The following is a 55,963-nucleotide window of genomic DNA, read 5'->3' as shown; positions in this document are numbered from 1 at the left end:
GCACGTTGCCGAAGGAGGCAGCGATGGTGAAACGCGGGCTGATCTTGGACAGACGCTCGTAGGCGTAAGCCACGTCTTCCGGCTGGGTGTACAGGGCGGATTGATCCATGTGGCTGTTGTCCACACCGTCTTCTTCGCCACCGGTGCAACCCAGTTCCAGCTCCAGAGTCATGTTCATCTTGGCCATGCGGGTCAGGTACTCGCAGCAGATGTCGATGTTCTCTTCCAGAGACTCTTCGGACAGATCCAGCATGTGGGAGGAGAACAGCGGCTTGCCGGTCTCGGCGAAGTGCTTCTCGCCCGCTTCCAGCAGACCGTCGATCCACGGCAGCAGCTTCTTGGCGGCGTGGTCGGTGTGCAGGATGACAGGTACACCGTAAGCTTCGGCAACGGCGTGCACGTGCTTGGCACCGGAGATGGCACCGATGATGGCAGCCTGCTGGCCTTCCAGCTTCAGACCCTTGCCGGCGGTGAACACGGCACCACCGTTGGAGAACTGAACGATGACCGGGGCTTTGACCTTGGCGGCAGCTTCCAGCACGGCGTTGACGGAGTCGGTACCCACGCAGTTCACGGCAGGCAGAGCGAAGCCGTTCTCTTTAGCGATGGCGAACACTTTCTGAACGTCATCACCAGTGATCACGCCGGGTTTTACGAAGTCGAAAATTTTCTTAGACATGTTTAATCGTCCTGTTCTCGTATGCCGTTAATAAAAAATGGGGGGTTCATCATGAACCGGCACAGCGGCCACATGATAAACGAAACGGGAGGCTTTTGCCCCCCGTCCCGGGTCAATTAGGCTTTGGCGCGTTCTTCAAGAATCGCGACAGCCGGCAGTACCTTGCCTTCTACGAACTCCAGGAAGGCGCCGCCGCCGGTGGAGATGTAGGAGACCTTGTCGGCGATGCCGAACTTGTCGATGGCGGCCAGGGTGTCACCACCGCCAGCGATGGAGAAGGCCGGGGAAGCGGCGATGGCTTCGGCGATCACCTTGGTGCCTTCGGCGAACTGGTCGAACTCGAACACGCCGACCGGGCCGTTCCACAGTATGGTCTTGGCGTTCATGATGATGTCGGCCAGGGCCTTGGCAGAGTCAGGGCCGATGTCGAAGATCATGTCGCCGTCGGTCACATCGCTCACGGACTTGATGGTGGCCGGGGTGGACTCGGAGAACTCGGCACCGACAACCACGTCTGTGGTCACCGGGATGTTGGTCTCGGCAGCCAGCTTCTTGGCGGTGTCGATCAGGTCGTGCTCGCACAGGGACTTGCCGACGTTGTGACCGGCAGCGGCGATGAAGGTGTTGGCGATGCCACCACCGACCACCAGCTGGTCAGCGATCTTGGAGAGGGATTCCAGCACGGTCAGCTTGGTGGAGACCTTGGAGCCGCCAACGATGGCAACCATGGGGCGCTCGGGCTTCAGCATAGCCTTGCCCAGGGCGTCCAGTTCACCGGCCAGCAGGGGGCCAGCACAGGCAACCGGCGCAAACTGGGCCACACCGTAGGTGGACCCTTCGGCGCGGTGAGCAGTACCGAATGCATCCATTACAAAGACGTCACACAGGGCGGCGTATTTTTTGGCCAGCTCTTCGGTGTTCTTCTTCTCGCCTTTGTTGAAACGGCAGTTTTCCAGCACAACCAGCTCACCGGCGGCGACGTCTACGCCATCCAGGTAATCCTTGGCCAGGCGGACCGGGCAGGACAGAGCGTCTTTCAGATAGTTGACTACCGGGGCCAGGGAGAATTCTTCGTTGTATTCACCCTCGGTCGGACGACCCAGGTGGGAGGTGATCATCAGCTTGGCGCCCTTTTCCAGAGCCAGCTTGATGGTCGGCAGCGTCGCCACGATACGTGCATCGGAAGTGACCTTGCCGTCTTTTACCGGCACGTTCAGGTCAGCACGGATCAGAACGCGTTTACCCGCCAGATCCAGGTCGGTCATCTTGATAACAGACATATTCAGTCCTCTATATATTTTCAGGTAATGTTAAAAAAACAGTAACCTTGCGCCCGGTGCAGACTCTCAGCCTGCGGCCATCATGGCCCGGGTGGTATCCAGCATGCGGTTGGCGAAGCCCCATTCGTTATCGCACCACATCAACATCTTGACGAGGTTGGCATCGCTCACCCGAGTCTGGGTACCATCAATGATGCAGGAGTGTGCATCATGATTAAAGTCTACGGAGACCAGCGGCTCTTCCGTGTAGTCCAGGATACCCTGTAATGTACCTCTGGATGCCCGTTGCAGGGCTTGATTTACGTCACTAACTGTCACTTTTTTACGAACAGTAATGCTCAGATCCATGGCGGTGACGTTGATGGTCGGCACCCGTACCGCGATCGCCTCGAACTTGCCGGCGAAGTGAGGAAGGATTCGCTCCAACCCCTTTGCCAGCTTGGTATCCACCGGGATGATGGACTGGCTGGCGGCCCGGGTTCGACGCAAGTCGCTGTGATAGGCATCGATGACTTGCTGATCGTGCATGGCCGAATGAATTGTCGTAATAGTACCACAATTTATCTCGAATTCTCGATGCAATGTTTCGATGACGGGCACCACGCAGTTGGTGGTACAGGAGGCATTGGAGACGATCCGCTCGCGCCCTGTCAGCACCTGATGGTTGACTCCGTAGACTATGGTGGCATCTACGTCCGCATCCGCCGGATGGGAGAAGAGCACCTTGCCCGCCCCCGCCCCCAGATGCAGCTCGGCATCGGCCCGTGAGCCGAATACCCCGGTGCAGTCCAGCACCACATCCACCCCCAGCGCCCGCCAGGGCAGCCTGGCCGGATCCCGCTCGGCAAACAGGGCGATGAGATCCTCCCCCACCAGCATGCTGTTGCCCGCGAGCTGCACCGGATAGCCGAAGCGACCGTGGCTGGTGTCGAAGCGGGTGAGGTGCACCATGGCCTCGGGGGCCGCCAGTTCGTTGATGGCGACTATCTTGATAGTCTTGTCGCGCCCGCTTTCATAGAGGGCTCGCAACACGTTGCGACCGATGCGCCCGTATCCGTTGATGGCAATCTTGATCATGAAGAATCTGTGTCCTTACCTGCGACAAAGTGACGGGCCCCTGACTGGTTCACGACAGCAGGGCCTCCTGGAAGACGCCTCTGGCCAGCAGCGCGGCCCCGAACACACCGGCACTGTCTCCCAGGGCCGGGGCAATGAGGGGGGTGGCGAAGCGGGGATTGAACAGAAATGGCAGCACAGTCTGCCGACCGACGCTGTAGAGGCTCTGCACATTGCCCACCCCGCCGCCGATGACGATGACGTCCGGATCCAGGATGTTGACCACGTTGGCCAGGGCCTGGCCGAACAGCAGGTGCAGCCGGTCCATGGTGAGCTTGGCGACGTGATCGTGGGCACTGGCCGCCGCTATCTGGGCCAGCGACAGGTGGCGCCTGGCCTTGGCCTCGTACCAGGCCTCCAGCGCCGGGCCGCTGATGAAGGTCTCGACGCAGCCGCGCTTGCCGCAGTAGCACTCGGGGCCGTCGGGAGAGAGCACGTTGTGGCCCCACTCCCCGGCGATGCCGTGATGGCCGTTGAGGATCTGGCCGTTGATGACGATGCCGGAGCCCACCCCTGTGCCCATGATGATGCCGAACACTACCTTGGCATCGGGATGGTGCTGGCGCACCGCCCCCAGATGGGTTTCCGCCAGGGCGAAGCAGTTGGCGTCGTTGGCGATCAGCACAGGAATGCCGAGCCTGCGCTCCAGATCTTCCTTGAACGGCTTGCCGTTGAGCTCTGTGGTGTTGCAGTTCTTCATCAGCCCGGTCTGGGGATCCCGCGCCCCCGGGGTGCCCATGCCGAGGATGGCGGGACGCTGGCCGAGCCGCTCGGCGCACTCGTCCACCAGTTTGGCGATCTGGCCTATCATGTGCTCGTAACCGCCACGGCGCTCGGTGGGGATGCGATGGCGCAGCAGCACCTCGTCACCCTCGAGCACCACGCACTCGCACTTGGTTCCGCCAAGATCGATTCCCCAGTCCCATGCACTCTTGCCCATCCTGCCTCCTGCCATGTTCGACGACGCCCTCACCCGGTCGTCAGGAGGTGCACTCGCCCATCCTGTCCGCGACCCTGTTCAGTGGTGGTGCAGTGTAACCCGAGCGGTGACCAGGATGCAGCCCCCGCGAGGCCGGGCAGCAAAACGGGGCCCGCAGGCCCCGTTCTCATCGTGCTGTCTGCCGCGCTCAGCGGCCGTGGTACTGGGCCGACAGCTCGTGCACCGCGTTCACAAACACGCCGGCGTGCTCCGGGTCCACATCCTGATGGATGCCGTGGCCCAGGTTGAAGACGTGGCCGTTGCCGCTGCCAAAGCCCGCCAATATGGTGGCGACCTCTTCGCGGATGCGCCCAGGCGCGGCGTAGAGCATGGAGGGATCCATGTTGCCCTGCAGCGCCACCTTGTCACCGACCCGGCGCTTGGCATCCGCGATGTCAGTGGTCCAGTCCAGGCCAAGGGCGTCGCAGCCGGTGGCGGCGATCTGCTCCAGCCACTGGCCGCCGTTCTTGGTGAACAGGGTCACCGGCACGCGGCGCCCCTCATTCTCACGGATCAGGCCATCGACGATCTTGTGCATGTACTGCAGGGAGAAGTCGCGGTAATCGCGGGGGGTCAGCACGCCGCCCCAGGTGTCGAACACCATGACGGACTGGGCACCTGCCCTGATCTGGGCGTTGAGATAGGCGATCACGCTGTCCGCCAGCTTGTCCAGCAGCAGGTGCAGGGTCTGCGGCTCTGCATACATCATCTGCTTGATCTTGGTGAACGCCTTGGAGCTGCCCCCCTCCACCATGTAGGTGGCCAGGGTCCAGGGGCTGCCGGAGAAGCCGATGAGCGGCACGTCGCCCTTGAGCTCGCGGCGAATGGTGCGCACCGCATTCATCACGTAGCCGAGCTCGTCTTCCGGATCCGGGATGGGCAGTGCCTGCACGTCCGCCATGGAGGTGATGGGGCGCTCGAAGCGCGGGCCTTCCCCGTGCTCGAAGTAGAGGCCAAGCCCCATGGCGTCGGGCACGGTCAGGATGTCGGAGAAGAGGATGGCGGCATCGAGGGGATAGCGGCGCAGGGGCTGCAGGGTGACTTCACAGGCCAGCTCGGCGTTGCGGCACAGGGACATGAAGTCCCCCGCGACGGCGCGGGTCGCCTTGTATTCCGGCAGGTAGCGGCCAGCCTGACGCATCATCCACACCGGGGTCATGTCCACATCCTGGCGCAGCAGGGCACGCAGGTATCGATCGTTCTTCAGCTCTTTCATCCCAGTTCCTGAGTTCATATCCAGCATAAAATGGCGGATATGATACCACTTTGTGCAAGGCTAAGGGCGGCACAAACGCGCCGCGGGGTCGCCGGAGTGCAAAGATGTGAGGGGGCGCAAACCAGGGCCCCGCTTTTCAGGGCCTCTCTGCCGCGAGGCTCTGCTCGATCAGCCGCCGCGCTATGGTGCCGTGGGGGGGCAGCCGTGGCAGCCGGTCCGCCTCGAAGAAACCGGCGGCCACCAGCTCGTCGTCCTGCACCTTGATCTCGCCGCTCTGGTAGTCGGCGGTGAAGCCCATCATCAGGCTGTGGGGGAAGGGCCAGGGCTGGCTCGCCACGTAGCGCACGTTGCGCACCCGGATGCCGCTCTCCTCGAATACCTCCCGCGCCACGCACTGCTCCAGGTTCTCCCCCGCCTCAACGAAGCCCGCCAGCACCGTATACATGGGATCGTCGGCCTGATAGTGACGGCGATGGGCCGCCAGCAGGATCGCCGGGCCCTTGCGCACCGCCACTATGATGCAGGGGGAGATGCGCGGGTAGACGACGTGACCATGCCGGCACACCTGTGCCCACTCCCCCGCCTTGGGGGTCATGGGGGCGCCGCATTCGCCGCAGAAGCGATGGGTGCGACGGAAGGTGGCGAGCTGCCAGGCGCGCCCGGCGAGGCGAAAGCCCTCTTCGTCCCCCGCCACCATCAGCTGGCGCAGCCCCGCCAGAGAGGCGATCTCGGCATCCGGTCCCAGATCCAGCAGCAGGCAGGGCAGTCCGTCCCACTCGTCGAAAGGCTCGAAATGGGCGGCGTGCAGATGGGCGGGCAGGCTGGCCTTGGGGCCCTGGGGGATCTGCCCCCGTTCATCCAGCAGGACGAGGTGATCGCCCCCCAGCACGAACCAGCGGGCCTGTTCGGTTGATGACATATGTTGAAGGCTCTTGTTGAGAAGGGTGCGCAGGGCACGGGATAGTTCGGCTCATCTTACGGCCGCAGAGGCCCCCTGGCGACCCCCGACCGGGTCAAGATCCCGCCCCGGTGTGCGCCCATGAAAAAAGGTCGCCATGGCGACCTTTCTCGTTGCGACCGCCAGGGCGATCAGTTCATCCAGCGCTCGCTGCTCTTGCGGCGACGGGGCAGCATGGGAAGCAGTATGCCGAGCAGTATGCCCCCCAGCACCATGGCACCACCGCGGATGAACCAGTCCATCTGCATGTCGTGCTCCTGGTTGTCATAGCTCTGGGTCAGGGCGTCGTTCTGCTCCTTGAGGCTGCTCATCTCTGTGCTCTGGCTGGCGAGCTGGGCCTTCAGGCTGGCGATCTCCTTGCTTTGCTCGGTGATCTGGCCATCCTTCTCGGCGAAACGACGCTCGTTGTCGCCATTGAGGTTCAGCAGACGGGCCTTGGCCTCATCCAGCTCTTTCTGAACCTGGGGCAGACGCTCGCGCAGGCTGATCTCCCCCTGCAGTTCGCTGTTCTTGATCCAGCCTTCACGACCACGGCCGTCCACCACCTGGGTGAAACCGGCGTCGTTGTTCACCGCCTTGACCTCCAGCGGTTCACCGGCCTTGACGCTGCCGAGGATCCGGTACTGGGTGCCAGGACCGTTGTGGATATAGGTAAAGATGTTGTCTGAGACATAACGGGTATCGGCCAGTACCTGTTGGGCACACAAGCAGATCAAGATCCCGAGAAGGGCGCGCATGGTCGATCGATTCTCTTCGTTGAATTAGGTTGCAGGCCGAATGTTAAGCCGCCAGCGGGTCAAAGGACAAGCAAAGAAAAGCGGCGCCCCCCTGACTGAGAGGCGCCTCACGGCTTCCCCCGTTTGCCACGCGACCATTCCAGACGCCGCAGGCTACTTCTGTTGCAGTGCCTTCACCTCGGCGCGCAGGGCCCTCAGCTCCTGCAGCAGTTGCGCCTGCTGCTCGCTCTGCTGGCGCCGCCACAGTGTGGTGTCGTCGTTGGTCTTGCCGGGATGCACGAACAGGCTGGCCATGAAACCGCTGAGGGCACCGAACAGACCCACACCGAACAGGATGAGCAGGCTGGCGACGAAGCGCCCCTCCTCCGTCCTGGGCACCAGATCCCCGTAGCCCACGGTAGAGAGTGTCACCAGCGTCCACCAGAAGGCATCGTAGGGGGTCTGGATCAGGCTCCCTGGCTGGCCCGTCTCCAGCCAGTACATGACGCCGGAGCCCACCCCCAGCAGCAGGAAGAAGAGGAACAGAATGCCGGAGAGGGTTGTCTCGTTGCGCTCCCGGCGAAACATGCCAAGCAGGTCCGGCCTGTCTCGCAGCAGCTGATAGACCCGCCACAGCTGGATGAGCCGCGCCCAGCGCAACTGCTCCACCATGGGCAGGCTGCCCGGCAGATAGAACCAGTTGGCCTTGAAGAAGGCCATGCGATCCGGGGCCCTCACCCAGCCGTAGGCGAAGTGGGCGAGGAAGAAATAGCAGATCAGGCTGTCGACGTCATAGAAGAGTTGCAGGGTCTGCGGGCTCCACTCGCGGTGACCCCACCAGCGGGCACAGACCAGGCAAACGGAGATCACCGACAGAAACGCCATCAGCAGATCCATGGCGCGCAGGTGAGTTAAGTGATGTCGCATACAATTTCCTACTTTAGGCACGGTGCGAATTAATAAAAAGGAAGATAATGCCGATAGTCCTGAGGACAAAGGAAAACCGGCCATTAAGAAGGAGAAAGATTATGCAGTTAAACTCGCTGGAGAGGCGAATGAGCAACATCCGACTGGTGCCCAAAGTGGTGCTGCTCATGGTGTTCAGCACGCTGCTGCTGCTGGCCAAGCTCTGGTTCGATGCCAGCAACCTGGAAGCCACCCTGCTCGGCGAGGGCATAGATGCCACCAAGGCCAATGCCATTGCCGATCGCCTGCTCTGGACCGGTCTGATGGAGACGGCGCTGATGGGGGTCGTCTTCGTGGTGCTGCTGCTGACCGGCTCCCATCTCATGGTCAAGCAGGTGCACTATCTGGTAGGCCTGCTGGAGCGCTTCGCCCGCAAGGATCTCAGCCACAGCGTGCTGCTCAAGTCCCGGGACGAGTTCGGTGACATCGCCAAGGCGGTCGCCCACTCCCAGGAGAACCTCAAGGAGGTGTTCGGCACCCAGCGCGCCGCCTGCAAGGAGCTCAATGACATCGCCTCCCAGGTGACGCTTTGCATGGATGAGGCCAACGAGGCGATCAACGAGGAGTTCACCCAGATAGAGCAGCTCGCCAGCGCCATGAGCCAGATGGTGGGCGCCATTCGCGAGGTGGCCAACCATGCGGAGCAAGCCTCCCACGCCACTGCCGACGCCAGCGCCCTGGCCGAGGAGGGGAGCCGCTGCGTGGCCGCCACCGTCAGTACCATAGACACCCTCTCCGGCAACATCCAGCGCTCCTCCGCCGTGGTCAACGAGGTGGAACACGGGGTCGATCGCATCGGCTCGGTGGTGGACACCATCCGCAGCATCTCGGAGCAGACCAACCTGCTGGCCCTGAACGCCGCCATCGAGGCCGCCCGCGCCGGCGAGGCGGGCCGCGGCTTCGCCGTGGTCGCCTCCGAGGTGCGCGAACTCGCGAACCGGGCCCAGGCCGCCACCGTCGAGATCCAGAAGATGATCGAGCAGTTGCAGGGCAATGCCCGCCAGGCCGTCGGCCTGATGGCCGAGAGCGTGCAGCAGGCGGACAAGGGGGTCGAGCAGGTGACCCAGGCAGGCGATCAGCTCGCCACCATAGTGCAGCGGGTACAGGGGGTGGCCGACATGAACCGCCAGATCGCCGCCGCCTCCGAGCAGCAGAGCTCGGTCGCCGAAGAGATGAACACCAACCTGGAGCAGGTCAAGCAGGTGGTGGAAGGATCCGTGGTGGTGCTGCGGGAGCTGAAAGATGCCTCCGAACTGGTGGAGCACCACAGCCAGACGCTGGATACCCACATCCAGGCCTTCAAGCTGGCCTGAGGTCGTGATTTGAGTAAACTGGAAGGCCCCGCGAGGGGCCTTTTTTCATCTCATGACACGGCAAGGAGCCAGGATGCAGCACACCCCATCCCCACTGGAGATCAGCGACGACAAGGGACGCCTCGATGTCCCGCTCATTCACCGTTTCCTGTCCGAGGAGGCCTACTGGAGCCTCGGCATTCCCCTCTCCACCGTGCAGCGGGCCATCAATCATTCCCTCTGCTTCGGCGGCTATGTCGACGGTCAGCAGGTGGCCTTCGCCCGGGTCATCACAGACCGGGCCACCTTCGGCTATCTCTCCGACGTCTTCGTGCTGCCCGAGCATCGCGGTCGCGGCCACAGCAAGGCGTTGATGGCGGCCATTGTCGACCATCCCGCCTTGCAGGGGCTGCGCCGCCTCATGCTGGCCACCTCGGATGCCCAGGACCTCTATGCCGGTTTTGGCTTCGCGCCGCCCCGCGCCCCCGGCAGCCTGATGGAAAAGTACGACCCCGAGATCTATCGGCGCCCCTGAGCCCGCGCCGGCGGCCCATTTTCCCCGCCGGCTCATGCTTCTCTCTCCCGGGCTGTGACGCGGGCACGGGACAATGCTAGATTGGCTGCCGGTGTTTTCATTCCCTCTGCAGACCCGTTAATCACAAGGACGGCAACCGTGGCCCAGCATTCCTCTTCTCTTCCCCCATCGCCTGCATCCCTCTCCACTCTGCCCCCCCTGCTGCAGGATCAGGCCGGGCGCCAGTGGCAGCGGCTGCTGGCGCAGGCCCCCGACTATGGCAATTTGCCAGCGATGGAGCAGCAGACCCTGCTGACCCTGCTCGGCCTCTCGGATTTTGTCGCCGACTCCCTCATCAAGCAACCCGAGCTGCTGGCGCAGACCCTGGCCTCCGGGGATCTGGCGCTGTCCGAGCGCTGGCCCGCCTACGAGGGCGATCTGGCTGCCCTGCTCGCCGAGGTCCATGACGAGGAGGAGCTCAAGCGCGTGCTGCGCCAGTTCAGACGCAGCCGCATGCTGGTGATCGCCTGGCGCGAGCTGCTCGGGGAGTCAGAGGTCGAAGAGAGCTTTATCCATCTCACCAGGCTCGCGGACGCGCTGATCTGCGGCGCCCGGGACTGGCTCTACGCCAAACAGTGCGCCGAGCTCGGTACCCCCATGGACGGCAACGGCGACCCCCAGCCCCTGCTCATCCTCGGCATGGGCAAGCTGGGTGGCGGCGAGCTGAATTTCTCCTCGGACATCGACCTCATCTTCACCTTCCCTGACAACGGCTACACGGTCGGCGGGCGGCGGGAGCTCGCGAACCAGCAGTTCTTCATCAAGCTAGGGCAGCGCCTCATCAACGCCCTGCACCAGCCCACCCAGGATGGTCAGGTGTTTCGGGTCGACATGCGGCTACGCCCCTTCGGCGAGGCGGGGCCGCTCGCCATCTCCTTTGCCGCCATGGAGGACTACTACCAGCACCATGGTCGCAACTGGGAGCGCTACGCCATGGTCAAGGCGCGGGTGCTGGGGCCCCAGTGCGAACACGCCCAGGCCCTCACCGAGCTGCTGCGCCCCTTCGTGTTCCGCCGCTACATCGACTTCGGCGTCATCGACGGCCTGCGTCAGATGAAGGCGATGATAGCCGCCGAGGTGCGCCGCAAGGGGCTGGAGGGCAATATCAAGCTGGGGGCCGGCGGCATCCGCGAGGTGGAGTTCATCGCCCAGGCGCTGCAGCTCATTCGTGGCGGCCGCGAGCCCGCCCTGCGGGTGCGCCACCTGCCCGAGGCGCTGGCGGCCATAGCCCAGAGCAGCGCCCTCGACGGGGAGCGCTGCGCGCGCCTGCTCCAGGCCTATCGCTTCCTGCGCCGGGTCGAGAACATCTTGCAGGAGATAGGGGATCAGCAGACCCAGACCCTGCCCACCGAGGAGCGGGATCGCCAGCGACTGATCGCCGCCACCGGGTTCGCCGACTGGGAGCGCTTCATGACGCACCTCGACGAGGAGATGGCCATAGTCCATCAGGAGTTCGTCGCCGTGGTGGGGGAAGAGAAGGAGGCCCCCGCCCACCTGGAGCAACTCTGGCTCGACTTGTGGCGCACCGAGCTCGATGCCGCCGAGCTGGAGAAGCTGCTCACCACCCAGGGGGTGGGCGATCCGGTTCCGCTCTGCGCCGCCCTGCTGCGCTTCAAGGAGGAGTACAAGCGCCGCCAGGTCGGGCCCCAGGGGCGCATCGCCCTGGACTGGCTGATGCCCGAGCTGCTGCGACTGGTGGTGGCGAGCCATGAGCCCGCCCGCCTGTTCGAGCGGGTCTGCACCCTGCTGACCCGCATCTTCACCCGCAGCGCCTACCTGCAACTGCTGGCGGAGAACCCCGCCGCCCTGCGCCAGCTGGTGCGCCTGTGCGACGAGAGCAACCTGGTGAGCGAGCAGCTCGCCCGCTACCCCATACTACTGGACGAGCTGCTGGATCCCCAGCACCTCTACCACCCCACCCCGCTGGATCAGTACAAGCCCCAGCTGCGCCAGTTCCTGCTGCGCATCCCCGAAGAGGACGTGGAGCAGCAGATGGAGGCGCTGCGCCAGTTCAAGCAGGTACAGCTGCTGCGCATCGTCGCCGCCGACATCGCCGGCGCACTGCCGCTGATGAAGGTGAGCGACCACCTCACCTGGCTGGCGGAGGCCATCACCGAAGAGGTGGTCAATCAGGCCTGGACCCAGATGAGCGAGCGCTACGGGGTGCCCCCCGAGGTGGCGCTGAGCGGTCAGCGCGGCTTCGCGGTGGTGGCCTACGGCAAGCTCGGCGGCATCGAGCTCGGCTACGGCTCGGATCTCGACCTGGTGTTCCTGCACGGCGGCGACCCCAACAGTTACACCGACGGGCGCAAGCCCATCGACAGCCGCCAGTTCTACCTGCGCCTGGCCCAGCGGATCCTGCACCTGTTCAGCACCCGCACCCCGTCCGGCATCCTCTACGAGATCGACATGCGGCTGCGCCCCTCCGGCGACGCCGGCCTGCTGGTCTCCTCCCTCGCCGCCTATGAGCAGTACCAGCAGCAGGAAGCCTGGACCTGGGAGCATCAGGCCCTGGTACGGGCCCGTCCCATCTATGGCGATGATGCCGTGGTCGCCGAATTTGCCCGCATCCGCCGCGACGTGCTGGCCAAGGATCGCGACCTGCCGACCCTGGCCCGCGAGGTGCGGGAGATGCGCCACAAGATGCGGGATCACCTGCTCAAGGCCGGCGAGGGGGAGTTCGATCTCAAGCAGTCCCCCGGCGGCATGGTGGACATAGAGTTCATCGCCCAGTACCTGGTGCTGGCCCACGCCTGCGGCGAGCCCGAGGCCCTGACCCGCTGGTCGGACAACGTGCGCATCTTCGACGAGTGCGTGATGGCGGGGGTATTGACCCTGGAGCAGGCGGAGGGGCTCAAGCACGCCTATCTGGAGATCCGCAACCTTGGCCATCGTCTCAACCTCTCCGAGGTTTCCCGCAAGGTGGGGGACGATCAGCTGCTGACCGAGCGGGGCCATGTGCTGGCGGTCTGGCAACAGCTGCTGGGGGAGTAAGGCTCTTGCCGCATCCACAACAAGGGGCGCCATGGCGCCCCTTGTTGTTGTCGGGAGAGTGTGACTCCGCCCCTAGCACCCCCCGGCCAGATCGATAAAGGTGCCGGTGGCATAGGAGGCTTCGTCCGACAGCAGCCAGGCGATGGCGGCGGCCACCTCCACCGGCTGACCGCCCCGTTGCAGCGGAATATTGCCCTTGATCCTGTCCACCCGGCCGGGTTCGCCGCCGTCCCCGTGCATCTCGGTATAGATAAAGCCCGGGCGCACCCCGTTGACCCGGATCCCCTGGGCCGCCACCTCCAGGGACAAGCCCCTGGTCAGCACGTCTATGGCCCCCTTGGAGGCGGCGTAGTCCACATACTCCCCGGGGGAGCCCAGGCGCGCGGCGGCGGAGGAGACGTTGACGATGGCGCCCCCGCTCGTCATGCGGCGCACCGCCTCCCGGCAGCAGAGAAAATAGCCGGTCACATTGGTGGTCAGGGTCTGGTTGATGCGCTCGGCACTCATCTCCAGCACCTTCATCTGGGGCTGGAGTATGCCCGCGTTGTTCACCAGATGGGTGATCACCCCGAGCCGGGCGTCCATCTCCTCGAACAGGCGCACCACCTCGGCCTCCACCCCGACATCCGCCTGCACTGCTATGCAGGAGACCGGATACCGGGCCCGGATCTCGGCCACCAGCGCCTCGGCACTGGCCTTGTCATGACGATAGTTGAGACACAGATGATAGCCCTGCCCCGCCAGATAACGGGCCGTCGCCGCCCCTATTCCCCTGCTGCCACCTGTGATCAACACCCGTTTGCTCATGGACGCTCCCTGTTCCTTGTCTCTCGTCTCAACCCGGATATTACCCCATCCTCGGGGGCAACGCCTGGCCCCATACCCCTATATTCGGCAGCAAAGAGCCCGCACTGGGCGGGCTCTGCATGGCGATAAGACGACAGGTCCAGGCTATTTGAACAGGCCCTTGAGCAGCTGATCCGCCACCCCCTTGATCTGCTCGTCGTCGCCCTTGTCTCCCAGCAACTTCTTGAGGCCGCGCTCGGCCTCCTTGCGGGCCTTCTCCTCCAGCACCTTGTTGTTGCCGAGCAGCTCCTTCACGTCGAGCCGGTAGCTGGGCGCCTGCCAGTGGCCGCCGATGCGCACCGGTATGGTGACGTCCTTGAGCTCGTCCACGCTCTTGCCCCCCTGCCCCTTGCTGCTCTCCACCACTGAGGTGAGGAACAGGAAGTCGAGGGTCTCGGGCACCAGGGCGGTCTGACCCTGGCCCTTCACCCGCAGGGCGGGGGCGAGCAGCTGGATGTCATCGCTGCGCGCCACACCATTGGCGATCTGGAAGCTGGCGGTCAGGGCGCTGAAGTCGGTCTTGCGTGCCTCCTTCACCTGATCCGCCCCCTTGCCGGTCAGGGTGGCCCGCGCCTCGCGGATCATCTCGGCCAGGTTGATGCCGTGCAGGGCACCGTCCCTCAGCCTGAGGCTCGCCTTGCCCTGCATCTGGCTGCGCAGGGCCTGCTCGGAGAGGCCTGTGCCCTGCACCTGCACCTCGAGATCTCCCTTGCCTTCCAGTCGATCGTTCTGGGCCAGGGTCTGCAGCAGGGGGCGAATATCCACCCCCTGTATCCGCTTGTGCACCTGATAGCGGGCGGGTTGCTGACGGGCATCGAGCACGCCGCTCGCCGTCACCTGACCACCGGCCACCCCGGCGCTGAACTGCTTGAGGGTGAGCTGACCACCGGCCAGGGCCAGCTGCAGGTCGACGGCGCCGAGATCCAGCCCCTTCACCCTCAGGCTGCCCAGTTGCAGCCGACCGGCCAGGTCCACCGCCTTGAGGGCGGCGAGATCGGGCTCCATGGTGGAGAGCACCCTGGTGGCGGGAGCCGCGGCCTGCGCCTTTGTTCCGGCCGGTGCAGCCGCCCCCGAGGTGGCCGCCGCGGGCGCCGCCTTGGCTGGCTGACCGAGCCAGCCGTCGAGGTCGAGTTTTTCCCCCTTGAGGTCGAACTCCACCTTGGGCACGGCCCCCAGATGCACAGTGCCGTTGCCGCTGAGCAGGGCGTCATCGGCCCCCATCACCAGGTTGCTGAGGGTGACGCTCTGCTTGTCGAGCTCGGCGCGGGCAAAGCCCGCCAGCTTGAGGTTCATCTGCGGACGCGGCAGGGCATCGCCGCTGAGCCTGGCGGCCAGCACGGCATCCGACACCTCCAGCAGTTGCCGCTTCTCGTCGAGCCGCGCCTTGAGGGTCCCCTCCAGGGTACCGGCCAGGGTCGGCTTGTCCGCCGCCCCCTGTGCGCCGCTCAGGTTAAGGGTCAGGCTGCTCCACTGCCCCAGCGCCAGCCGATCGGCCTTGAGGGTGAAGGCATCGAGCCGCTGCGATGGCTGGCTCAGGCTGCCGCTGAGGCTGAGATCCTTGAGCTCGCTCTTCATTGCCTCCTGGGCCGGTTTGAGCTGGGCCTCTCCCTTGAGATCAAACCCCAGATCCCCTTGCGCCCCCTTGGCGGCCAGGGTCACCGGCACCCACTCACCCGGGGTCAGCTGACCCAGATCGAGATCCAGCCGGTCGAGACGGGAGACGGCGCCGCTGCGATCGTCCCGCACCAGGGCGCTGGCCTCGACCAATGCCACCCCTTGCAGGCTGATCTGCCAGGGTTGTTCTTCACTGGCGGCAGGGGCGGCGGGCTGGCCATCGCCGGCAGGGGATTGAGCGCCATCGCCCTTGTCGGCGGTGGCTGTCTTGACCAGACCGCTCAGGTTGGAGCTGCCATCGGCCCTGGTCTGGATAAAGAGATGAGCGCCACTCAGGGTCACCTTGCCAATCTCCAGCCGGTGGGAGAGCAGCGGCAGCAGGGCGACAGAGGCGTCACCCTGCGCGAAGCGCAGCAGGTCCGGCTCGGCAAAGCCCGCGGGGTTGCGAAGTTGCACCTTCTCGAGGGAGAGGCCGAGGCTCGGCCAGAAGCGCCAGCCGATATCCCCTTCCATCACCAGCTCGCGGCCCGTGCTCTTGCGCACCTGCTCCGCCAGCTGGGGCTTGAACTGATTGGGGTCAACCAGAGACACCAGGGCGGCGATGGCCACCACGGCCGCCAGCGCCAACCCCAGCAGTATGTAGATGATCTTCTTCACGACGAACTCCTCAATGCAGATCCTGTGGCTGACTATACCACCGGGGGCGCGGCGCAGGCTGTACCGGCCCCAAAACGGGAAAATGGCGAGACAGGGATGGTCGCGCCCGCCTGTCCCACCACAGAAAAGGGCCCCGCAGGGCCCTGGTCTCACTGGACGGTCGGCAGGTGCCGGTAGCCCATCTCGTAGAGGGTGAAGGCATAGAGGTCCGCGCTCTGCTCGATAAGCTTGGTCACCGGCGTGCCCGCCCCGTGCCCCGCATTGGTCTCGATGCGGATGAGCTGGGGATGGGGGCCGGTGTCGTCCGCCTGCAGGGTGGCGGCAAACTTGAAGGAGTGGGCCGGCACCACCCGATCGTCGTGATCCGCCGTGGTCACCAGGGTCGAGGGGTAGCTGACCCCGGGCCGCACCTGGTGCAGGGGCGAGTAGCCCTTCAGATACGCGAACATGGCCTCATCGTCGGCGCTGGTGCCGTAGTCATAGGCCCAGCCCGCCCCGGCGGTGAAGCTGTGGTAGCGCAGCATGTCGAGCACCCCCACCGCCGGCAACGCGACCCGCACCAGATCCGGCCGCTGGGTCATCACAGCCCCCACCAGCAGGCCGCCGTTGGAGCCACCGCGGATCGCCAGCCGGTCGGTGCGGGTGTAACCCTCGGCCTTGAGGTACTCGGCCGCCGCGATGAAGTCGTCGAACACGTTCTGCTTGTTCATCCTGGTGCCCGCCAGGTGCCAGGCCTGGCCGTACTCGCCGCCCCCGCGCAGGTTCGCCACCGCATAGACGCCCCCCAGATCCAGCCAGTTCGCCACCGACACGCTGAAGCTCGGGGTCAGACTCACGTCGAAGCCGCCATAGCCGTAGAGGATGGTCGGGTTACTGCCATCGAGTTTCAGCCCCTTGCGGTAGCTGATGATGAGCGGCACCCGGGTGCCGTCCTTGCTCCGGTAGAAGCGCTGCTCGGAAACGTAATCCTCTGGCTTGAACGGCGCCGCCGAGGCGCGATAGAGGCTGATCGCCCCGCTCCTTGGCTCGAACTTATAGAGGGTGGGCGGCTGGGCATAGTTCTCGAAGCCGAAGTAGAGCGCGGGATCGTCGTGCTTGCCGTTGAAGCCGCTGACGCTGCCAAGGCCGGGCAGCGCCACCTCGCGCACCCGCTTGCCTTCGTAGTCGAACTGCTCGACCCGGGCGGTGGCATCCACCATGTACTCGGCGAACAGGTAGCCGCTGCCGCTGTGCACCCTCAGCACCTGCTGGCGCTCGGGGATGAGGTCGCGCCACTGTTCGGTGCCCGGGTTGGCGGCCTCCACCGTCACCAGACGGCCGTTGGGGGCGTCCCGGTTGGTCAGCAGGTAGAGCGTGCCACCCTTGTTGTCCACCAGGCTCACGTCCGCCTCCAGATCCCCCTGCACCGTCAGCAACGGTGCGTTCTCCCGGCTCAGATCCTTCACGTAGAGGCGGTTGCCTGAGGTGGAATTCGCCGCCGAGATGAGCAGGAAGCGGTCATCCTCGGTGACGCTGGCCCCCACGTAGCGGTGCTTTTGCGCCGGGATGGCGCCGAACACCAGCCGGTCATCCTGCTGCGCCGTGCCGAGGCGGTGGAAATAGAGCTTGTGCTGATCTGTCTTGGCCGACAGCTCGCTGCCATCTGGCTTGTCGTAGCTCGAGTAGAAGAAGCCCTCGTTGCCGAGCCAGCTGATGCCGCTGAACTTCACGTCCTTGAGGGGCGCCTCCAGGGGCTGTTTGCTCTCCACGTCCATCAGGTGGATTTCGCGCCAGTCGCTGCCGGCCAGCGACAGGGAGTAGGCCAGGATGCGGCCATCCCGGGAGAAGCTCAGCTGATCCAGCGCCGTGGTGCCGTCGGGGCTGAGGGTATTGGGATCGAGGAACACTTCCGCCGGCTTGCCCGGCAGCTGGCGCCACAGCACGTTCTGGTTCTGCAGGCCGTCGTTCTTGAAGAAGTAGTGGTAGCGCCCCTCGCGAAACGGCGCCCCCTCCTTGGCGTAGTTCCAGGACGAGGCGAGCCTCTCCTTGATGGCGCCGCGATACGGGATCTGCGAAAGGTAATCCTGAGTTACCCGGTTCTGGGCCCTGACCCAGGCCTCGGTCTCGGGGCTGCGGTCATCCTCCAGCCAGCGATAGGGATCGGCCACGGCCTGGCCAAAATAGTGATCCACCTGATCCCCCTGGCGGGTGACGGGGTAGTGAAGGCGCGTTTTCCCTGACATGGCATCCTCTTCGGTTGACTGGCCGCTGCACGCACACAGCAGTGACAGGGCCAGCAGGCTGACAATGGCTCGCATCGAGGCGGCTCCCTGCGATTTCGGTGAAGCGGGCAGGGTAACAAAGAGTGCCGGATGGCCCAACCCCCCGGCCGGTGGCGACGGGCTGCGCCCCCGGCAAAGACGGAGTCATATGAATTTTTTCGCTTAAGTTTGCCGCTTTATTTTGTTTGTTATCCGGCCCCTGAGTCACAGGATGGAATAAGAAACCAGCCAACGTGACCCATTCAGGATAAAGCATGCCCTACAGCTACCTATCACATCTGAGGTGCAGCAAGACCGGCGAGACCCATGATGCCGATCGGCCCCAGCAACTGAGCCGGGTCGGCGCGCCACTGCTAGCCAGCTACGATCTCGAGGCTCTGAAGCAGGCCTGGCACCCGGCCGCCCTGCTGGGTCGCCCCGCCAGCCTGTGGCGCTACCACGAGCTGCTGCCGGTGCGCGATCCCGCCCAGGTGGTCACCCTGGGGGAAGGCTTCACTCCCCTGCTGCCCCTGCCCGCTTTCGGCAAGCAGATTGGCATTCCGGATCTCTGGATGAAGGATGAGAGCGTCCTCCCCACCGGCTCCTTCAAGGCCCGTGGCGCCGCGGTCGGGGTCTCCCGCGCCCGGGAACTCGGCGTCACCCACTTCGCCATGCCCACCAACGGCAACGCCGGTGCGGCCTGGGCGCTCTACGGTGCCCGCGCTGGCTTGCGCAGCACCATAGTCATGCCCCAGGCGGCCCCCGCCATCACCAGGCTGGAGACCTCCCTCGCCGGCTCCCGCCTCTATCTGGTGGACGGCCTCATCAGCGACGCCGGTCGCCAGGTGGCCCAGGCGGTGGCCGAGCAGGGGCTGTTCGACGCCTCCACCCTCAAGGAGCCCTACCGCATCGAGGGCAAGAAGACCATGGGGCTGGAGATCGCCGAGCAGCTCGGCTGGACCCTGCCGGACGTGATCCTCTACCCCACGGGTGGCGGGGTCGGGCTCATCGGCATCTACAAGGCGCTGCGGGAGTTGCAGGAGCTGGGCTGGGTCAAGGGCGACCTGCCCAGGCTGGTGGCGGTGCAGGCGAGCGGCTGCGCCCCCATAGTCCAGGCCTGGCAGCAGGGGGAGCGCGAGTCGCGCTTCTGGCCCGACTCCCAGACCCTGGCGTTCGGCATCAATGTGCCCAAGGCGCTGGGGGATTTTCTGGTGCTGGACGCCCTCTATCGCACCGAAGGCTGCGCCATAGCAGTGGACGACGGCGCCATCCAGCGCGAGATCCGCCAGCTCGCCGCGCGCGAAGGCAGCTTCGTCTGCCCGGAAGGGGCGGCTGCCTTCGCCGCCGCTCGCCAACTGCGGGAGAGCGGCTGGATCCAGGGGGGCGAGCGGGTGGTGGTTCTCAACACAGGCGCCGGCATCAAGTACCCGGACGCCATCACTGTGCTGCCCCAGCGGCTGCGCCGCGACGGGAGTATCCCCGCATGAGCTTCGACTGGTCCTTTGTCCTCACCACCCTGCCAGCCTTTGGCAAGTCGGTCTGGGTCACCCTGCAGCTCGGCGCCCTGGTGATCCTCAGCTCCCTCACCGTGGCCCTGCTCAATGTGACGCTGCAAAGCCTGCACAAACCCTGGCTGAACCGGGTGATCCGCGCCTATGTGGAGCTGGCCCGCAACACGCCGCTGCTGATCCAGCTGTTCTTTCTCTATTTCGGGCTGCCGGCCCTGGGCCTGTCGCTGTCGGGCTTTGCCACTGCGGTGATCGCCATGACCTTCCTCGGCGGTGGCTATCTCACCGAGGCGCTGCGGGCGGGCATTCAGGCGGTCCCTCCCAGCCAGCTGGAGGCGGGCCGGGCCATAGGTCTCTCCCGCTGGCAACTGTTGCGCCACGTGCAGCTGCCCCAGGCCTGGCTCGCCAGCCTGCCGGCTCTGTTTGCCAACTTCATCTTCCTGCTCAAAGAGACCACTGTGGCCTCGGCGGTGGCGGTGCCGGAGCTGCTCTACACCACCAGGAACTACATCGCCCTCTACTACAAGACCTACGAGATGCTGGCGGTGCTGACCTTGATGTGCGTGCTGATCTTTCTGCCGCTCTCCCTTGCCCTGCGGGTCGTTGAAAGGAGGCTGCAACATGGTCAGTTCGGTCATTGAATCGCTGATGCAGGCGAGGATCCCGCTGTGGGCACTTATCTTCCTGCTGCCACCGTCACTCGCCACCCATGCACCAGAAAGGAGGGATCAATATGGTCAATTCGGTCACTGAGCAGCTGATGCAGGCGCTGCCGCTGCTGGCGGTGGGCGCGGGTCAGACCCTCGCCATCTCCCTGCTCGCCATCCTGTTCGCCACCCTGGGCGGCCTCGGTTACGGCGTGCTGGCCCAGCAGGGGGGAAGGCTGACCCGGGGAGTGCTGAGGGTGTATCTGGAGCTGTTTCGGGTGGTGCCCGTGCTGGTCTGGCTCTACCTCTTCTTCTTCGGGCTGCCGATCTTCTTCGGTCTGGATATCCCGGCCTTCTGGTGCGCCGTGCTGGTGCTCTTCCTCTGGGGCGCCAGCGAGGTGGGAGAAGTGGTGCGCGGCGGCCTGGGATCCCTCGCCCGCGGCCAGCAGGAGGCCGGCCTGGCCCTCGGGCTCTCCCGCTGGCAGCTCTATCGCCACGTGCTGCTGCCCCAGGCGCTGCAACGGCTGACGCCGCCCACCATCAACATCCATACCCGCATCATCAAGACCAGCTCCCTGGCGGTGCTGATCGGGGTGGTGGAGGTGATCAAGGTGGGCCAGCAGATCATCGAGCGCACCTATGGCTCGCTGCTCATCTATGGTCTGCTGTTTCTGTTCTTTTTCTTAGTCTGCTATCCGCTCTCGCTCGCCTCGCGCCGGCTGGAGCAAAAATGGGGTAATGCGGTATGACACCTCTGCTTGAACTCAATGCTGTCAGCAAACAATTCGGCCAAAACCGGGTACTGGACGAGGTCAGCCTCGCAGTGAATCCCGGGGAAGTGATCGTCATCCTGGGGCCGAGTGGCTGCGGCAAGAGCACCCTGCTGCGCACCCTCAACGGGCTCGAACCCATTCAGGGGGGCGAGATCCGCTTCGACGGCGTGCTGCTGGATGGTGCCACCGACTGGCAACGGGTACGCCAGCGCATCGGCATGGTGTTCCAGAGCTATCACCTCTTCCCCAACCTGAGGGTGCTGGAGAACGTGCTGCTCGGCCCTCTGCAGGTGCAGAAGCGGGAGCGGGCCGAAGTCTTGTTGCAGGCGGAGCAGCTGCTGACCCGGGTTGGCCTGTGGGAGCGGCGCCATGACTATCCGCGCCAGCTCTCCGGCGGCCAGCAGCAGCGCATCGCCATAGTGCGGGCCCTGTGCATAAACCCGCAGGTGATGCTGTTTGACGAGGTGACCGCCGCGCTGGATCCCGAGATGGTGCAGGAGGTGCTGGAGGTGATCCGGGATCTCGCGGGCAGCGGCATGACCTTGCTCATCGTCACCCACGAGCTGGCGTTCGCCCGGGCGGTGGCGGATCGCATCCTCTTCATGGACGGCGGCCAGATCCTGGAGCAGGGCGCCCCCCACCAGTTCTTCGATAACCCCAGGAGCCAGCGCGCACGCCAGTTCCTCGCCAAGTTTTCTTATACAAATGTCATCAAACGAAAGGAGTCAGCATGAAAAAAATCACCTCGGTTCTGTTCAGTGCCCTGATAGGGCTGGGTATCGCCAGCGGCGCCGCCCAGGCGGCGGACGGTTCCCTCGCCAAGATCAAGGCGCGCGACAAGCTCATCGTCGGCGTCTTCACCGACAAACCGCCGTTTGGCTACGTGGATGAGAAGGGGAACTACGTGGGCTTCGACACGGATCTCGGCCGCCGCTTCGCCAAGGATCTGCTGGGGGACGAAAACAAGATCGAATTCGTGGCGGTCGAGCCCGCCAGCCGCATCCCCTTCCTGCAGAGCGACAAGGTGGATCTCATCCTCGCCAACATGACGGTGACCCCGGAGCGGCGTCAGGTGGTGGATTTCACCAACCCGAACCTGAGGGTGGCGGTGCAGGTGCTGGTGCCGGAGAAGAGCGCCGCCAAGGGGCTGGACGATCTCGCGGACAAGACCCTGATCGTCACCACTGGCACCACGGCCGACATCTGGCTGACCCGCAACCACCCGGAGTGGAAGGTACTCAAGTTCGAGAAGAACACCGAATCCCTGCAGGCGCTGGCCCAGGGCCGCGGTGACGCCTACGCCCAGGACAACCTGGTGCTGTTCAGCTGGGCCAAGGAGAACCCGGGCTATCGCGTGCTGCCCGAGAAGCTGGGCTCGGAAGACCCAATCGCGCCGGCGGTGAAGAAGGGCAATGTCGAGCTGCGTGACTGGGTCAACGACCGTCTCGCCAGGCTGGGGGAAGAGAAGTACCTGCTGAAACTCTACGACCAGTATGTGCGCGACAAGCTGAGTGCCGACACCGATCCCAACGATGTCATAGTGGAAGGAGGCAAGTGGCAGGGTTGAGCCTGCCGAGGGAAGTGCTGAGTGTGTGATCTTTGGTTCCGTTGGTCTTCAAACCGCAAGGTTTGGTTTTCAGGCGTCCCCTCAGGGTGGCGCCTTTTTTGCGTGCCTGGCAGGCGCCAGGCGGCGCAACCGCTCTGTGAGCCAGCTCCCCCTGCTGGCGCACCGTCTGTGCCATCCTGACAGGGAGAGCAATGAGAGGAGAACCCCATGTGGATCGAGGCTGAGCCCGTCTACGGCGCCCTGGTGTCACTGGCCATAGGGCTCATCATCGGACTGGAGCGGGGCTGGCAGGTGCGCCAGCTGGGGGACAACCAGCGCATCGCCGGGATGCGGACCTATGGTCTCATCGGCCTGCTCGGCGGCGTCTGCGCCCTGCTGCTGCCCACCCTGGGTGCCTGGCTGGCCCTGCTCGGCCTGCTGGCTGTGGTCATCGGCTGCGGCCTCTCGGTCTGGCTGGCCCAGCGCTGGCAGGGGGAGTTTGGCCTCACCAGCTCGGTGGCCATGGTGCTCACCTACCTGCTGGGGCTGATGTCTGTGCTGCAGAGCCCGAGCGAGGCGGTGGCCTGCGCCGTGCTGGCGGCGCTCTTGATGGGACTCAAGGGCCAGATCCAGCAGGGGATGCTGTTCTTGAGCGAGACGGAATTTCACGCCACCCTGCGCTTCCTGCTCATCTCCCTGGTGCTGCTGCCGGTGCTCCCCGACGTCGAGATGGGCCCCCTCGACGCCTTCAATCCCTTCAAGATCTGGCTGATGGTGGTGGTGATCGCCGGCATCTCCTTCTCCGGCCACTTCGCGGTGCGCCTGCTCGGCACCCGCGCCGGCCTAGTGCTCACCAGCATGCTGGCGGGGCTCGCCTCCTCCACCGCCCTCACCCTGCAATTTGCCCGCCTCAACAAGGAGCAGCCAGGGCTGGAGCGGCTGCTGGCCACCGGCATACTGCTGGCGGGGGCCACCATGTGGTTGCGACTGCTGGTACTGGTGCTGCTCATTCACAACGAACTGGCCATGCGCCTTGCCCTCCCCCTGCTGCTGCTGGCGGCCACCGTCTACGGCTTCGCCTTCTGGTTCTGGCGCCAGCGCGAGGAGATGAGCGACAACCCGGTGCAGCCCGAAACCCGCAACCCGCTGGATCTCGCCACCGCCATCAAGTTCGGCCTGCTGCTGGCGCTCATCGGCTTCATGGCTACCTTGCTGCAGAGCAAGGTAGGCAACTCCGGGGTCTATCTGCTGGCGCTGGTCTCCGGCATCACCGACGTGGACGCCATCACCCTCTCCCTCTCCCAGCTCTCCCACAAGGAGCTGGCCCTGGAAGTGGCGGCCCGGGCCATTCTGCTGGCCGGCCTGGTCAACTCCCTGGTGAAGGGCTTGCTGGCCCTGGTGATCGGCGGTCGCCGTCTGGGGCTGAGGGTCATGCTGCCCTACCTCCTCTCCACCCTGCTGATCCTGCCCCTCCTCTGGCCGGGTTGACCCGGCCACCAGGCCTGACGCCGCCCTGCCCGTCACGTATACTGGCGCCTCTTGGCACATGAGAGGAGGTGAGCATGGCAAGCGACTGGGACAAGGTACTGGCGGGGGGCGCCCTGAACAGCCAGAGCGAGGAGATAGCGAACGACCGCATTCGAGGTCAGGCCCTGCTGGCGAGACTCAACGCCACACCGGCGGGGGATCACGAGGGGCGCCAGAGCCTGTGTGCCGAGCTGTTCGGCCACTGCCCCGACTCCTGCTGGATAAGCTCCCCCTTCATCTGCGAGTTTGGCCGCAACATCCATCTGGGGGAGAAGACCTTCTTCAACTTCAACGTCACCATACTGGACGTGGGCGAGGTGCACATCGGCAGCCATGTGCTGCTGGCCCCCAACGTGCAGATCTACACCGCCACCCACACCATGGACTATCTGGAGCGCCGCAACTGGACCGCCTACAACAAGCCGGTGCGCATCGGCGATGACTGCTGGATTGGCGGCGGCGCCATCATCTGCCCCGGCGTCACCATAGGGCCGCGCTCCATCATAGGCGCAGGGGCCGTGGTGACCCGCGACATACCGGCGGACTCCCTGGCGGTGGGCAACCCGGCCCGGGTGATCCGCACCCTCAGCCCGGACGCGCCCCGGGATCCGGCGCTGCTGTCATGATGGCCCTGGCCCTGCTGCCCCTGATCTGGGCCGCCTGGCTCGGCATTGAGGAGGCCAACTGGTGGCCGCTGGCCCTGATCACCACCATGAGCCTGCTCACAGTGCTGGCCTACGCCCACGACAAGCGCCAGGCCATTCGCGGCGGCTGGCGCATCCCGGAATCCCGCCTGCACCTGCTGGAGCTGCTCGGCGGCTGGCCCGGCGCCCTGGTGGCCCGCCACTGGCTGCGCCACAAGACCCAGAAGGGGAGCTACCGGTTGAGGTTCTGGGCCATAGTGCTGCTGCACCTCGGCCTGTGGGGGCTCTGGATCAGCCGGCCGCTCTGGCAGGGGCTCTGAACCACCAGGCGGGCATTGCCGCCCAGGGGCGGGTATGAGACAACGGGAGACCGGGAGGTGCTCTCTCCCGTTCAGGCATAGGCAAGGAGTCATTCATGAGTCTGTGGACAGGCATAGTCCTGATCGTCTTTATCAGCGTGCTGTTTGGCTATCTCGGCAAGCGCGCCCGCTACCAGCTGGGGGATGTCCGCATCACGGATCGCCTCGGCAAGCAGGATCTCATCATCAAGGAGTTGCAGGAGCGGGTCGCCAACCTGGAGGCCATAGTGCTGGAGCAGGAGAAGCGCCGCCCCTTCGACGAGCTATAAAAATACCGCCTCGTACACGGCTGGAAAGGGGCGACCCGGCATAGCCCCTTTCAACGACAAGCCAAGGCAGGGGCGCGGGCGCGGCAATAAAAGAAACGGCAACCTTGGTTGCCGTTTCCTTTGTTCGCTCTCACCCCGGACTCCGGGGCGGCGCGGCTAGTCTGCCGCAGGCGCCACGGCCCCCGCCATGGCCGCTGGCATGCTCTCTTGCATGGCCTTGGCCAGCGCCTCCCCGCCCCGCTCACGGGCCCCCTGGATGGCGCCCTCCCTGTCTTCTTTCTCCTTGTTCTGGCTCAGCTTGAACTTGCCGACCAGCCGATCGATCTCGATCTCTATGCCCACCACGGCCTGCACCATGGCTTCGAGATAGTCTCTCGGCGCATCCGCCATCTTCCAGGGAGCGGGCTCTTCAGCCTCCTGGGTCCGGGTCAGGGTGGCGAGCAGGCGGCGCACGAAGCGGGCATCGTCCCGCACCCGGATGCGGCCATGGGCATGCACCACGGCATAGTTCCAGGTGGGCACCTGTTTGTGGTGCGCCTGCTTGCTCGGATACCAGTTGGGGGAGATATAGCCCTCGGCGGCCCTGAAGATCACCAGCACTTCCTGCCCCTCCTTCACCTCCTGCCAGAGCGGGTTGTTGCGCGCCACATGGGCCCGCAAGATCCCATGCTCCCCCTCATCGGCATCGAACTCGAACGGCAGGTGGTTGGCATCCAGCCCCTGCTCGCCAGAGGTGACCAGGGCCCCCAGGGGGTGGGCCTGCATCAGCCGATGCAAAGAGGCGGGGTCGGTGGCGGCGAAATGGGGTGGCAGGTACATGCAGGCTCCTTTATCCGTGGTGGTGTGTCCGTACTAAACCCGTCGAGATGATCCCATGGCGGGAGAGCATCATCTCGAGTTTGCCTGCCGATCGCCACCGAAGAAAGCCTTGGCCGCCAGCGGAGAACAGCGGCCACCCGCTCAGGGCAAAAGACTCCCTTTGGCCAGGTAGCCGATGTGATAGGCATCGGCCCCTGCCGGCATCGCCTGTGGGAGCGATGGCAAGAGATCCACCTCCAGCCACTGCCAGCGGGAAAGATCCCAGCCGCTCACCATGGCCCCGGAGTGCAGCTCGGCCAGGCAGGCATGGGGGGCAATGGCAGTGCGCCGCAAGATGGCCACCCTGGCCCGCTCGAGATCCTCCATCTGCGGGGCTGACAGCAGATGCCAAGTCTCGATATGGGGCCAGCCGAAATGCCTGGTGAGCGCAGCAAAGCCTTCGCTTGCCAGGAATCGGTGCATCGCCTCGGCGCTTTGCCACACATAGAAGGGGGCATAGCGGTTCTCCCGGCATGGCAGTGCGGCCTCGTCATGGCGGACATAGAGATAGGCCTTGAACAGCAAGCCGGGGAAGCCGTCGAGTCTGGCCCCATTGCTGGCAATCCGCGCCTCGATGAGCCCCATGTCGTAGTCTGCGGGCAGGGTGAATCTGTAGTGCATGGCGATCATATGGCCACCCCCAGCCGGAACATCAGACCCCGTCCGAAGCTCCACTCCTCGCTGCCGTTTTGCTGGATCACCACCATGAGGTTGTCGGGATGGATCCCCAGCTCCCCATGCAGGCGCTCGGCGAGCCGCTCATAGAGCCGCTCCTTGACCTCAGTGCTGCGTGGCTTCCCCGCCAGGATCTGGAAGAGGATGAAGTCGCCGTCCCGGCGGCCGGTCTGGTAGTGGGGGTGATAGACGAGCGCCTTGGCAGGCAGGATCTCCAGGATCTGGAACTTGTCCTCCGGCGGCACCTCGAACACCTCCACCAGGGTCTGGTGATAGAGCGCGGAGAGCTGCTGCAGGCGCGCGTCGCTCATCCCCTCGCGCACTGTGATGCGGGTCAACGGCATGGGCTGGCCTCCTCGCGGGCGGGCAGCAGGCTCACTGCGGTGACAGCGGCGGGCAAGCCGGCGTAGAAGGCGAGATGGGTGAACAGCTCCTCCAGCTGATCCCGTGTCAGGCCGTTTTGCTGGGCGAACGTGATGTGCCACGGCAGTTGTTGCACCCGCCCCAGCGACGCCAGTATGGCCAGGGTGATCAGGCTGCGCTCGCGGGCTGACAGGGCCGGCCTCTGCCAGATATCCCCAAACAGCGTGTCTTCCGCCAGTTGGGACAGTCTCGGCGCCACCAGCGCCAGGTCGTCACGATCAAGAACAGGATGGGTCATGGCAATCTCCTTGGATGGTGAAGCCACTCTCTCCCACTGCTACAATTTAGAAAATCGAAATATCAAAGACCATCCATCCCGATTATCAGGACAATTATGACACCCATTCCCCTGAACCTGGACCTCGATGCCCTGCGCAGCTATGTCGTCGGCATGGAGTGCGGCAACTTTGCGCTGGCGGCGCAGCGGCTGTGTCGTTCCACCTCGGCGGTCAGCGCCCAGTTGAAAAAACTCGAGCAGCAATGCGGCACGGCGCTGGTCGCTCGCAGCGGGCGCCACCTGGTCCCGACCCCCCAGGGCGAGCTGCTGCTGGGCTATGGGAAACGGCTGCTGGATCTCAATGACGAGGCCGTGCGCGCCCTCAAGGGGGAGCTGTTGCAAGGGGAGATCAGGCTGGGGGTACAGGAGGACTTTGGCGAATCTTTGCTGCCGGCTGTGCTGGGGCCCTTCTGTCGCCTGCATCCCGGGCTTCGCATGACGACCCGCATCGATCGCAATGGGCCGCTGACAAAGGGGATCAAGGAGGGCAGCCTCGACATGGCCCTGACCTGGCAGCCACAGGATGAAGGCCTGGATGCCCGGCTCATCGATCTGGTGCCACTGCAGTGGATAGCGCACCCGGACTGGGAGCTCGCCCCTCTGCTGGCACGGGGGGAGCCTCTGCCCCTGGTGCTCTTCGATGCCCCCTGCCTGATGCGATCACGGGCCACCCGGGCCCTCGACGAGGCCGGGATCCCCTGGCGCATCGCCTTCACCAGCCAGAGTCTAGGGGGGATCTGGGCGGCCTTGCAGGCAGGGCTCGGGCTCACGGTGCGATCTACCATCGGCATGCCGGCCAGTCTGGTGACCCTCTGCAGCGTGCTGCCGTCACCGGGCACATTGGGGGTCGCCCTGCTCAGCGCCAACCACCAATCCAGCGAGGCCGAGCGCCAGTTGCAGGCACTGCTTCTCGACGCCGTGCATCGGGCCAGTGCCCGCAAGGGCTGAGAAGACTTGCTGCCATAGCTGCGGGCCTCGCCCCTGTCGCTATTGCCCAGAGCCATCACCGCCCCCAGCCTGTCTCCCACCTCCTGGTGCTGACTCGGCTTGAACTTGCCAACCAGGGGGTCGATCTCTGTCTCCACCCCTACCACGACCTCGATATAGTCTCGCGGTGCATCCGCCATCTTCCAGAGAGCGGGCGCACATCAGCTCGTGCATGGCCTCGGGATGGGGGGCTTCGAAGTGAGGGGAAGAGACATGACGGCTCCCTGGACAATGGCAGGCCCGCGATCCGCACGGGCAACATGGGCAACATCGGCACTGATACTCTCCCACAGCCAGGGAGATACCTCACCCGATGATGGTTAAGATGGCTCTCCTGGACGAAGCAGGGGAGAGACCAGGTTCTCCCTCCCATGGCTGATGACAGCGATGCAACTATATGCGCCGCACTCAGGACAGGGTCAGCGTATTTAGCAAGTCATGACCCGCTGGCCAGGAACCCAGCCCGCTGGCGCCATTGATATGACCGGCTTCGCCAACATTGACCAGCTCACTCCCCCAGACGGCCGCACACTGCTCTGCATAGGCGATTGCGCCATAGGGATCATCGGTACTGGCAATGACCATGGAGGCGAATGGCAGAGCCTTCCGTGGCAGTGGCGCGAATCCCGTCGCCTGCGCTGGAAAGTTCGGGCCTTGCGGATTGGGCACCGCAACCAGCAAGGCCCCCTTGATCTTTAACGTCGTCTGCGCCGCCCAATGGGCAACCAGCAGACAGGCCAGGCTATGGGCAACCAAAATCGTCTCTTCCCCATGGTGCTTGACGCTGGCCTCCAGTGACGCCACCCAGTCGGCACAATGAGGGCTGTCCCAATCACGCTGCTCGACGCGCACATAATGGGGGTTGGCTTGCTCCCAGTGACTCTGCCAATGGTCTGCTCCCGAATTTCCGATCCCGGGCAATATCAGTACTGTCATGCTGCAATTTTCCTTTTGCGACTCAAGCCCACTCATGCTCTATGGCAGTGCCAACGCTCAGATGGCGGCTCGCCATATGAGCTGAAGGAACCTCAAGGCAGTAAAACGGCAACCATAGGGTTGCCGTTGTTCACTCGTCCGGGCAGGTTCGACTCAGCCCGCCCGCTTGGCCAGCCAGGCTTCGGCGGCGGTGAGGGCCGCGTCTATCTGCTCCCGGGCGACACCGCCCTTGGCGACCCGCTTGGCCAGGGTGGCTTCCAGCTCCAGGTTCGGATAGACATCCTCCCCCACCACAGGGCTGAAACGCTGGAACTCAGGCAAAGAGAGCTCTTCCAGCGGCTTCTTCACGCCGATGGCGTAGACCACGGTCTCGCCGACAATATGGTGCGCCTCGCGGAAGGGGATCCCCTTGGCCACTAGGTAATCCGCCAGTTCGGTGGCGTTGGCGTAGCCACCCTGGGCCGCCGCCTTGGTGCGCTCGCCATTGACCTTCAGATCGATCAGCACCAGGGCCGCCATGTCGAGGCAGTCGTGCCAGGTGTCGAGGGCGTCGAACAACCCTTCCTTGTCTTCCTGCATGTCCTTGTTGTAGGCCAGCGGCAGCGCCTTGAGGCTCATCAGCATGCCCATCTGGGCACCGACCACCCGCCCGGTCTTGCCACGGATCAGCTCCAGCGCATCCGGGTTCTTCTTCTGGGGCATCAGGGAGGAGCCGGAGGTGACTGCATCGGAGAGCTCCACGAAGCCCGCCTCGCCGGTGTTGTAGAAGATAAGATCTTCCGCAAAGCGCGACAGGTGCGCCATGGACAGCGACGCCACGTGCATCAGCTCCACCACGTGATCCCGATCCGACACAGAATCCAGGCTGTTGCGGGTGGCGCCGCCGAAGCCCATGTCGAGCGCCAGCGCCTCCCGGTCGATGGCGTAGGCGGTGCCCGCCAGGGCGCCGCAGCCGAGGGGGCTGGTGTCGAGGCGCTTCAGGGCATCCTGCAGGCGGGAGTAATCCCGCTCAAGCATCTCCACATAGGCCAAGGCCCAGTGGGCGAAGGTGACCGGCTGGGCCCGCTGCAAATGGGTGTAACCGGGCAGCACGGCAGCCTGGTTGGCACGGGCAGAGGCGACCAGCCCCTGTTGCAGCGCCGTGATGGAGCCGAGCAGCAGCTCGCCCTGCGCCTTGCACCAGAGTTTGAGGTCGGTGGCGACCTGATCGTTGCGCGAGCGACCGGTGTGCAGCTTCTTGCCCAGGGTGCCGACGGCATCGATGAGCTTGCCCTCGACCCAGGAGTGGATGTCTTCGGCGTCCGAGCTCAGGATCTGTTGGGGATCCTGCTGCACCGAGGCGAGCAGCACCTCCATCGCCTGTTGCAGCTTGCCCTGCTCATCGGCGGTCAACACACCCACCTTCACCAGCGCACGGGCCCAGGCCATGGAGCCCTGAATATCCTGCTCCGCCAGCCGGTAATCGAACCGCAGCGAATCGTTGAACTGCTTGAACCTGCTATCGGCTCCCTGACTGAAGCGTCCACCCCAAAGTGCCATACTGCTCTCCTTGAATGCGTTGTCGGCGGCGCCTTGCGCCGTCGAGCTTGAAATCGTGCCCTGTTTATCTGCATGACAGTGCGGTAGCGAGCGATGTTGCTGCTGTTACATCAAGTAACTGCGAACCGGTTCCCTCTCCCTTTGGGAGAGGGCCAGGGTGAGGGCAATTTCCCCCTCATCCCCAACCCTTCCCCCGCAAGGGGAGAAGGGGGCAAAGCACACCCCTCATTGAAAGCCGCCCCTGTTATCTCACAGACGCGGCCCGGGCGCTGCCGCTCTTGTCACAGCTCATCGGTTATCCTTCCCCCGCTTACAGCCGAGGGAATCCGGTCGCCGCTTATAAGTGAGGGGGCCAAGCCCCCTCACCGGTTTTCTGCGGCTTGAAACCTCGAGGGTTAGCCGTGGGTGTGATCACCACCGATGGCCTGATGCTGCTCCTTCATGGCGCGGATCCGGCTCGCCAGGGTGTAGAGACGGATAAAGCCTTCGGCATGGCTCTGGTCGTACACTTCGTCGGCGCCGAAGGTGGCGAAGTCTTCGGAGTAGAGGCTGTTCGGCGACTTCTTCTGCACCGCGGTGACCTGACCCTTGTACATCTTCAGCACCACTTCACCGTCGAGATCCTCGGCGATGGCGTTGGCGGAGGCGACAATGGCCTTGCACAGCGGGGTGAACCAGCGACCGTCATAGACCAGGTGGGAGAACTCGGCACCCAGCTTCTCGCGCCAGGCGCGGGTCGGGCGATCCAAGACCAGCTCTTCCACGGCGCGCAGCGCGGCGACCATGACGGTACCACCCGGGGTCTCGTAGCAGCCGCGGGACTTCATGCCCACCATGCGGTTTTCGGTGATGTCGATGCGACCCACGCCGTGCTTGCCGGCACGCTCGTTCAGGGTCATCAGGATCTGGTGCGGGGTCAGCGGCTGGTCGTCAACGGCGACCACTTCGCCCTGGGCCACGGTCAGCTTGACGTATTCCGGCTCGTTCGGTGCCTGCTCGGCGGAGACAGTCCACTGCCAGACCGCTTCGGACGGCTCGTTCCAGGTGCTCTCCAGCTCGCCACCCTCGGTGGAGATGTGCCAGGCGTTGGCATCGCGGCTGTAGATCTTCTTCAGGGTCGCCTTGCAGGGGATGTTGCGGGCTTCCAAATAGGCCAGCAGATCTTCCCGGGAGCGCATGTCCCACAGACGCCAGGGGGCGATGACCTTCAGCTGGGGGGCCAGAGCGGCCACGGCGCCTTCGAAACGCACCTGATCGTTGCCCTTGCCGGTACAGCCGTGGGAGATGGCGTCGGCCCCTTCCGCCAGGGCCGCTTCCACCATCGCCTTGGCGATGATGGGACGGGCCATGGAGGTGCCCAGCAGGTAGGTGCCTTCGTAGACGGCGCCTGTCTTCAGGGTCGGATAGACGTACTCTTTGACGAACTCTTCCCGCAGATCCTTGACGATGCACTTGGTGGCGCCGGAGGCGAGGGCTTTTTGCTCGATCCCTTCCAGATCGTCACGCTCCTGGCCCACGTCGGCGACGAAGGCGATGATCTCCGCATCGTAGTTCTCTTTGAGCCAGGGAATGATGGCCGAGGTATCCAGTCCGCCCGAGTAAGCCAGTACGATCTTGTTGATTCCGCTCATTTACTTCTCTCCGTGATGATTCGATAAGGTTGTGATTCAGGGTCGGTCGCCGGCTTATTTATGACCCAACAGCGTCAGCAGCACGGCATTCTGGATATGCATCCGGTTTTCTGCCTCATCCATGATGAGGGAGGCTGGTCCGTCCATGACCTCCGAGGTGATCTCCAGCTCCCGATGCGCCGGCTGACAATGCAGCACGTGGGCGATCCCGGTGCGATCGAGCAGGGCCTGGTTGATCTGATAAGGCATGAAGATATCTTTTACCTGCTCCATTGGTGTGTTGTCACCCATGGAAACCCAGGTGTCGGTATAAACCACGTCGAAGCCTTCGATGGCGCCCACGTCATCGCTGATGTTGATGTGCGCGCCAGATTGCGCCGCCAGCGCCTGGGCCTGCAGGAAGATCTGGGTATCCGGGCCATGGCCCTTGGGGCAGACCAGGGTCACGTCGGTGCCGAGGGTCGCCCCCAGCAGCAGCAGGGAGTGGCTGACGTTGTTGCCATCGCCCAGATACGCCAGCTTCACCTTGGACAGATCCGCATAGTGCTCGCTGATGGTCATGAAGTCCGCCAGCCCCTGGCAGGGGTGGTAGAGGTTGCACAGGCTGTTCACCACCGGCACAGAACCATGCTCCGCCAGCTCGACCAGGGTCTGGTGATCGAACACCCGCGCGACGATGGCGTCACACCAGCGCGACAGGTTGGCGGCGAAATCCTTCACCGACTCCCGCTTGCCGAGCGCGCCGTTCTGCTGATCCAGGTAGACGCTGTGACCGCCCAGCCGGGCGATGCCGATGTCGAAGGTGACCCGGGTGCGCAGGGAGGGTTTCTCGAACAGGGTGACCACGCTCTTGCCTGCCAGCGCCTGGCCGTACTTCTTGGGGTCCGCCTTGACCGATTTGCCCAGGGCGATCAGCGCCTCTATCTGGGCCTTGCTCAAGTCGCTGTCTTTCAGAAGATGTTGCATCGGATGTTCCTTTTTCCGGCCAGGGTTAGAGGGTGACTTGGGTGCCGACGGCGCCGCCCGCCAGCAGCTTGAGCAGTTGGTCCGGATAGCGCCAGCTGGCGACACAGACTGGCTTGCCCAGGGTCTCGGCGGCATGCAGGGCGGCCTTCACCTTGACCGCCATGCCATCGCGAATCACGCCCTTCTCCATCAGGTCCAGCGCGCTCTGTTTGTCCAACTGCGGCACCAGCTTGCCCTTGCCATCCAGGATGCCGCTCACATCCGACAGCATCACCAGATCGGCGCCCAGCGCCTCGGCAATCGCCGTGGCCGCCTGATCCGCGTTGACGTTCATCAGCTGGCCGTCGGCGGTGATGCCGATGGAGCTCACCACCGGCAGAAAGCCCTGCCCCAGGATCCCGGCCACCAGCGCCGGGTTGCCCGGCTGGCAGTCACCGACGGCGCCGAGATCCGGATCGAGCTGGGTCACCTGGCACAGGCCGCCGTCGGCGAGACAGAGCCCCACGGCAGGGATGCCGGTGGCGATGGCCTTGGCCATCATCATCTTGTTCGCGGTACCCGCCAGGGCCCCGGCGATGAAGGGGATCTGCTCGAACGGGGTGACCCGCAGGCCGTTCTTCTTGGTGGAGGTCATCCCCAGCCCCTTGAGCAGGTCATCCACCAGGCAGCCACCACCGTGCACCAGCACCAGGGGACGGTGCTGATCGTCCAGGAAGGTTTTCAGGGTGGCGAACAGGGCGGTCAGGGCCTCGTCGTTCTCGATCAGGGCGCCGCCCAACTTGATTACCAGCGTCTGCTTGTCCATCTTCTCGATCCTTCCTTAAAGCGTTAAATCAGGCCGGTGGCCGGTTCAAAACCAAACTTGATATTTATGCACTGCATCGCCTGGGAGGCGGCGCCCTTGAGCAGGTTGTCGATGGCGGACACCACCACCAGCATGTTGCCCTGCTGCTGCCAGGCGAGGTCGCAGTAAGGGGTATTGGCCACGCCACGGATGGAGGGCATCTGGCCGGTGAGGCGCACCAGGGGCTTGCCTTCATAGGCCTTGAGATAGGCTTGATCCACCTGGGTCTGCGTCACCCCGTCCGCCAGTTGCACATAGATGGTGGCCAGGATGCCCCGCACATAGTTGCCAAGGTGGGGCTGGAACAGCACCCCCTTGCCCAGGTGGTGGCTGATCTCCGGCTGGTGTCTGTGATTGAAGGTGCCATAGGGGCTCAGGCTCACTTCACAGAAGCTGGTGTTGATGGCGGCCTTGCGACCGGCCCCGGAGACACCGGACACCGCGTTGATGATGGGCTGCCATCCCTCGGCAATCAGACCGGCCTGCTGCAGCGGCTTGAGGCCGCAGAGGGACGCGGTCGGGTAGCAGCCGGGTACCGCAATCAGCTGGGCGGCGGCAATGGCATCGGCATTCCACTCCGCCAGACCGTAGACGGCCTGGTCCAGCCACTGCTCACTCTCATGGGTGAAGCCGTAGAAGGAGGCGTAGAACCCCTGATCCTTGACCCGGAAGGCGCCGGAGAGATCGAACACCGGCAGCCCTTTGGCCAGGAACTTGGGGGCGAGCTCGGCGCTCACCTCATGGGCGGTGGCCAGCAGCACCAGGTCGGCCTGGGTCAGGATCCGGGTCATGCCGTCCTCGTCCAGCGGCAGCAGCGGCTGATCCAGCTCACCGACCCACTGGGGATGCAGGGAAGAGAAACGCTTGTGGGCGTCCTGGCTGCCGGCGGAGACATAGAGGCCGAACAGCTTGAGCTCTGGATGGTTCTGGACCAGTGCGGCCAGTTCGGCCCCCGCGTAGCCACTGGCACCGACGATAACGGTATTGAGCATGTTTGAGTATTCCAAGTCTGGGTTCGAAATTCACAGCGTGGTGCTGCGGTGCAAGGGGTCGGCTATCGCCCCTTAGATGCAACGAGTGCGGAGGGGCAATTCAGGCGGATATGCGTCGTCGGTTACAGATCAGGTGACAGAACATTAACTTTCCCTTACAACTAGAAGCCTTGTTGATGAGCACTCGAACAGAATATTCATGCACTCACTTTGCATTTGTATTTTCTAACAGAAACACTCCGGGGACGCAAGGAGGAGCTGATGGCCAATCTGGATTTTTTTTCACTTTATAAGAATATTATTGCGATTCCCTCAATCAGCAGCACGGATCCCCGCTGGGATCAGAGCAATGAGGCGGTGATCCGGCTGCTGGCCGACTGGTTCGGCCAGCTCGGATTCCAGTGCGAGGTGACGGCGCTACCCGACCTGCCTGGCAAGTTCAACCTGGTGGCCACCTATGGTCAGGGGGAAGGGGGCCTGCTGCTGGCGGGTCACACCGATACTGTGCCGTTCGACGAGGGGGGCTGGAGCAAGGATCCCTTCAAGGTGACCGAGGAGGGCAACCGCCTGTACGGGCTCGGCACCATCGATATGAAGGGCTTCTTCGCCTTCATCGTGGAGGCGCTGAAAGATATCGATCTCACCACCCTCAGCAAGCCGCTGCGCATCCTGGCCACCGCCGACGAGGAGACCACCATGGCGGGGGCCCGTGCCATTGCCGCGGCCGCCGAACTGAAACCCGACTATGCGGTGATAGGTGAACCCACCGGCCTGGTGCCCGTGGTGGCTCACAAGGGGCACATGTCGGAGGCGATCCGCATCACGGGCAAGAGCGGCCACAGCTCGGATCCCGCCAACGGCGTCAACGCCATGGAGATCATGCACCAGGCCATGGGCCAGGTGCTCAAACTGCAGCGAGATCTCAAGGATCGCTACGCCGACCACCGCTTCGCGGTGCCGCAACCCACGCTGAACCTCGGCTACATCCAGGGGGGCGACAGCCCGAACCGCATCTGCGGCTGCTGCGAGCTGCACATCGACATGCGCCCCACCCCCCAGGTGGGCCCCGACGAGCTGATGGGCATGCTCAAAGAAGCCCTCTCCCCCATCGAGATCCATCAGCCGGGCTGCCTGCACCTGCAGCACCTGCACGAGCCCATTCCGGCCTATGCCTGCGAGGATGACTCGGATCTGGTACGCGAGGCCGAGAAGGCGAGCGGCCGCGCCGCGCAATCCGTGAACTATTGCACCGAGGCCCCCTTTATTCAGCAGCTTGGCTGCGAGACCATAGTGATGGGCCCGGGCCATATCACCCAGGCCCATCAGCCGGACGAGTATCTGGATCTGTCGTTCGTCAAGCCGACCACGGCGGTGCTGCAGCACCTGATCCGGCGTTTCTGCGTCTAGCTCGACGGGAATGTAAGTAAGTTACATGACATGCCGGGACGGGACAGGTGAGGGAAATACATGTTCTGAATCGGCTTGTTATTTGACCTTGCGCAGACAATCTGGGTAGATTGTCCCCCTAAGATGACGGAGCATATGTTGTAATCGCACAACAATAAGTGAGGTCGCCTCCCGCCTGGAAGGTCAGGGGGCACCAACAAAATAAGGATGTGGAATGAACGAAAAGTACGCCGCACTACGGGCCAACGTAGGCATGTTGGGCCAACTGCTGGGCAAGTCCATCAAGGATCATCAGGGGCAGGCCTTCCTCGACAAGATTGAGACCATTCGTCAACTGGCCAAGTCTTCCCGCAAGGGGAACGAGGCAGACAGAGAGCGCCTGCTCGAGACCCTGCGCACCCTCTCCGATGACGAGCTGCTGCCGGTGGCCCGCGCCTTCAGCCAGTTCCTCAACCTTGCGAACGTGGCGGAGCAGTTCCACACCATCTCTCGCCGCTGCGAAGAGCAGGTCTGCACCCCGGATCCCCTGGAGCAGATGTTCGCCAAGCTCAAGGCGTCCAACCTCTCCCAGGAAGCCATCATCCAGGCGGTGCGCGAGCTGGACATCGATCTGGTGCTGACCGCACACCCCACAGAGGTGACCCGTCGTACCCTGATCCACAAGCACGTCCAGCTCAACGACTGCCTGGAAGCGCTGGAGCTCTCCGATCTGCTGCCCCGCGAGCGGGACAAGATCCTCAATCGCATCGAACAGCTGGTCAATCAGGCCTGGCACACCAACGAGATCCGTGAGCAGCGCCCGACCCCGGTGGACGAGGCCAAGTGGGGCTTCGCCGTGGTGGAAAACAGCCTGTGGCCGGCCATTCCCGAATTCATGCGCAACCTGGACGAGCGTCTGCAACACCACCTGGGTGTGCGACTGCCCCTGGATGCCGCGCCGGTCAAGTTCACCTCCTGGATGGGCGGTGACCGCGACGGCAACCCCTTCGTCACCGCCAAGGTGACTGCCGAGGTACTGGAGCTGGGCCGCTGGATGGCGGTCAACCTCTTCTACAAAGACATCAAGGAGCTCACCTCCGAGCTCTCCATGTCCGATTGCACCGACGCCGTGCGCGCCCGGGTCGGTGACAACCCCGAGCCCTACCGCGCCCTGGTGCGCGAGTTGCGCGAGCAGCTGCGCGAGACCCAGGAGTTCCTCACCGCCAAGGTGCAGGGTCAGGCGAGCGAGAGCCGCGATCTCATCAAGAGCACCGCCCAGCTGCGCGAGCCGCTGGAGCTCTGCTACCACTCCCTGCACGCCTGCGGCATGGGCAACATCGCCGACGGCATGCTGCTGGACGTGCTGCGCAAGCTGGCCTGCTTCGGCATCCATCTGGTCAAGCTGGATATCCGCCAGGACGGCGAGCGTCACGGTCAGGTCTTCTCCGAGCTGACCCGCTACCTCGGCATGGGGGACTACGCCGAGTGGAGCGAGGACGACAAGCAGGCCTTCCTGCTCAACGAGCTGAACTCCCGCCGCCCGCTGATCCCCACCGACTGGGCACCGAGCGACGAGACCCGCGAGACCATAGACACCTGCCGGGTGATCGCCGGTCACGACCCGGATGCGTTCGGCATCTACATCATCTCCATGGCCGGTGCACCCTCCGACGTGCTGGCGGTGCAGCTGTTGCTGAAAGAGGCAGGCTGCAAGTTCCGCATGCCGGTGGCGCCGCTGTTCGAGACCCAGGAAGATCTGATGGCGGGCACCGCCGTGATGGATCGCCTGCTGTCGGTGGACTGGTATCGCGGTTACATCCAGGGTCGCCAGTACGTGATGATCGGCTACTCGGATTCCGCCAAGGACGCGGGCATGATGGCCGCCGGCTGGGCCCAGTACGCCGCCATGGAATCCCTGGTGGGGCTGGCTGAAGCCAACAACATCCGCCTCACCCTGTTCCATGGCCGTGGCGGCACCGTGGGTCGCGGCGGCGCCCCCGCCCATCAGGCGATCCTGTCCCAACCGCCGGGATCCCTGCGCGGCGGCCTGCGGGTCACCGAACAGGGGGAGATGATCCGCTTCAAGTTCGGTCTGCCCAAGGTCGCCATCCACAGCCTGAACCTCTACACCAGCGCCGTGCTGGAGGGGAACCTGCTGCCGCCGCCCAAGCCCAAGGAGTGCTGGCGCGCCGTGATGGAGCAGCTGGCCACCGTCTCCTGCGATCACTACCGCAGTATAGTGCGCGGCCACCCGGACTTCGTGCCCTACTTCCGCGCCGCCACCCCGGAGATGGAGCTCGGCAAGCTGCCGCTCGGTTCCCGTCCCGCCAAGCGCAAGCCCAACGGCGGCGTCGAGAGCCTGCGCGCCATCCCCTGGATCTTCGCCTGGACCCAGAACCGTCTGATGCTGCCGGCCTGGCTCGGGGCCCACAAGGGGCTGCAGCAGGCCATAGATGACGGCCAGAAGAGCGTGCTGGACGAGATGAGCCGCCAGTGGCCCTTCTTCCGCACCCGTCTCGAGATGCTGGAGATGGTGTTCCTGAAAGCCGACCTCTGGCTGGCGGAGTACTACGACACCCGTCTGGTACCGCAAGAGCTGTGGGCCCTCGGCAAGCAGCTGCGTCAGGAGCTTGCCGACTCCATCCAGGTGGTGCTGGAGCTGCGCCCGCAGGGAGACCTGCTGGACGACCAGCCCTGGATCAAGGAGTCCATCAAGCTGCGCAACCCCTACACAGACCCGCTCAACGTGCTGCAGGTCGAGCTGCTTGGCCGCTCGCGCAAGAACCCTGAGACCCTGCACCCCGAGCTGGATCAGGCGCTGATGGTCACCATCGCCGGCATAGCCGCGGGCATGCGCAACACGGGTTGATGGCCGGGCTATCCAGCTTCATTTCCTGACATAAAAGGGCGCCTATATGGCGCCCTTTCTCGTTGCATGAATCCTGTGTTTTCTGCTGGCAACCAGCCTAGGCAATCCGGTTGCGTCCCCGGCGCTTGGCCTCGTAGAGGCGCTGATCCACGCACAGCAGCCAGTCATCCATGCAGCGGTAGCTCATCTGATAGGGGGTGAGGCCCAGGCTGATGGTGACGGTGATCGTCTGGTGTTGATACAGGAAGCTGTGCTGCTCGACCAGTTGCCGGATGCGCTCCATGATGGCGCGAGCCTCCTCCTGGGTGGTGCCGCGCAGCAGCATGATGAACTCCTCCCCGCCGAACCTCGCCACCAGATCCTGGCTGCGCACCGACTGCATCAGCAGACGGGCCAGCTCCTCGAGCACCGCATCCCCGGCAAGGTGGCCATGTTCATCGTTGATCTGCTTGAAGAAGTCGATATCGATCAGGACCAGGCAGCAGGCTTCCCCCTCGGCCGGATGGCGCTGGATGTGATCGAGCAGCACATTGGCCTGGGTGAAGAAGCTGCTGCGGTTGGGCAGCTTGGTGAGAAAGTCGTGCTCGGCGTTGAAGCGCAGCACCCGCTCCATCCGGCTGCGCTCATCCTCCAGATTGCGGGCGTGGATCAGGGTGCCCAGGGCCGTGGTGAGCGGTTCGAGCTGGGTCACCAGGGTTTCGTCGAAGCCACAGGGACGGTTCGCCAGGGCTATCATGCCGATGGCTTCCCCCTTGTGGCGGATGGGGATGCCGAGAAAACTGTCCAGACGGGGATGCCCCCGGGGGGAGACGCCGCGGCTCGCCGGATGACTCGGCAGATCGTTGCAGCACACCAGGGCATTGTGGGTCACCACGTGACCGAACAGGTTGTCGAGCTTGCTGAAGATGAGGCCGCCCCGGTTCTGGCGTTGCTGCTCGTACCAGGCATGGGTCGCCTCGTCCCAGGAGACGTTCGAGATGGAGGGGATGTAGAGGCTGGGCCGCCCCTCCTCGTACTGGACGATGCCGATGAAGCCATAGGTGCTCTGGCTGACGCTCAGCAGCCGCTCGAACACGGTGTCACAGGCGGAGCCGAGATTGCGATCGAGCAGAAAGCTCTGGTGGGCGGCCACGACGATGTCGAACAGCTGGCTCTGCTGCTCGACCCGTTGCTTGGCCAGCACCTCTGAGGTGATGTCGTGGGCCAGCTTGATCACCCCGAGCAGGGCCCCCGCCTCGTCGGTGACGGGCATGTAGGTGGCGTGGATCCAGAGGGTACCGCCATCGCGCATGACGCGGCGAAATTCCCCCGAGTGGATCTCGCCCTTCAGCACCTCCTGCCAGAAGCGTCCGTAGTCGGCGTGCAGCTCCGGCGGCAACAGCAGCAGATGGGACTCGCCGACCAGCGCATCGGCGGCATAACCGAACATGCGACAGAACAGCGGATTGACCGACACCATGCGGCCATCCAGATCGAACTCGACCATGCCGTAGGTACGGTCGAGGGCGGTCAGCCGGGCCAGGGCCTCATAACGATCGAACGTGTCGATATCGCGAGAGCGGATTGCTGGGGTATTCATGGCTACGATTCCTTTCGATCGCCATCGCATCGCGGTGGAATGCGGGAACAAGAGCTCAGATCATAGGATCCGGCATCCGGTTGCGCGAACAGAGGCCCCCATGGGGGGGGAAGGCTGACACTTGCCATGCCCGTCGCCCGGGCGCAGACTGTCTGGCCTTGTTTCGGCCCGAGGAGACCCCATGACACCCGCCATCAACCTGCTGAAGAAGCTCAAGATCCCCCACAAGCTCTACCCCTACGAGTGCGAGGCCCACGACGATTTCGGCAAGCATGCCGCGACCCAGCTGGGCCTGCCCCAGGCTCAGGTGTTCAAGACTCTGCTGGCCCACCACGACAAGCAGGCGGTGGTCGCCATAGTCCCCTCCTCCGGCATGTGCAGCCTCAAGCAGCTCGCCAAGGCCACCGGGCTCAAGAAGGTGGAGATGATGAAGCCGGCCGACGCCGAGAAGCTGACCGGTTACAAGGTGGGGGGCATCAGCCCGCTGGCCCAGAAGAAGCTGCTGCCGACCGTGCTGGACGACTCCGCCATGGCCTTTGACGAGATACTGGTGAGTGGCGGCAAGCGCGGCCTCTCGGTCGGGGTAGCCCCGGAAGACATGGTGCGCCTGATGAACTGGATTGCCGCCCCCATAGGCGAGTGATACTGCGCAAGCGATGCAGAGGACAAGGGCGGCCCGATGACCGCCCTTGTCGTTTCTCCCTGTCCCGTGACGGGTCGCACCTCAAGGCGCCAACCCGATACAGCTGACGAAGGAGGCCATCAATCCTCCATCGCCAGCGCCCGTCGGCCATTGCGGTTCAGATCGGCCGGGGTGAAGCGATCACGCCAGTCGGTCTCGTAGTCCTCCCGCGGGAAGTCGCCCGGCGAGACGCCAAGCTCCAGCGCCGCCCTCACCTTGTGCGCATAGACCCGGTTCTTGTCGCACATGGGCGCCGCCGGTATATACATCACGTTGCCCCAGCCTTGCTGGTCGGTGACCGGGGCCACCGAATGGATGAGATCGCAGTGCCACCAGACGGAATCACCCGCTTCCAGCGCAGGGATCGAGGACAGGGCCTTGATCAACAAGGGGTGCCACTGCTCGGAGACGGGCAATACCCTGCCCGGCGCGACGCCGCAGAGCTCGTCTTCCGGCACGTCGTCCAGCAGCGGACGCAGCAATATGTACGCCATCGCCTCGGGAATGGGTACCACATGGAGCAAACCCTGCCCCGGGATCATGTCGGAGAGCGCGGTCCACCCCTGGAAGGTGCGGAAGACGGAGCACTTGGTGGTGTTGTCGACCGTATACTCATCCACCTCGGTGCGGTGCGCGGCATCCCAGGGATCATAGCTGTCGAGCCGGCCATCGAAGACCTTGGCGAACACCCGCTGGTAGGCCGGCAGCAGCCAGCGCTCCAGCGCCCCCGAGTCGGTATGGGCCCCCAACCCCTTCGAGGTCGTGCCGGGCGGGCGGCGGCGGATCCGGTCCGGATAGATCACGCTGATGTCGGGGTCGAACCACCGCTTGCCATCGCGCTCGAAGGTCCAGAGCCGGTTGAGGAAGGACTGCACCGACGCCATCTGCTCGCTCTGGCGTGCCTGCATCTGTGCCTGTGACCAGTAGATGGGATAGATCTCGGGCCGCGAGGCCTCCAGGGAGCCGAAGAAGCTGTCGCCGGGGCCCTGGTAGATGTCGTCGAAGCGGTTATGGTCCAGGTACGCCAGCATCGACTGATCCCAGGCCAGCGCCTGCTCGCGGGGGAAATGGCCCTTGATGACGGCACAACCCCGCCGCTTGATCAGCTCACGCACCGACTCCGGCACGCAGCCTGCGGCGACATCGCGATAATCGAGCACCGGCCACACGGGGTCTCCACTCGCCTTCAGCCGTTCAATCTCGGCAAGGCGCTCTTCGATCCTCTGGCTCAGCCGCCGAAACAGCGCGTTCACATCGCCAAGCCGGGCGCGCAGCGCCCGCTTCATCTCGCGGATAGCCGCCTTGTGATCGGCGGGCAGTGTTTCACAGGTAAAAGTGTCAGCCATGATATCCCTCGCTCCCTTCCTCTTCGCTTTCGTTCGAAAGACTAAAACCTTTAAATGTAAAATACAGTAAGCGGAAGTTAATGCAAGGGGGAAGATGTAAAGAGAAAGGCCTGGGTTGCTTCGGGACCTGAAGGTGGCCCGCGTGCAGAGAAGGGAGATGGCTGGGGAGATGACAAGGGCGGCTCGATGCCGCCCTTGTCGCTACCACTCATTCGCCTAGGTGCAATGCACCTCGGCGGTCAGCTCCGAGAGTCGCAGCCGCTGGCGCCCCTGCTCGTCGAAGTTATCCTCCGCCAGCCAGCGCTCGAAACTGCCCTTCAGGGCGGGCCACTCGCCGTCTATCACCGAGAACCAGGCGGTATCCCGACTGTGCCCCTTGTCCACCCGGGCCTGGCGGAAGGTCCCCTCGTAACTGAAGCCGAGACGCAGCGCCGCCTTGCGCGAGGGCCCGTTGAGCGCGTTGCACTTCCACTCGTAGCGGCGATACCCCAGGGCGAAGGCATTGGCCATCATCAGCGCCATGGCCGCCGTCGCCAGCCGCGACTGCTGCAGGGCCGGCGAGAAGTGCAGCCAGCCCACCTCCACGCTGCCCGCGGCGGGGTCGATGCGCAGGTAGCTGGCGAGCCCCAGCGCCCGGCCGCTCCCCGCATCGACAATGGCATAGAACTGGGGATCGACCTTGGCGGCGACGCCTCGCAGCCAGGCCAGCATGGCCGCCTCATCCTCGAAGGGGCCGCTGGTGAGATAGGTCCACATGGCCCCGCTGTCGGCACTGAAGGCCTGCCACAGGCTGCCGCCGTGGCGCTCGGGATCGAGCGGTTCCAGGCGACAGCCCCAGCCGCTCAGCACGCGGTGAGGGGGAAACTCGGCACCCCGCCAGTCTGGCAGCGCACTCCCCAGGGGCTGGCCATGGCCGCTGAAGAGGGGTTCAGCAGGCACAGGCGATCCCCCCTTCCAGCAGCACCCCAGGTTCGCTGCCGGTGGCGACGGCGAAGCCGTCCTGACGCCACCAGTGCAGGCCGCCGATCAGCTCCTTGACCCTGAAGCCGAGCGCCGCCAGCTTGTACGCTCCCTGGGTCGAGCCGTTGCAGCCGATGCCATCGCAGTAACAGACATAGACCCTGTCCCGCGACAGCCCCTGGGTGGTCGCCGGGCTCATGGTGCGATGGGGGAAGGAGATGGCGCCCGGGATATGGCCCTCGGCGTAGTGCGCGGGGGAGCGGGTGTCGATGACCACTATGCTGCCCCCTTCACCCGCCTCCCCGGCCAGCAGATCGGCGGCGAGATCCGCCGGATCGGTGCGAAACTTCAACTGGGCCTCGAAGAAGGCGCTGGCCTCCAGCGGGCTCGCAACCCCGGTACTCAATACATGACTCATCCTGATGCTCCTTGTGATTACAGTGCTATCTCTGTGGTGACGACGGTGTTGACCGAGTTCGCGATAAAGCACTCCTCGTGGGCCTGGTGGTGCAGCCGCTCCAGCGCGGCGAGATCGGGCCGGCGTTCGCCACCAAACACCACCCTGGGGCGTAGGGCGACCCGGGTGATGGACTGGCGGCCACGCTCGTTCGGCTCCATGACGCCGACGGCCTCATCCCGGTAGCTCTCCACCAGATAACCCGCCCTGGCGACCAGCCAGAGGAAGGTCAGCATGTGACAGCTGGAGAGGGATGCGACGAAGGCCTCCTCGGGATCCACGTGCTCGGCCACCGAGTAAGGCAAGGGCACCACATGGGGGGAGGAGGAGGCGGGCACCCTGACCCCGCCGTCAAACGCCCACTCATGGGCCCGGCTGTAGCGCTGATCGACAAAGGGCTCGCTGGCCCCTCGCTGCCAGCTGATGGTGGCACTGTATTCCGACATGCAGACTCCTTCTGTAGCCAATGTGTGTTGCCAATGGGGTTGCTTCACTTCCTTGTCCACCAATGTAGCGACAAAATGGCCTTGCCACGCCGACCAATTTTGCCAATATGGGCAGACCAATTTATCCGCAACGGGAAGTGCCATGACAGTCCTGCCGACCCTCTTTACCGACCAGCAGCAAAACGATCTTCCCCTGCACGAACAGCTGGTGCGCACCCTGCGTGAAGCGATATCCGGATGGGGGGGCCATCTGCCCCAGCACCGCGGAGGCCAATCATGACAGTTCTGCCGACCCTCTTTGCCGACCAGCAACAAAACGATCTTCCCCTGCACGAGCAGTTGGTGCGCACCCTGCGGGAGGCTATATCCGGATGGGGGGGCCATCTGCCCCGGCACCGCGGAGGCCAATCATGACAGTCCTGCCGACCCTCTTTGCCGACCAGCAGCAAAACAATCTTCCCCTGCACGAACAGCTGGTGCGCACCCTGCGGGAGGCAATACTGGCGGGCCATCTGCCGCTGCACGGCAGGCTGCCGGCCAGCCGCATGCTGGCCCGGGATCTCGGCGTCTCCCGCAGCACTGTGGAGCTGGCCTATGGCCGGCTGGAGGCGGAGGGGTATCTGGTGCGCAAGGTGGGGGCCGGCAGCTTCGTCGCCCTGGCGGCGGTGCGCCCCGCTCCGCGCCCGCCCCAGTCGGCGGCGGGGCTCTCCCGCCGTGGTCAGGAGCTGGCGCAAGGGGGGGCCTGCCACGAGGTGCCCGAGGTGGGCAACTCCTTTGCCTCCAGCCAGCCGGATCCCCGCCTCTTTCCCCAGGCTCTCTGGGGTCGCCTGATGCAGCAGCAGTGGCGCCGGGGGGCCAGCGACTGGATGAATTACGGGGATCCGCAAGGGCTCGGGGAGCTGCGCACCGCCATCAGCAGCTACCTGGTGCAGTCGCGGGGCGTGGTGTGCGAGCCGGAGCAGATCCTGATCCTCACCAGCTCCCAGCAGGGCATATTGCTGGCGACCCAGCTGCTCATCGATGCCGGTGACACCGTCTGGGTGGAGGATCCGGGTTATCCCGGAGCCCGCACCGCCATGGAGAGCGCCGGCGCCCGCATCCATCCGGTGCCGGTGGACGCCGAGGGGCTCAACCCTGCCGGCGAACACCCCAGCCCCAGGCTCATCTACTGCACCCCGGCCCACCAGTACCCCCTGGGCGTGCCCATGAGCCTGCCGCGCCGCATGGCGCTGCTGGCGGAGGCCGAGCGGCGCGGGGCCTGGATCCTGGAGGACGACTACGACGGGGAGTACCAGTACGATCAGCGGCCGCTCCCCGCCCTGCAGGGGCTGGATGGCCAGGGGCGCGTCCTCTATGTGGGCACCTTCAGCAAGGTGCTGTTTGGTTCCTTGCGCCTCGCCTACCTGGTCTTGCCACGCCCCCTGATGGAGGCCTTCAGCCGGGCCCGCGCCGCCGTCGACGGCCACAGCAACCAGCTGCAGCAGGCGGTCACCGCGGACTTCATCCGCGCCGGGCACTTCGCCACTCACCTGCGCCAGAGCCGCCTCGTCTACCAGAGCCGGCGGGATCTGCTGCTGGCCGAGCTGGCCGAGCACTGCCCCAGGCTCACCCCCATCCACAGCGGCGCCGGGCTGCAGTGCGCCGTGCTGCTCCCCGCCGGGGGCGAGGCCCGCTGGACAGAGGCGGCCAACGCCCGGGGGCTGGGGCTGCGCCCCCTGGGCCAGTATCACCTCGCCCCTCCCACCCGGGAGGGCTGGCTGCTCGGCTTCGGCTGCCTCGACAACCAGACCCTGCGCCGGCTGTGTCGCCAGCTGGGCGCCCTGATGGAAACCGTCTGAGACGAGCCACACAAGTCAGAGGCGTTGGGGCAATCCACTGTGTCGCCAATCGGGTTTGCTTATGAAAGCCGTCTGGGGCCAGGCCAAGAGGTCAGAGGAGCCGGGGGCCAATAGGGCTGTGTCGCCGGTGGGGCAGCGAACTATAATGGGCACAATCCCGTTGTAGAACCCGGCCAAGATGTATCGACTCCTGCTCCTGCTATTCACGCTCTCCCTCTCCTCCTCCCCGATGGCGGCCACCCGATTTACCCTGCTCAGCCCGGAAAACGAACAGGATGCCCGCATGGACTACTACCGGGAGGCGATGCGGCTGGCGCTGGAGAAGACCCGCCAGCAATACGGCGACTACGAACTGCGTGATTCCCTGAAGATGAACAAGGCGCGGATGCGGCTCGAGGTGCAAAAACCGGGCAAGAGTGCCCTCTTCATCGTCGACAGCTGGCCCCAGAAGACGCCTCACCCCGAGGTCAGCCTGATCCCCTTCCCCATCGATCTCGGCATTCTCGGTTACCGGGTCTGCTTCGTCGCGGCTGACCGCGCCAAGGATCTGGCCGGGGTCCGTACCCTGGCCCAGCTTCAGGCGTTCAGTCAGGGGACAGGCAAGGAGTGGCAGGATGCCGACATCCTGCGCCACAACGGCTTCCAGGTGCAGGAGGTGGACAACTACGAGTCGCTGTTTCGCATGGTGGCCCGTGGCCGGGTCGATCTCTTCTGTCGCGGCGCCAACGAGATACTGGCGGAGTGGGAGACCCACCACCCCAGGCTGCCGACCCTCGCCGTCGATCGCCATGTGGCCCTCTTCTACCCGCTGATCCACGCCTTCTACAGCCATGCCACCTACGACAAGGAGCGCGAGCGAATCCAGCTCGGCCTGCGGCTGGCCTGGCAGGACGGTTCACTCAAACGGCTCTGGCGCCAGCACTTCCAACCCTCCCTGGCGTTCACCCAGCTGGCCTCGCGCCAGCTGTTCAGGCTGAGCAACCCCCAGCTGCCCGGCGAGGGGAGCGACTACAGATCCTATCTCTATGATCCGGCCCGGGATGCCTTCGGTGTGCCTCCCCACGACAAGGGGGACAAGATCGGCAAGTAGCGTCTAGCCCCGCGCCCCCTGCTCGCGACACAGGGGGACAAGGTCGGCAAGTAGCGTCTAGCCCCGCGCCCCCTGCTCGCGACACAGGGGGACAAGGTCGGCAAGTAGCGCCTAGCCCCGCGCCCCCTGCTCGCGACACAGGGGGACAAGGTCGGCAAGTAGCGCCTAGCCCCGCGCCCCCTGCTCGCGACACAGGGCGAGCCAGGCCTCGGCGGTGCGGGAGAGGTAGCGCTTCGCGGGCCAGATCACCCCGAGCCGCCAGCTCAGCTCCGGCAACAAGGGCCTCAGCACCAGGCCGTCCGGGGTCAGCCGCCGGCAGATGGGCTCGGGCAGGAAGGCGACCCCCATGCCGCTGCGCACCATGGCGGTGAGAAAATCCCACTGGCTGCTGCGCGCCGCCACCTGGGGCACGAAGCCCGCCTGCTGACAGGCCTGCTCCAGCCGCTCGCTCAGGGTGAAGGCCTGGGTGTAGAGCAGGAAGGGCTCCTCCTGCAGATCCGCCAGCCGGATCTCGCTATCCCCGCGCCAGCGGGGCAGGTCAGGCAGCACCACCTGAATGGGATAGCAGTCCAGCTCCAGGGCGCTCAGCACCCCCTCTTCCCTGGTCGGCAACATGGTGATGGCGAGATCCAGCTCCCCCTCCAGCACCGCCTGCTCGATGCGGCGCCCGCCGTACTCGACGATGGAGAGCTCCACCTTGGGGTAGCGGCTGCGGTAGGCGCGGATGAGATCCGCATAGACGTGGCCCACCATGGGGGGGATGCCCAGCGCCAGGCGCCCGTGCTGCAGGCTCTGCAGATCCGCAAGCTCCGCCTCCAGTTGCTGCATCTGGGCCAGGATCAGCTGGCCGCGGGCAAACAGCACCTGGCCGCTGTCGGTCAGGGTGAAGCTGTGCCCCTCCCGATTGAGCAGGGGCTGGCCCAGCTCCTCCTCCATGCTGCGGATCATCTTGCTGATGGTGGGCTGGGTGACGAACAGCTTCTCGGAGGCGCGGGTGAAGCTCTTCTCTCGCACCAGTTCGACAAAGTAACGCAGGGCTCGGATATCCATGGGACGCTCGTCTGGGGTAATCACCAAATAATGCCAATTTGGCATATTTTTCATAATTTAAATTCATTTTTTGCAGGTTTGGCCCCCGCTTATACTGTGACCAGGTTCACAGAAAGACGCCCATCATGAAAGCCTTCTGCCTTCGCTGGTTGCAAACCCCCTTCCAAATCGCCCTGCTGGCGGCCATCTGGCTGCTGGCCGACACCGCGGTACGCACCTTCCACCTGCCCCTGCCCGCCAACCTCACCGGCATGCTGTTGCTGCTGGTCTGCATCCTGCTCGGGGTGGTCAAGGCCCAGTGGTTCAGCGCCGGGGCCCGCTGGCTGCTGGCGGAGATGCTGCTGTTCTTCGTGCCCGCCGTGGTGGCCGTGGTCAACTATCAGGATCTGCTGCTGCAGGAGGGGTGGCGCATCATGGTGGTGCTGGTGACAAGCACTGTGCTGGTGCTCGGCACCACGGCCCTGGTGGTGGACAGGGTCTATCGCCTGGAGCTGAAGCTGGCCCGCCGGAGTCGCCGCCATGTCTGACACCCTGCTCGGTCTGCTCTGCTTCGCCCTCACCCTGCTGTTCTACTACGCCAGCAAGTGGCTCTATGGCAAGAAACGCATCCTGCCCTTGATGCCGCTGCTGCTGGCCCCCGCCCTGCTGGTGGCCGTGGTGGTGCTGTTCCACATCCCCTATCAGGACTACATGGCCGAATCCCACTGGCTGCTCTGGCTGCTGGGCCCGGCCACCGTCGCCTTCGCGGTGCCCGTCTACGAGAACCGCGCGCTGATGCGCCGCCACTGGCTCTCCCTCTCAGTGGGGGTGATCGCCTCTGTGGTGATGGCGGTGGGCAGCACAGTGCTGCTGGCCCGCTGGCTCAACCTCTCCGAGCTGTTGCAGCGCAGCATGGCCATGCGATCCATCACCACCCCCTTCGCGGTGGAGGCGACCCGCTCCGTGGGTGGCAACGCCGATCTCACCGCCCTGTTCGTGGTGCTGACCGGGGTGATCGGCATGGCGGTGGGTGAGAGTGTGCTGACGGTGCTCGCCATCCGCAGCCGCCTCGGCAAGGGGGCGGGTTTTGGCGCCTCCGCCCATGGCGCCGGCACCGCCAGGGCGTACCAGATGGGCAACGAGGAGGGGGTGGTCTCCAGCATGGTGATGATGATAGCCGGCATGGCGACTGTGCTGCTCGCCCCCCTGCTGGGCAGGCTGTTCTGGTAAGGCATTGCGACCACCAACGAGAAGAGGCACCCTTGGGCGCCTCTTCTTCATTGCTCTCAACCATTACAGGCTGGCACAGATCTGCCACAAGTCGTACTGAATGGCGGCGGCCGTCACCTCGCGCCCCGCCCCAGGCCCCTGAATGACCAGGGGGTTGGTGCGATAGCTGTCGCTCTCGATGGCGAACACGTTGTCGCAGGGCAGGAGGTTGGCGAACGGATGGTGGGGCTCCAGGCTCTCCAGCCCGACCCGCGCCTTGCCGTCGTGCTCGAAACGGGCGACGTAGCGCAGCACCTTGCCGACCCGGCGTGCCCCCTCGAACGCGGTCTGGATGGGATCATCCAGCTCCTTGAGCCTGTCCATGAACTGATCCGTGCTCACCTTGCGCAGGGAGACGGGCACCAGGTTCTCCAGCTCGATGTCGGCGGAGTCGAGCTCAAAGCCCGCCTCCCGCGCCAGGATCAGCAGCTTTCGGCGCACGTCCTGACCGGAGAGATCCTCCCGTGGATCCGGCTCGGTCAGGCCGTGCTGCCAGGCCTCGTCCACCAGCTCGGAGAAGGGGCGGCTGCCGTCATACTGCTGGAACAGCCAGGAGAGGGTACCGGAGAAGATGCCGGAGACGCCCTGGATGCGATCCCCGCTCTGGCGCAGCATCTGGATGCTAGACTGGATGGGCAGCCCGGCCCCCACGGTGGCGTTGTAGCGCCACTGCACCTGGTGATCGCGGCAGCTCTGCTTGATGCGCTGGTAGAACTCGCTGTCGGCGGCGCCGGCAAACTTGTTGGCCGCTATGATGTGGCAGCCGAGCTGGGCGAAGTCCGGGTAGTAGCGGCTCACCGTCTCGCTGGCGGTCATGTCGAGGGCGATCAGGGAGTCAAAACCGTGCTGCTCCAGCTGGGAGAGCAGTTCAGGCCAGATAAGCGGCTTGGGGTTGAAGTTGTCGCGCACCTTGAGGGGATCCAGCCCCTCTTCATCCAGCAGGCCTCCCTTGGAGTCGAACACCCCGTAGAGGGTGAGCGCCAGATTGAGCTCGTGCTCGAGCCGCGCCTTCTCCCGGGCGTAGAGTGCCAGCCAGTGACCCCCTATGTTGCCCTTGCCGAACACCACCAGTCCAACCCGGGTCGGGCGGCTGAACAGGGCGCTGTGCAGGGCGATGAGCAGGGGCTCCAGCACCACCTGGCGCAGCACGGCCACCAGGCTCAGGCCGTCTCGGGCCACCTGGACGAACTCCAGGGGCTGATCCGCCAGCAGCTGATAGAAGCGGTGACACTGCTCGGCGTTGTCGGTCACCCCTGCCCCCACCAGGGCCACCAGGCTGAACCCCTCTTTCTGGATGAGGCCAGTGAAGCTGCCCTGCAGCTGGAAGTCCCGCAGCACCTCGAAGGCCCCTTGTGCCACCTCCAGGGTGTAGGCCAGGCGCAGCACCCGCCGATCCGGCTGGCGCTGCAGGGTGAGCGGGTGGAGGCGATGGCGGGCCAGATGGGCCTCGATAGCCGCCACCGTCTGCTCATAACCTGTCTGGGGCAGCACCTTGAGCTCGATGAGGGCTATCTGATCCACCGAGGAGACGATGCGCGCCCCGCCGGAGCGCGGCGCCCGGCGCAGGATATGGGTGCAGCCCTCGTCCGGGTTGTAGCTGCAGCGCAGGGTGAGGCGCTGGCGGCTGTCGGCCACCGGCTGCAGGGTACGGGAATGGAGCACGGAGGAGCCGAGGCGGGCAAGCTCGTTGGCCTCCGCCAGACTCAGGCGTTCCAGCAGGCGCGCCTCCTTCACCCGGCGCGGATCGGCGCTGTAGACACCGGCCACGTCGCTCCAGATGGTGGTGGACTCCCCGTCCGCCAGGGCGGCCAGCAGGCTGGCGCTGTAGTCGGAGCCGTTGCGGCCGAGCAGCAGGGAGCGCCCCTCCATGTCGGCGGCGATGAAACCGGTCACCACTATGCGACCGGGATGCTCCGCCAGGCGGGCCTTGAGCAGCTCGCTGGAGATGGCGGTATTGACCTTGACCAGGGCGCCATCCTCGGCGCGCAGGAAGCTGCGGGCGTCGAGCCAGATGGCCTTGTCGCCGCGGCTGCTGAGCAGGGCGGCCAGCAGGCGCGCCGACCACACCTCGCCAAAGGCCAGCAGGCCGTTGCGCTCGAAGCGATCAAACTGCCCTTCCAGGGTCTTGGCGATCTGCTGCATGTCATCGGTCAGCTGCTGGCTCAAGTCGAGCAGCAACTCCCCCTCCAGCAGGCCGTCGATCAGGCTCTGCTGGTAGGCGTGCAGGGCAGTGATGGCTTCCCCTGCGGCCTCGTCACCCGCCTCGGCCAGCTCCACCAGCTGGATCAGCCGGTTGGTGGTCTTGCCGGCGGCGGAGACCACCACCAGCTCCCTGCCACCGCCCTGCTGCTCGGCCTGCTGTTCGAGAATGCTGGCGACCCGGCGATAGCAGACAGGATCCGCCAGACTGCTGCCGCCAAACTTGTGCACATGACGCCGCTTCAAGGCTCTCTCTGCCGCCACCGCACTCTCTCCTTGCTGTTGCTGTTCCATTACTTCACCTGCTCTGCCTGTTGTGCCAACTGCGCCTGTTCAAAGCCTTGAGCCAGATCGGCCACCAGGTCTTCACCGTGTTCTATGCCCACCGAGAGGCGCAGCAACTGGGCGCTGATGCCCGCCGCCTGCTGCGCCGCCGGAGTCATGGCCCTGTGGGTCATGCTGGCCGGATGGGCCACCAGACTCTCCACCCCGCCGAGGGATTCCGCCACCGAGAAGAGGCGCAGCGCCGCGAGGAAGGCGCGCAGCCCCGTCTCGTTGCAATCGAGTTCAAAACTTAGCATGGCGCCGAAGCCGGACTGTTGACGGCGCGCAATCTCGTGGCCCGGGTGGCTCGGCAGGCTGGGATGATAGATTTTTTTGACCAGCGGCTGCTGCTGCAGGAAGGCCAGGATCCTGTCCGTATTCTCCTGATGGGCACGCAGGCGCGGCGCCAGGGTGCGCAGACCGCGCAGGGTGAGGTAGGAGTCGAAGGCGCCGGAGGTGAGCCCCAGACAGTTGGCCCACCACACCAGGGACTCGGCCAGCTCGGCCTCCTTGGCGATCGCGACCCCGCCCACCACGTCGGAGTGGCCGTTGATGTACTTGGTGGTCGAATGCACCACCACGTCGGCCCCCAGCGAGAGCGGCTGTTGCAGCAGCGGGGAGAGGAAGGTGTTGTCCACCACCACTTTGGCACCCACCTCATGGGAGGCGGCGGCGATGGCGGCCACGTCCACCACCCGCAGCAGCGGGTTGGAGGGGGTCTCTACCCACACAAGGGCCGGTTGCTGCGCCAGGGCCTCGGCGAGCGCCGCCTCGTCCCCCTGATCGACGAACTGCACCCGGTAGTGGCCCTTGGCCGCCAGGTACTCGAACAGGCGCCAGGTACCGCCGTAGCAGTCGTGGGGGGCGATCAGCAGATCCCCCGCCTTGAGCAGGGCCGTGGTCACCAGGTGGACGGCCCCCATGCCGGTGCCGGTCACCACGGCGCCGGCGCCCCCTTCCAGGGCCGCCAGGGCGTCCGCCAGATTGGTGCGGGTCGGGTTGCCCGAGCGAGCATAATCGTATTGACGAGGCTCGCCAAAGTCGGCAAAGGTGTAGTTGCTGGAGAGGTAGATGGGGGGCACCACGGCACCGTGTTGTGTGTCTGTCTCAATCCCGGTGCGTACCGCCAGGGTGGCCTTGTGGGTCATGTCACTCTCCTTGATGTGTTGCCGGAGCCGGTCCGCCTCGTGGGTCGTCCTGCCCCGCTCTCATTTGCGCAGGCCGGAGTGCCGGCCCATGGTGCATCACACTACGCCACCTTAAAAAAGCCGTCAACACTTCCAGACGTCTAAATGGCTTTGCTGTTGGATTGCCATTGAATTCCTTAAGGGTTAAAATCCGCGCTCACGGCCAAACGAGAACAGGTGGAACATGGGTACAGAGTGGAACGGCGACTACGTCAGCCCCTATGCGGAGCACGGCAAGAAGAGCGAACAGGTCAAGAAGATTACCGTCTCGATCCCGCTCAAGGTGCTGAAGGTGTTGACCGATGAGCGCACCCGTCGCCAGGTGAACAACCTGCGTCATGCGACCAACAGCGAGCTGCTCTGTGAGGCCTTCCTGCACGCATTCACCGGTCAGCCGTTGCCCTGTGACGACGATCTGCGCAAGGACCATCCGGACAGCGTCCCCGCCGAGGCCCGCGCCATCATGGAGGCGCTCGGCAAAGAGATCGAAGATTTCGACGCCGAGTAATCCGGTGGCCCATGGCACATAATCCCCCCTCTTCGATGACGCGGCCCGGTGCCGCGTCATCCCTATCTGCCCCCAGCCCGTTCAGCCTGCGCCGCTACCAGAGCGACATCAGCAGCCACAGCCATGACTTCGCCCAGCTGGTGATCCCCCTGGACGGCCCCCTCGAGATCGAGGTGCAGGGCCAGGGTCGTCGCCTCGCCCCTGGCTTTGCCTGCGTCATCGCCCCCGGTCTTCGCCACGACTACGCCGCCGACCCGGCGCTCTCCTTCCTGGTGCAGGAGAGCCACTGGCTGCCCGAGGCCCTTGGCGAGCGCCCCTTCATCCCCCTGGACGAGCCCCAGCGCCACTACCTCGCCTTCCTGCATCAGATGGTGCGTCAGGGTCGCCATGTAACCGGCATGGAGCAGGTCTGGCTGGGCCTCCTGGCCCAGGGTCAGGGCATGGGCCCCACCCTGGCCCCCCGCATGACAAGAGTGCAGCGCCACATCGAGGCCCACCTCGCCGAGCCTCTTGGCAACCAGCGGCTCGCCGCTGTTGCCTGCCTCGGCCAGAGCCAGTTCAAGCACGCCTTTCGCCAGCAGTTCGGCATGAGCGCCTCCCACTACATCCGCGGGCGGCGCATGGCGCTGGCACGTACCCTGCTGGCTCACAGTGCCCTGCCCATAGGCGAGGTGGCCAGCCGCTGCGGCTATCAGGATCAGGGCGCCTTCGCCGAGCGTTTCCTGGCCGAGACGGGCCTCACCCCCTCCCGCTGGCGCCAGCAAAACGGCCCGCAGCCATAACAGTCCGGCTCCTTGCCGAAGACAGGGGCTGCCGTTTCGAGGCATGCTGGAGCCAATGCAAGGTGTGTGAAAGGAGGAGCCAAGATGCAGACCATAAGCTGGCAGCAGTTCGAGATGGTGGAGCTGAGAGTGGGCACCCTGGTGCGGGTCGAGCCCTTCCCCGAGGCGCGCAAGCCCGCCTACAAGGTGTGGGCGGATTTCGGCCCCGAGCTCGGGGTGCGCAAGAGCAGCGCCCAGATAACGGATCTCTATCAGCCGGAGGATCTGGTGGGGCGCCAGATCGTCGCGGTGGTGAACTTCCCGGCCAAGCAGATAGGTCCCATCCAGTCGGAGTTTCTGCTGACCGGCTTCTACCGGGCCGATGGCGCCGTGGTGATGGCCATCCCGGAGCAGGCGGTGGAGAACGGCGCCAAGCTGGGTTGAGGCCCTGTGCCCCATAAAAGAGAAGAGGGGGGGCCCGGGGGGGGGGGGGGGGTTTTTTTGA

At 64.8% G+C, this 55,963-nt stretch carries 52 protein-coding genes (1 of these 52 cut by a window edge); 23 read left to right on the top strand and 29 right to left on the bottom strand.

Annotated features, from left to right (window positions below; all coding sequences use genetic code 11):
* From fbaA to AAHB08_RS19305, 8 genes are all read right to left on the bottom strand, one after another.
* Window positions 1-679 carry the 5' portion of a class II fructose-bisphosphate aldolase gene (fbaA, locus tag AAHB08_RS19340; protein WP_005332814.1) on the bottom strand. Its footprint begins 401 nt before the window's first position, so the window shows 679 of its 1,080 coding nt (coding positions 1-679); its start codon is at window positions 677-679; its stop codon lies off the left edge, out of view.
* 116 nt (window positions 680-795) lie between these two features.
* Window positions 796-1,959, bottom strand: a complete 1,164-nt coding sequence (locus AAHB08_RS19335) for a phosphoglycerate kinase (RefSeq protein ID WP_202047212.1) — start codon at window positions 1,957-1,959, stop codon at window positions 796-798.
* Window positions 1,960-2,025: 66 nt separating this feature from the next.
* Window positions 2,026-3,036 carry an erythrose-4-phosphate dehydrogenase gene (gene epd / locus AAHB08_RS19330; protein WP_342059816.1) on the bottom strand — a complete coding sequence of 337 codons (1,011 nt, stop codon included), beginning with the start codon at window positions 3,034-3,036 and terminating at the stop codon, window positions 2,026-2,028.
* Between the two features lie 49 nt (window positions 3,037-3,085).
* The gene (locus AAHB08_RS19325; RefSeq protein WP_202047213.1) at window positions 3,086-4,015 is read right to left on the bottom strand and encodes an ROK family protein; all 930 of its coding nucleotides are present in this window, start codon (window positions 4,013-4,015) and stop codon (window positions 3,086-3,088) included.
* A gap of 187 nt (window positions 4,016-4,202) precedes the next feature.
* Window positions 4,203-5,270, bottom strand: a complete 1,068-nt coding sequence (gene hemE / locus AAHB08_RS19320; protein WP_342059815.1) for a uroporphyrinogen decarboxylase — start codon at window positions 5,268-5,270, stop codon at window positions 4,203-4,205.
* Window positions 5,271-5,406: 136 nt separating this feature from the next.
* Window positions 5,407-6,189 carry an NAD(+) diphosphatase gene (gene nudC / locus AAHB08_RS19315; RefSeq protein WP_342059814.1) on the bottom strand — a complete coding sequence of 261 codons (783 nt, stop codon included), beginning with the start codon at window positions 6,187-6,189 and terminating at the stop codon, window positions 5,407-5,409.
* 170 nt (window positions 6,190-6,359) lie between these two features.
* A complete protein-coding gene (locus AAHB08_RS19310) occupies window positions 6,360-6,965 on the bottom strand; it encodes a TIGR04211 family SH3 domain-containing protein (protein WP_139433999.1) in 606 nt (201 codons plus the stop codon).
* Window positions 6,966-7,118: 153 nt separating this feature from the next.
* Window positions 7,119-7,940 carry a potassium channel family protein gene (locus AAHB08_RS19305; RefSeq protein ID WP_139433998.1) on the bottom strand — a complete coding sequence of 274 codons (822 nt, stop codon included), beginning with the start codon at window positions 7,938-7,940 and terminating at the stop codon, window positions 7,119-7,121.
* A gap of 32 nt (window positions 7,941-7,972) precedes the next feature.
* Between AAHB08_RS19305 and AAHB08_RS19300 the strand changes: the two genes are divergently transcribed.
* The 3 genes from AAHB08_RS19300 (at window position 7,973) to glnE (ending at window position 12,770) form a co-directional block, all read left to right on the top strand.
* Window positions 7,973-9,223 (top strand): methyl-accepting chemotaxis protein, encoded by a 1,251-nt coding sequence (locus AAHB08_RS19300; protein ID WP_342059813.1) that lies wholly within the window; start codon window positions 7,973-7,975, stop codon window positions 9,221-9,223.
* Window positions 9,224-9,296: 73 nt separating this feature from the next.
* A complete protein-coding gene (locus AAHB08_RS19295) occupies window positions 9,297-9,737 on the top strand; it encodes a GNAT family N-acetyltransferase (RefSeq protein ID WP_342059812.1) in 441 nt (146 codons plus the stop codon).
* A 138-nt stretch (window positions 9,738-9,875) separates the two neighbouring features.
* A complete protein-coding gene (gene glnE / locus AAHB08_RS19290; protein WP_342059811.1) occupies window positions 9,876-12,770 on the top strand; it encodes a bifunctional [glutamate--ammonia ligase]-adenylyl-L-tyrosine phosphorylase/[glutamate--ammonia-ligase] adenylyltransferase in 2,895 nt (964 codons plus the stop codon).
* A 72-nt stretch (window positions 12,771-12,842) separates the two neighbouring features.
* Here glnE and AAHB08_RS19285 read toward each other — a convergent pair whose 3' ends face one another.
* The 3 genes from AAHB08_RS19285 to AAHB08_RS19275 form a co-directional block, all read right to left on the bottom strand.
* On the bottom strand, window positions 12,843-13,577 hold the full coding sequence (locus AAHB08_RS19285) for an SDR family oxidoreductase (RefSeq protein WP_342059810.1): 735 nt from the start codon (window positions 13,575-13,577) through the stop codon (window positions 12,843-12,845).
* 144 nt (window positions 13,578-13,721) lie between these two features.
* Entirely contained in the window at window positions 13,722-15,887 is a 2,166-nt protein-coding gene (locus tag AAHB08_RS19280; RefSeq protein WP_342059809.1) for an AsmA family protein, read from the bottom strand.
* Between the two features lie 149 nt (window positions 15,888-16,036).
* The gene (locus tag AAHB08_RS19275; protein WP_342059808.1) at window positions 16,037-18,184 is read right to left on the bottom strand and encodes a prolyl oligopeptidase family serine peptidase; all 2,148 of its coding nucleotides are present in this window, start codon (window positions 18,182-18,184) and stop codon (window positions 16,037-16,039) included.
* 218 nt (window positions 18,185-18,402) lie between these two features.
* On the opposite strand from AAHB08_RS19275, the gene AAHB08_RS19270 reads away from it, so the two are divergent.
* The 9 genes from AAHB08_RS19270 to AAHB08_RS19230 all read left to right on the top strand — a co-directional run bounded on the left by AAHB08_RS19270 (window position 18,403) and on the right by AAHB08_RS19230 (window position 25,400).
* On the top strand, window positions 18,403-19,614 hold the full coding sequence (locus tag AAHB08_RS19270) for a threonine synthase (RefSeq protein ID WP_342059807.1): 1,212 nt from the start codon (window positions 18,403-18,405) through the stop codon (window positions 19,612-19,614).
* Window positions 19,611-20,276: an amino acid ABC transporter permease gene (locus AAHB08_RS19265; protein ID WP_342059806.1), complete on the top strand. Its 666-nt coding sequence runs from the start codon at window positions 19,611-19,613 to the stop codon at window positions 20,274-20,276. Before AAHB08_RS19270 ends, AAHB08_RS19265 begins: the two co-directional genes overlap by 4 nt.
* A gap of 92 nt (window positions 20,277-20,368) precedes the next feature.
* Window positions 20,369-21,031 carry an amino acid ABC transporter permease gene (locus AAHB08_RS19260; protein WP_342059805.1) on the top strand — a complete coding sequence of 221 codons (663 nt, stop codon included), beginning with the start codon at window positions 20,369-20,371 and terminating at the stop codon, window positions 21,029-21,031.
* Window positions 21,028-21,789, top strand: a complete 762-nt coding sequence (locus AAHB08_RS19255; protein ID WP_342059804.1) for an amino acid ABC transporter ATP-binding protein — start codon at window positions 21,028-21,030, stop codon at window positions 21,787-21,789. The genes AAHB08_RS19260 and AAHB08_RS19255 overlap by 4 nt, the downstream gene beginning before the upstream one ends.
* The gene (locus tag AAHB08_RS19250) at window positions 21,786-22,622 is read left to right on the top strand and encodes a transporter substrate-binding domain-containing protein (protein WP_342059803.1); all 837 of its coding nucleotides are present in this window, start codon (window positions 21,786-21,788) and stop codon (window positions 22,620-22,622) included. The genes AAHB08_RS19255 and AAHB08_RS19250 overlap by 4 nt, the downstream gene beginning before the upstream one ends.
* Window positions 22,623-22,829: 207 nt before the next feature.
* A complete protein-coding gene (locus tag AAHB08_RS19245; protein ID WP_247625518.1) occupies window positions 22,830-24,089 on the top strand; it encodes an MgtC/SapB family protein in 1,260 nt (419 codons plus the stop codon).
* 74 nt (window positions 24,090-24,163) lie between these two features.
* Window positions 24,164-24,754 (top strand): sugar O-acetyltransferase, encoded by a 591-nt coding sequence (locus tag AAHB08_RS19240; protein ID WP_139433984.1) that lies wholly within the window; start codon window positions 24,164-24,166, stop codon window positions 24,752-24,754.
* Window positions 24,751-25,092 carry a DUF1294 domain-containing protein gene (locus AAHB08_RS19235; protein ID WP_342059802.1) on the top strand — a complete coding sequence of 114 codons (342 nt, stop codon included), beginning with the start codon at window positions 24,751-24,753 and terminating at the stop codon, window positions 25,090-25,092. The genes AAHB08_RS19240 and AAHB08_RS19235 overlap by 4 nt, the downstream gene beginning before the upstream one ends.
* Before the next feature lie 95 nt (window positions 25,093-25,187).
* Window positions 25,188-25,400, top strand: coding sequence for a hypothetical protein (locus tag AAHB08_RS19230; RefSeq protein ID WP_111873993.1), 213 nt, complete (start codon window positions 25,188-25,190; stop codon window positions 25,398-25,400).
* A 156-nt stretch (window positions 25,401-25,556) separates the two neighbouring features.
* Here the strand turns inward: AAHB08_RS19230 and AAHB08_RS19225 are convergent, their stop codons facing one another.
* From AAHB08_RS19225 to AAHB08_RS19210, 4 genes are all read right to left on the bottom strand, one after another.
* Window positions 25,557-26,219: an FMN-binding negative transcriptional regulator gene (locus AAHB08_RS19225; RefSeq protein ID WP_342059801.1), complete on the bottom strand. Its 663-nt coding sequence runs from the start codon at window positions 26,217-26,219 to the stop codon at window positions 25,557-25,559.
* A 141-nt stretch (window positions 26,220-26,360) separates the two neighbouring features.
* Entirely contained in the window at window positions 26,361-26,879 is a 519-nt protein-coding gene (locus AAHB08_RS19220) for a DUF4865 family protein (protein WP_342059800.1), read from the bottom strand.
* A 5-nt stretch (window positions 26,880-26,884) separates the two neighbouring features.
* Window positions 26,885-27,277, bottom strand: coding sequence for a tautomerase family protein (locus AAHB08_RS19215; protein WP_342059799.1), 393 nt, complete (start codon window positions 27,275-27,277; stop codon window positions 26,885-26,887).
* Entirely contained in the window at window positions 27,268-27,594 is a 327-nt protein-coding gene (locus AAHB08_RS19210; protein WP_342059798.1) for a carboxymuconolactone decarboxylase family protein, read from the bottom strand. Before AAHB08_RS19210 ends, AAHB08_RS19215 begins: the two co-directional genes overlap by 10 nt.
* Before the next feature lie 96 nt (window positions 27,595-27,690).
* On the opposite strand from AAHB08_RS19210, the gene AAHB08_RS19205 reads away from it, so the two are divergent.
* A complete protein-coding gene (locus tag AAHB08_RS19205) occupies window positions 27,691-28,581 on the top strand; it encodes a LysR substrate-binding domain-containing protein (RefSeq protein ID WP_342059797.1) in 891 nt (296 codons plus the stop codon).
* Between the two features lie 447 nt (window positions 28,582-29,028).
* On the opposite strand, the gene AAHB08_RS19195 is transcribed toward AAHB08_RS19205, so the two are convergent.
* From AAHB08_RS19195 to argC, 6 genes are all read right to left on the bottom strand, one after another.
* Window positions 29,029-29,556 (bottom strand): RBBP9/YdeN family alpha/beta hydrolase, encoded by a 528-nt coding sequence (locus tag AAHB08_RS19195; protein WP_342059796.1) that lies wholly within the window; start codon window positions 29,554-29,556, stop codon window positions 29,029-29,031.
* 153 nt (window positions 29,557-29,709) lie between these two features.
* Window positions 29,710-31,095, bottom strand: a complete 1,386-nt coding sequence (gene argH / locus AAHB08_RS19190) for an argininosuccinate lyase (RefSeq protein ID WP_342059795.1) — start codon at window positions 31,093-31,095, stop codon at window positions 29,710-29,712.
* A 395-nt stretch (window positions 31,096-31,490) separates the two neighbouring features.
* Window positions 31,491-32,726, bottom strand: a complete 1,236-nt coding sequence (locus AAHB08_RS19185) for an argininosuccinate synthase (RefSeq protein WP_202047235.1) — start codon at window positions 32,724-32,726, stop codon at window positions 31,491-31,493.
* A 54-nt stretch (window positions 32,727-32,780) separates the two neighbouring features.
* Window positions 32,781-33,692: an ornithine carbamoyltransferase gene (locus AAHB08_RS19180; protein WP_162519097.1), complete on the bottom strand. Its 912-nt coding sequence runs from the start codon at window positions 33,690-33,692 to the stop codon at window positions 32,781-32,783.
* A 25-nt stretch (window positions 33,693-33,717) separates the two neighbouring features.
* A complete protein-coding gene (argB, locus tag AAHB08_RS19175; protein WP_005324857.1) occupies window positions 33,718-34,497 on the bottom strand; it encodes an acetylglutamate kinase in 780 nt (259 codons plus the stop codon).
* 23 nt (window positions 34,498-34,520) lie between these two features.
* Entirely contained in the window at window positions 34,521-35,528 is a 1,008-nt protein-coding gene (gene argC, locus AAHB08_RS19170; RefSeq protein WP_342059794.1) for an N-acetyl-gamma-glutamyl-phosphate reductase, read from the bottom strand.
* A 261-nt stretch (window positions 35,529-35,789) separates the two neighbouring features.
* On the opposite strand from argC, the gene argE reads away from it, so the two are divergent.
* A complete protein-coding gene (argE, locus tag AAHB08_RS19165; protein ID WP_342059793.1) occupies window positions 35,790-36,935 on the top strand; it encodes an acetylornithine deacetylase in 1,146 nt (381 codons plus the stop codon).
* Window positions 36,936-37,149: 214 nt separating this feature from the next.
* Entirely contained in the window at window positions 37,150-39,783 is a 2,634-nt protein-coding gene (ppc, locus tag AAHB08_RS19160; protein WP_202047237.1) for a phosphoenolpyruvate carboxylase, read from the top strand.
* Window positions 39,784-39,880: 97 nt separating this feature from the next.
* Here the strand turns inward: ppc and AAHB08_RS19155 are convergent, their stop codons facing one another.
* Entirely contained in the window at window positions 39,881-41,362 is a 1,482-nt protein-coding gene (locus tag AAHB08_RS19155) for a sensor domain-containing diguanylate cyclase (protein ID WP_342059792.1), read from the bottom strand.
* Window positions 41,363-41,543: 181 nt separating this feature from the next.
* On the opposite strand from AAHB08_RS19155, the gene ybaK reads away from it, so the two are divergent.
* Window positions 41,544-42,005 carry a Cys-tRNA(Pro) deacylase gene (gene ybaK / locus AAHB08_RS19150; RefSeq protein WP_139433963.1) on the top strand — a complete coding sequence of 154 codons (462 nt, stop codon included), beginning with the start codon at window positions 41,544-41,546 and terminating at the stop codon, window positions 42,003-42,005.
* 119 nt (window positions 42,006-42,124) lie between these two features.
* Here ybaK and AAHB08_RS19145 read toward each other — a convergent pair whose 3' ends face one another.
* The 4 genes from AAHB08_RS19145 to AAHB08_RS19130 all read right to left on the bottom strand — a co-directional run bounded on the left by AAHB08_RS19145 (window position 42,125) and on the right by AAHB08_RS19130 (window position 45,253).
* A complete protein-coding gene (locus AAHB08_RS19145; protein ID WP_342059791.1) occupies window positions 42,125-43,390 on the bottom strand; it encodes a DUF1479 domain-containing protein in 1,266 nt (421 codons plus the stop codon).
* 216 nt (window positions 43,391-43,606) lie between these two features.
* The gene (locus tag AAHB08_RS19140) at window positions 43,607-44,329 is read right to left on the bottom strand and encodes a GNAT family N-acetyltransferase (RefSeq protein WP_342059790.1); all 723 of its coding nucleotides are present in this window, start codon (window positions 44,327-44,329) and stop codon (window positions 43,607-43,609) included.
* Window positions 44,319-44,768, bottom strand: a complete 450-nt coding sequence (locus tag AAHB08_RS19135) for a rhodanese-like domain-containing protein (RefSeq protein ID WP_139433960.1) — start codon at window positions 44,766-44,768, stop codon at window positions 44,319-44,321. Before AAHB08_RS19135 ends, AAHB08_RS19140 begins: the two co-directional genes overlap by 11 nt.
* Before the next feature lie 17 nt (window positions 44,769-44,785).
* Window positions 44,786-45,253, bottom strand: coding sequence for an OsmC family protein (locus AAHB08_RS19130; protein WP_342059789.1), 468 nt, complete (start codon window positions 45,251-45,253; stop codon window positions 44,786-44,788).
* Window positions 45,254-45,663: 410 nt separating this feature from the next.
* Between AAHB08_RS19130 and pdxR the strand changes: the two genes are divergently transcribed.
* Both pdxR and AAHB08_RS19120 read left to right on the top strand, forming a co-directional pair.
* The gene (gene pdxR / locus AAHB08_RS19125) at window positions 45,664-47,091 is read left to right on the top strand and encodes a MocR-like pyridoxine biosynthesis transcription factor PdxR (RefSeq protein ID WP_342059788.1); all 1,428 of its coding nucleotides are present in this window, start codon (window positions 45,664-45,666) and stop codon (window positions 47,089-47,091) included.
* A gap of 178 nt (window positions 47,092-47,269) precedes the next feature.
* A complete protein-coding gene (locus AAHB08_RS19120; RefSeq protein WP_342059787.1) occupies window positions 47,270-48,181 on the top strand; it encodes a hypothetical protein in 912 nt (303 codons plus the stop codon).
* A 165-nt stretch (window positions 48,182-48,346) separates the two neighbouring features.
* Here AAHB08_RS19120 and AAHB08_RS19115 read toward each other — a convergent pair whose 3' ends face one another.
* Window positions 48,347-49,231: a LysR family transcriptional regulator gene (locus tag AAHB08_RS19115; protein ID WP_342059786.1), complete on the bottom strand. Its 885-nt coding sequence runs from the start codon at window positions 49,229-49,231 to the stop codon at window positions 48,347-48,349.
* 125 nt (window positions 49,232-49,356) lie between these two features.
* Between AAHB08_RS19115 and AAHB08_RS19110 the strand changes: the two genes are divergently transcribed.
* Window positions 49,357-49,758 (top strand): CidA/LrgA family protein, encoded by a 402-nt coding sequence (locus AAHB08_RS19110; protein WP_042648380.1) that lies wholly within the window; start codon window positions 49,357-49,359, stop codon window positions 49,756-49,758.
* The gene (locus tag AAHB08_RS19105; protein ID WP_139433957.1) at window positions 49,751-50,440 is read left to right on the top strand and encodes an LrgB family protein; all 690 of its coding nucleotides are present in this window, start codon (window positions 49,751-49,753) and stop codon (window positions 50,438-50,440) included. Before AAHB08_RS19110 ends, AAHB08_RS19105 begins: the two co-directional genes overlap by 8 nt.
* 63 nt (window positions 50,441-50,503) lie before the next feature.
* Here the strand turns inward: AAHB08_RS19105 and AAHB08_RS19100 are convergent, their stop codons facing one another.
* Both AAHB08_RS19100 and metB read right to left on the bottom strand, forming a co-directional pair.
* A complete protein-coding gene (locus tag AAHB08_RS19100) occupies window positions 50,504-52,972 on the bottom strand; it encodes a bifunctional aspartate kinase/homoserine dehydrogenase II (RefSeq protein WP_202047245.1) in 2,469 nt (822 codons plus the stop codon).
* Entirely contained in the window at window positions 52,972-54,150 is a 1,179-nt protein-coding gene (gene metB, locus AAHB08_RS19095) for a cystathionine gamma-synthase (RefSeq protein ID WP_139433955.1), read from the bottom strand. Before metB ends, AAHB08_RS19100 begins: the two co-directional genes overlap by 1 nt.
* Window positions 54,151-54,373: 223 nt before the next feature.
* Between metB and metJ the strand changes: the two genes are divergently transcribed.
* From metJ to AAHB08_RS19080, 3 genes are all read left to right on the top strand, one after another.
* The gene (metJ, locus tag AAHB08_RS19090) at window positions 54,374-54,697 is read left to right on the top strand and encodes a met regulon transcriptional regulator MetJ (protein ID WP_005327165.1); all 324 of its coding nucleotides are present in this window, start codon (window positions 54,374-54,376) and stop codon (window positions 54,695-54,697) included.
* A 35-nt stretch (window positions 54,698-54,732) separates the two neighbouring features.
* Window positions 54,733-55,479 carry an AraC family transcriptional regulator gene (locus AAHB08_RS19085; RefSeq protein WP_342059821.1) on the top strand — a complete coding sequence of 249 codons (747 nt, stop codon included), beginning with the start codon at window positions 54,733-54,735 and terminating at the stop codon, window positions 55,477-55,479.
* A gap of 84 nt (window positions 55,480-55,563) precedes the next feature.
* Window positions 55,564-55,902 carry a tRNA-binding protein gene (locus AAHB08_RS19080; RefSeq protein WP_005327160.1) on the top strand — a complete coding sequence of 113 codons (339 nt, stop codon included), beginning with the start codon at window positions 55,564-55,566 and terminating at the stop codon, window positions 55,900-55,902.
* Window positions 55,903-55,963: the final 61 nt, after the last annotated feature.

This window comes from Aeromonas sp. OTU364 (assembly GCF_038440395.1).
Lineage (GTDB): Bacteria > Pseudomonadota > Gammaproteobacteria > Enterobacterales > Aeromonadaceae > Aeromonas.
This window is presented reverse-complemented; position numbering and strand designations above follow the sequence as displayed.

Coding starts and splice junctions, on each gene's coding strand:
- AAHB08_RS19300 (WP_342059813.1), top strand. CDS start 7,973: ATGCAGTTAAACTCGCTGGAGAGGCGAATGAGCAACATCCGACTGGTG.
- AAHB08_RS19220 (WP_342059800.1), bottom strand. CDS start 26,879: ATGCACTACAGATTCACCCTGCCCGCAGACTACGACATGGGGCTCATC.
- nudC (WP_342059814.1), bottom strand. CDS start 6,189: ATGTCATCAACCGAACAGGCCCGCTGGTTCGTGCTGGGGGGCGATCAC.
- AAHB08_RS19205 (WP_342059797.1), top strand. CDS start 27,691: ATGACACCCATTCCCCTGAACCTGGACCTCGATGCCCTGCGCAGCTAT.
- AAHB08_RS19260 (WP_342059805.1), top strand. CDS start 20,369: ATGGTCAATTCGGTCACTGAGCAGCTGATGCAGGCGCTGCCGCTGCTG.
- argB (WP_005324857.1), bottom strand. CDS start 34,497: ATGGACAAGCAGACGCTGGTAATCAAGTTGGGCGGCGCCCTGATCGAG.
- AAHB08_RS19195 (WP_342059796.1), bottom strand. CDS start 29,556: ATGACAGTACTGATATTGCCCGGGATCGGAAATTCGGGAGCAGACCAT.
- AAHB08_RS19180 (WP_162519097.1), bottom strand. CDS start 33,692: ATGCAACATCTTCTGAAAGACAGCGACTTGAGCAAGGCCCAGATAGAG.
- AAHB08_RS19225 (WP_342059801.1), bottom strand. CDS start 26,219: ATGTACCTGCCACCCCATTTCGCCGCCACCGACCCCGCCTCTTTGCAT.
- argC (WP_342059794.1), bottom strand. CDS start 35,528: ATGCTCAATACCGTTATCGTCGGTGCCAGTGGCTACGCGGGGGCCGAA.
- AAHB08_RS19255 (WP_342059804.1), top strand. CDS start 21,028: ATGACACCTCTGCTTGAACTCAATGCTGTCAGCAAACAATTCGGCCAA.
- AAHB08_RS19135 (WP_139433960.1), bottom strand. CDS start 44,768: ATGAGTCATGTATTGAGTACCGGGGTTGCGAGCCCGCTGGAGGCCAGC.
- pdxR (WP_342059788.1), top strand. CDS start 45,664: ATGACAGTCCTGCCGACCCTCTTTGCCGACCAGCAGCAAAACAATCTT.
- epd (WP_342059816.1), bottom strand. CDS start 3,036: ATGATCAAGATTGCCATCAACGGATACGGGCGCATCGGTCGCAACGTG.
- AAHB08_RS19115 (WP_342059786.1), bottom strand. CDS start 49,231: ATGGATATCCGAGCCCTGCGTTACTTTGTCGAACTGGTGCGAGAGAAG.
- AAHB08_RS19085 (WP_342059821.1), top strand. CDS start 54,733: ATGACGCGGCCCGGTGCCGCGTCATCCCTATCTGCCCCCAGCCCGTTC.
- AAHB08_RS19145 (WP_342059791.1), bottom strand. CDS start 43,390: ATGGCTGACACTTTTACCTGTGAAACACTGCCCGCCGATCACAAGGCG.
- AAHB08_RS19275 (WP_342059808.1), bottom strand. CDS start 18,184: ATGCGAGCCATTGTCAGCCTGCTGGCCCTGTCACTGCTGTGTGCGTGC.
- AAHB08_RS19130 (WP_342059789.1), bottom strand. CDS start 45,253: ATGTCGGAATACAGTGCCACCATCAGCTGGCAGCGAGGGGCCAGCGAG.
- AAHB08_RS19245 (WP_247625518.1), top strand. CDS start 22,830: ATGTGGATCGAGGCTGAGCCCGTCTACGGCGCCCTGGTGTCACTGGCC.
- AAHB08_RS19295 (WP_342059812.1), top strand. CDS start 9,297: ATGCAGCACACCCCATCCCCACTGGAGATCAGCGACGACAAGGGACGC.
- ybaK (WP_139433963.1), top strand. CDS start 41,544: ATGACACCCGCCATCAACCTGCTGAAGAAGCTCAAGATCCCCCACAAG.
- AAHB08_RS19240 (WP_139433984.1), top strand. CDS start 24,164: ATGGCAAGCGACTGGGACAAGGTACTGGCGGGGGGCGCCCTGAACAGC.
- argE (WP_342059793.1), top strand. CDS start 35,790: ATGGCCAATCTGGATTTTTTTTCACTTTATAAGAATATTATTGCGATT.
- AAHB08_RS19325 (WP_202047213.1), bottom strand. CDS start 4,015: ATGGGCAAGAGTGCATGGGACTGGGGAATCGATCTTGGCGGAACCAAG.
- AAHB08_RS19215 (WP_342059799.1), bottom strand. CDS start 27,277: ATGCCGTTGACCCGCATCACAGTGCGCGAGGGGATGAGCGACGCGCGC.
- AAHB08_RS19335 (WP_202047212.1), bottom strand. CDS start 1,959: ATGTCTGTTATCAAGATGACCGACCTGGATCTGGCGGGTAAACGCGTT.
- AAHB08_RS19100 (WP_202047245.1), bottom strand. CDS start 52,972: ATGGAACAGCAACAGCAAGGAGAGAGTGCGGTGGCGGCAGAGAGAGCC.
- hemE (WP_342059815.1), bottom strand. CDS start 5,270: ATGAAAGAGCTGAAGAACGATCGATACCTGCGTGCCCTGCTGCGCCAG.
- AAHB08_RS19250 (WP_342059803.1), top strand. CDS start 21,786: ATGAAAAAAATCACCTCGGTTCTGTTCAGTGCCCTGATAGGGCTGGGT.
- argH (WP_342059795.1), bottom strand. CDS start 31,095: ATGGCACTTTGGGGTGGACGCTTCAGTCAGGGAGCCGATAGCAGGTTC.
- AAHB08_RS19155 (WP_342059792.1), bottom strand. CDS start 41,362: ATGAATACCCCAGCAATCCGCTCTCGCGATATCGACACGTTCGATCGT.
- AAHB08_RS19230 (WP_111873993.1), top strand. CDS start 25,188: ATGAGTCTGTGGACAGGCATAGTCCTGATCGTCTTTATCAGCGTGCTG.
- AAHB08_RS19285 (WP_342059810.1), bottom strand. CDS start 13,577: ATGAGCAAACGGGTGTTGATCACAGGTGGCAGCAGGGGAATAGGGGCG.
- metJ (WP_005327165.1), top strand. CDS start 54,374: ATGGGTACAGAGTGGAACGGCGACTACGTCAGCCCCTATGCGGAGCAC.
- AAHB08_RS19120 (WP_342059787.1), top strand. CDS start 47,270: ATGTATCGACTCCTGCTCCTGCTATTCACGCTCTCCCTCTCCTCCTCC.
- AAHB08_RS19185 (WP_202047235.1), bottom strand. CDS start 32,726: ATGAGCGGAATCAACAAGATCGTACTGGCTTACTCGGGCGGACTGGAT.
- AAHB08_RS19210 (WP_342059798.1), bottom strand. CDS start 27,594: ATGACCCATCCTGTTCTTGATCGTGACGACCTGGCGCTGGTGGCGCCG.
- AAHB08_RS19270 (WP_342059807.1), top strand. CDS start 18,403: ATGCCCTACAGCTACCTATCACATCTGAGGTGCAGCAAGACCGGCGAG.
- AAHB08_RS19265 (WP_342059806.1), top strand. CDS start 19,611: ATGAGCTTCGACTGGTCCTTTGTCCTCACCACCCTGCCAGCCTTTGGC.
- AAHB08_RS19110 (WP_042648380.1), top strand. CDS start 49,357: ATGAAAGCCTTCTGCCTTCGCTGGTTGCAAACCCCCTTCCAAATCGCC.
- AAHB08_RS19105 (WP_139433957.1), top strand. CDS start 49,751: ATGTCTGACACCCTGCTCGGTCTGCTCTGCTTCGCCCTCACCCTGCTG.
- ppc (WP_202047237.1), top strand. CDS start 37,150: ATGAACGAAAAGTACGCCGCACTACGGGCCAACGTAGGCATGTTGGGC.
- AAHB08_RS19235 (WP_342059802.1), top strand. CDS start 24,751: ATGATGGCCCTGGCCCTGCTGCCCCTGATCTGGGCCGCCTGGCTCGGC.
- AAHB08_RS19080 (WP_005327160.1), top strand. CDS start 55,564: ATGCAGACCATAAGCTGGCAGCAGTTCGAGATGGTGGAGCTGAGAGTG.
- metB (WP_139433955.1), bottom strand. CDS start 54,150: ATGACCCACAAGGCCACCCTGGCGGTACGCACCGGGATTGAGACAGAC.
- AAHB08_RS19310 (WP_139433999.1), bottom strand. CDS start 6,965: ATGCGCGCCCTTCTCGGGATCTTGATCTGCTTGTGTGCCCAACAGGTA.